This window comes from Pseudophaeobacter sp. 1A16562 (genome assembly GCF_041008785.1).
Classification (GTDB): Bacteria; Pseudomonadota; Alphaproteobacteria; order Rhodobacterales; family Rhodobacteraceae; genus Phycobacter; species Phycobacter gallaeciensis_A.
Window position 1 is genome coordinate 55,904 of the sequence record NZ_JAXGFT010000007.1, and the last position, 55,605, is coordinate 111,508.

Below are 55,605 nucleotides of genomic sequence, written 5' to 3' on the forward strand. Positions count from 1 at the left end.
GCCGCATCGACGTCGCCATGGTCAACCGGGCCACGGTGCACAAACCCCTGCGCCTTCTGGAAATGCTGCAGGAAGAAGGCCTGCGCCGCACGCCGGTGATCCTGTCACCGGAAACCCCCACACCCGAACTGGCCCGCCACGGCGCGGTGCCTCTGATGGGCCCCGCCAGTGTCGCCCGACTGAATCTGGCGCCCTGCCCCGACGCCCGCCGCGCCGCGTTACATCAGAAATGGCGCAACCGGCTGAGACACGGTGAATCTCAATCCCTGCGCCTGACGCGGCAGAACATGCCGGTGGATCCGACTCACTGGCTGTTTGCGGCCGATCAGGCAAAACAAACCGAACGCGGCTATCGCAGCTGGCCCGTCGGCCTGACGCTGGCCTATGCGCAGGCCAATCCCGGCATGGCGAAACTGTTTCAGGCCTTCGAGGGTAAAGAACCTGTGGCGGCGATTCTGGTGCTGCGCCACGGGGAGCATGCGACCTACCACCTGTCCCACAGCAGCGACCGCGGCAAACAGCTGTCGGCCCATAACCTTCTGATGTGGGAAGCGATGAGCTGGCTGTCCGCCCAGGGCTGCAAGAGCCTGGATCTTGGCGTTATCAACACCGAAGACGCGCCTGGCCTCGCCCGGTTCAAACTTGGCACCGGCGCCGACCTGCACCGTCTTGGTGGCACTTGGATTTTCTGGCCGCCGATGGGCCGCCTGCTGGCACCACTGGCGCGGCTGGACCGGCGCATGATGACGGCGGGTACCGCTGGACAGATCTGATCCCCCATGTTTATTTGAACACATGTTCAGATACTGGGAGGACCCCTGCTCATGAAACTTGACCAGACATGCGCGGTAATCACCGGCGGCGCATCCGGCCTTGGCGAGGCGACTGCCCGCCATTTTGCAGAAGGCGGTGCCAAGGTTACCATTCTTGACCGCGACGCCGAGCGTGGCGAGAAAGTCGCCGCCGAGATCGGTGGTTTCTTCGTTCAGACCGACGTCACCGACGAAGACTCGGTTGCCGCAGCGATTGCCTTTGCCGCCGAGAAGATGGGCCGGATTTCCGCCTGCGTGAACTGCGCTGGCATCGCCTATGGTATCAAGACCGTCGGCAAGGAGGGCGCACATCCGCTGGAGGCCTACAAGCGCACCATCGACATCAACCTCGTCGGCACCTTCAACGTGGCGCGGCTGGCAGCGGTGGAAATCGCCAAGAACGAGCCCGAGCCCGATGGCGCCCGCGGCGTGATCATCAACACCGCATCCATCGCGGCCTTTGACGGCCAGAAAGGCCAGGTAGCCTATTCCGCTTCCAAGGGCGGCGTTGTTGGCATGTGCCTGCCGATGGCGCGGGATCTGGCGTCCTCGGGCATCCGGGTGATGACCATCGCACCGGGCATCTTCATGACCCCGATGCTGGCCGGTCTGCCCGAAGAAGTGCAACAGCAACTGGCCGCCGATGTGCCGAACCCACCGCGCCTTGGCGATCCGGCGGAATACGGCCGCCTCGCAGGCTTCATCGTCGAGATGGGATACCTCAATGGCGAAGTGATCCGCATCGACGGCGCCCTGCGCATGCGTTAAAAATAGCGGATTAACAATACGTTAATCTAAAATATTAAAGGGGCGCCGTATCAGGCGCCCCTTTTCTTGTGGCAGTCTAATCACCGCACCTCTAAATGAATAGTTAACGATAAGATGCTGACTTTAGACAATGTTTCGCGCACGAAACAAATCCACTCAGGCATCGCCCGCCTTTTCCTCCAGCTCCAGCCACTCTTCCTCTGCAGCCGCCAGTTTTTCCTGGCGCTCTACAAGGGCTTCGGTGGCTTTCTTGAACTTCACCGGCTCGCGGGTGAACAGCTCTGGATCCGCCATCAGCTGTTCCAGTTTGGCGATCTCCTGCTCCAGCCGGTCGATCTCATCCGGCAGGGCCTCAAGCCGGTGTTTTTCCTTGAAGCTGAGACCTTCCTTCGGCGCCGCCTCCTGTTTCGGCTTTGGCTTGGAAGGTTTTGACTTTTCGACCTTTTCCTCCGCCTCTTTCGGTGCGCGTTGGGACAGGTAATCGCTCCAGCCGCCCGCATAAGCCGTGGCGCGCCCGTCGCCCTCCATGGCGATGGTGGTGGTGGCAACACGGTCCAGAAAATCCCGGTCGTGGCTGACCAGCAGCACCGTGCCGTCATAAGCGTCCAAAAGCTCCTGCAGCAGATCCAGCGTTTCCACATCGAGATCGTTGGTCGGCTCGTCCAGCACCAGAAGGTTGCTATGCCGCGCCATCAGTCGGGCCAGCAACAACCGCGCCTTTTCCCCACCTGACAGGGAGCGCACCGGCGCCCGCGCCTGCCGTTCATCGAACAGGAATTCCTTGAGGTAGCCCACCACATGTTTGGGCTGTCCCCGCACCATAACCTGATCAGCCTTGCCGGAAATCCCCAGCGCCGGATCCGTTGTCAGGTTTTCCCAGAGGCTGGCATCGGGATCGAGCTGATCGCGGGTCTGATCGAACAGGGCAATCTCCAGATTGGTGCCAAGGGTCACGCTGCCCGCGTCCGGCTCTTCCAGCCCCAGCAGCATCTTCAGCAGCGTCGTCTTGCCCGCGCCGTTGGGCCCCACAAAGGCGACGCGATCGCCGCGCTGCACCTTCAGCGAGAAGTTCGAGACGATGGTCTTATCATCAAAGGCCTTGGAAAGGCCCTCGGCTTCGATCACCTTGCGGCCTGACTTGGGTCCGGCATCCAGCGCCAGTTCGGCCGCGCCCTGGCGTTTAATCTGCGACGCGCGCTCGGCCTTCAGGTCCTGCAGCGCTCGCACCCGGCCCATGTTGCGTTTGCGCCGAGCCGAAATACCTTCGACGGCCCAGCGGCTTTCGGATTTGATCAACCGGTTCAGCTTGTGCCGCTGCTGGTCTTCTTCTTCCCAGATCTTGTCGCGCCAGGCCTCGAAGGCGTCAAATCCCTTTTCCTGACGCCGCACTTGCCCCCGGTCGACCCACAGTGTGGCGCGGGTCAGCGCGCGCAGGAAGGCCCGGTCGTGAGAGATCAGCACGTAGGCCGCGCGGGTGGATTTCAACTCCCCTTCGAGCCAGGTGATCGCCTCGATATCCAGATGGTTGGTCGGTTCATCCAGCAGCATCAGATCGGGCGCTTCGGCCATCAGCTTAGCCAGGGCCGCGCGGCGCCGTTCCCCGCCCGAGGCAGTCTCCACCGGGCGCGCGGGATCAAACTTCAACCCCTCGCCCGCGCGCTCCACCCGGTACATCTCGCCCGGCTCCAGGGCGCTGGCGGCGAAATCACCAAGCGTCGCAAACCCGGTCATCTGCGGGTCCTGCTCCATATAGCCTACCGATTTACCTGGCGGCACCACGATGCTGCCTTGATCCGGTTCGACGAGGCCCGCCATCACCTTCATCAGGGTGGATTTACCCGAGCCGTTGCGGCCCACAAGGGCAACCCGGTCACCGGGCTGCACCACGAGGTCGAGATCGGAAAACACCGGATCGCCACCAAAGGTGAGCGATATGCCGGACATCTGCAAAAGAGGAATTCGTGCCATGAAAGCCAGCTAAACCGGCCCGCCCGCGCCGTCAACGCCGACCACGGCTGGGAGCCGTGGAAATCGGCTATACCGGGGTTGCCACAGCGCGCAGCAGGCGTTTGCGCGTCTCCGGGATGGCCCCGACATCGACGCCGGTAAAGACATGCAGCGTATTGAGCTCCTCATCCACGACCGCGTGATCGCTGACCCAGCCGCCCATCAACAGATAGGTCCGCAACAAAGGCGGCATATGGCGCAGGGCCACCTTCTGGTCCGGTATGCGCGTCGGCAGGTGGTCAAACCGCACCACTTGCGGCGCCTTGATCACAGGCTGCCACATGCCGGGCGCCAGATGGCGCTGCCGCAGCATTGCAAAACTGTCGAGGTAGGGCGCCGCCTCCGTGCCCGCAAAGGAACTGCACCCGAACAGCATCCGGATATCTTCGGCGTCCACCAGGGCGGTGATCGCCCCCCAGGCGATGCGCAAGATGTCTGCATCCGCGGCGCCTTCCCGAATGCAGAACCGCCCGATCTCGGCCATGCGGCCCTCATAGGAACTGAGCCGGGACAGGTCATAGTATTGGGCTGCATAGCTTTGGGGAATGTCCTGACCGTTCTCCAGCGTCAGCATCCGGAAACACCCAATCAGTGCCCTGGTGTCCCGCTCTTCGATCAGTATGTGGCGGCAGCGGGAATCATAGGGATCACGATCCGGCTTTACAGTACCAAAGCATTTGCTGCGCAACTCTTGCGCCGCGTGAAGATCCGCATCTGTCCCTGCGAACCGGGCCAGATAACGGCCTTTGCTGAGGAGTGTTTCCGTCAGGAGCGTTGCAGACTGCGCCATTGCCGATCCCCCATGTGGCGGCCAGACCTCTCATCCGGCACCCCACCCGCGTTTCCATAGGGCGCAGTCAGACTAGCATCCCCAGATCACAACCGCACGACAGACACCGCAGCCCATGGCCACCACTGTTTACTGGTCGAGGATTGCATCCGGGGAGAAGTTGCCCAGGTTGCCGATCAACTGACGCAGGAAGGTTTTGTCCTCGATGCTGGAGGATGTGACGCGGCGCTGCAGCGGAATCACCCGGCCATCCTCAAGCCCGAAACGCTGGATGCCGCTAACGACGCCGCGCGTGTCAAAGTTGACCGCAACCAGTTCGCGGGACACCGGTTTGGGCTCCGCAGCGCCATAATGGCGCATCCGGGTGGACACATAGTAGTAGCCGCTTTCGTTCAGCACGCCGGAAGACGAAGGGATACCGATGCTCTCCGCAACCGAGTCTCGGCTGTCCACGCCGACGACCACTTCTGCCAGATCTTCCTCGGATGGCACATAGCCGTGCTTGCGATAGCTGGCCGCGCAGGCGGTCAAGGATCCGCACAGCAGCAGTGTCGCCGCCAGCTTTGCCGCTGATTTCAGCTTGATTGACTGTGCACCCATGATGCCCCCCGAAAGACTGCCGCGACCCCGGCTTGATTACGCCGCCCATCCCGATTACCTAATGCAGCCTTCTGGTTCAAGAAACGAAAGTTTGCAAAATGGCTGACAGCACTGCTTTCCGGGTCGCGGATCTGCCGCAGAACGCCCCGACGCCCTTTGATATCCGCCCCGATGCCGATGCCCTGGCTGCCCTGGCGCGGGATCTGGAGGTCAACAGCCTGCGCAAGCTGCGGTTCGAAGGCGAGATCCGCGCCAGCGGGCGCCGGGACTGGGTGCTGACCGCCACCCTGGGCGCCACGGTGGTGCAGGACTGCGTGGTCACGCTGGATCCGGTCACCACCCGGATCGACCAGAAGGTGCGGCGACAGTACATGGCATCCTACGAGGAACCGGAAGACGCCGAAGCAGAAATGACCGAGGATGAAACCATCGAACCGCTGAGCAGCAGCATCGATCCCTATGAAGTAATGATTGAGGCACTGACCCTGGCGATTCCCGCTTACCCGCGCAAAGAAGGCCAGGAACTGGGCGAAGCAGTGTTCGCTGAACCGGGTGTTAAACCCATGCGCGACGAAGACACCCGCCCCTTTGCCGCCCTTTCGGCTCTCAAGGAACAGTTGAAAGGCGACGACTGACGGTAAATGAGGCGGAAAAATACCGTATGGTGAACTTCCTGCTGGTACTGACGCCCCGCCTGCCCTAAAAAACCGCTTGCGCCGCAGAGGATTCGCAGTATTTTCGCGCGCTCATCGGAATTTTTGGTTGGACATCGGAGAGGCTGCGGCCTACACGCACGTCACACCGATCACGACAAAACAATGAAATCGCGCGGCGGGGATGGCCCCAAGGCGCCAAGCAGACAAAGGTTGAGACATGGCCGTCCAACAGAACAAAGTATCCAAATCGCGCCGCAACAACCGTCGCGCGCACGATGCCCTGGTTGCTGCAAACCCGAACGAATGCTCCAGCTGCGGCGAACTGAAGCGTCCGCACCACGTGTGCCCGTCCTGCGGCCACTACGACGATAAAGAAATCGTTGCAGCGAACGACGAAATCGACATGGATGAGGACGCGGCGTAAGCCCTCCTTTGATCACATAACGCCAGGCAGGCTTTACCTATGACGGGCAAACCCGATCAATCCAAAGCGCAGACTGGTAAAATTGTGATTTCTGTCGATGCCATGGGCGGAGATGCCGGCCCTGCCGTAGTGGTGGCCGGTATCGCGAAATCCGCCGAGAAGAACCCGAATATCGGATTCATTCTACATGGCCCCGAAGACGAATTGGCACCCTTGGTTGCCAAACGGCGCATCCTGGCGGATCGCGTCGTTATTCGTCATGTCGACAGCGTTGTCACCATGGACGACAAGCCCAGCCAGGTCATGCGCAATGGCAAGGGCACCTCGATGTGGTCCGCATTGGACGCCGTGAAGAACGGCGAATCCGCCGGGGTCGTCTCTTGCGGCAATACCGGCGCGCTGATGGCGCTCAGCATGTTGCGCCTGCGCAAGGTGCCGGGCGTCAACCGCCCCGCGATTGCGATTCTCTGGCCATCACGGAACCCGCAGGGGTTCAACGTGATGCTGGATGTGGGCGCCGATGTGCGCGCCGACGCGCAGGATCTGCTGCAATACGCGCTGATGGGCACCTCCTATACTCGTAATTCCATGGATATCGCCCGCCCGCGCGTTGGCCTGCTCAACGTCGGCACCGAGGAACACAAGGGCCGCGCCGAGCTGAAAGAAGCCCATGCGTTGATCGCCGAAAATGCCGGGATCGCCGATTATGAATTTGTCGGCTTTGTCGAAGGCAGCGATATCCCCGGCAATGTGGCAGATGTCATCGTCACCGACGGCTTTACCGGAAATGTCGCGATCAAGACCGGTGAAGGCACCGCCAGCCTGGTCCGCTCGGCCCTGCGCGAGGCCTTTGAATATTCCTTCCTGTCCAAGATCGCGGCGCTGCTGGCCTATACCTCTCTGTCGCGGCTGGCAAAACGGATCGATCCGCGGCGCGCCAATGGTGGCGTGTTTCTGGGCCTAAACGGCACCGTGGTAAAATCCCACGGCGGCGCCGATGCCACCGGGGTATCGGCCGCAGTAAAACTGGCCTTCCGTCTGGCCGAGCAGGGTTTTGCCGAAAAACTGGCCGCGCGGGTTGCATCCGCCGTGGAGCTTACCCAAGATGCCGCAGGCTCCGACGACGACGACCGGATCTCAACAAAATAAGACCAAGAAGGCAGTCACAGAATGACGCGACGTGCAGTAGTTGTAGGCACCGGCCATTATCTCCCTAAACGCGTGGTCGAAAACGCGGAATTCGAAGCCACCCTGGACACCACGGACGAATGGATTCGCTCCCGCTCCGGGATTGAACGCCGCCATTTCGCCGAAGAGGGCGAAACCACCTCCTCGATGGCAACCGCAGCGGCCAAGGCGGCGCTCTCCGATGCCGGTCTTGTGGCTGACGATATCGACGCGATCATCGTGGCCACCTCGACCGCCGATCTGACCTTCCCTTCGGCGGCCACCATGGTGCAGGCGCAGCTGGAAATGACCCGCGGCTTTGCCTTTGACGTGCAGGCGGTCTGCGCCGGCTTCGTCTATGCGCTCTGCAACGCAAACGCATTGATCGCCTCCGGTCAGGCTGACCGGGTTATGGTGATTGGCGCCGAAACCTTCTCGCGCATCATGGACTGGACCGACCGATCGACCTGCGTGCTCTTCGGTGATGGCGCCGGCGCGCTGATTCTTGAGGCACAGACCGGCGCGGGCACCAGCGATGACCGCGGAATTCTGGCCACCGATCTGAATTCAGACGGGCGCTACAAGGATTTGCTTTATGTAGACGGCGGTGTTTCCACCCAGTCGACCGGCCATCTGCGCATGCAGGGCAACCAGGTTTTCCGCCATGCCGTGGAGAAACTGGCCAAGACCGCAACCACAGCGCTGGAACGCGCGGGCCTTGGCGCCGAAGACGTGGACTGGATCGTGCCGCATCAGGCCAATATCCGCATCATTCAGGGCACCGCCAAGAAGATGGGCCTCAGCCTCGATAACGTTGTGGTGACCGTTCAGGACCACGGCAACACCTCTGCTGCGTCGATTCCACTGGCCCTGTCGGTCGGCAAGGAACGCGGTCAGATCAAGCCCGGGGATCTGATCGTCACCGAGGCGATCGGCGGCGGATTGGCCTGGGGCGCGGTCGTGCTGCGCTGGTAGCACGGGACAGCGCAATCTCGCAGCGCGCAATTCATTGATATTGACAGTGAAATTCCCCAGCCCCTATGCTTGAGCAAACAACGGGGACTGGTATGAGCGAAAAAACTCTGACGCGAATGGATCTGAGCGAGGCCGTTTTCCGCGAGGTTGGCCTCTCCCGCAATGAAAGCGCGCAACTGGTTGAAAGCATGCTGCAGCACATGTCAGACGCCCTTGTCCGCGGGGAGCAGGTGAAAATCTCTTCTTTCGGGACCTTTAGCGTCCGGGACAAGACGGCACGTGTGGGGCGCAATCCCAAAACCGGTGAAGAGGTTCCGATTCAGCCACGCCGTGTGCTGACCTTCCGGCCCTCCCATCTGATGAAAGACCGAGTCGCTGACGGCAACCGCAGCTGAAGACGGCTGCCCCGACCGGTCCAGAACCAACGGAATCAATACCCATGTCCAAATCACCAGACGCCTTCCGCACCATCAGCGAAGTGGCGGAATGGCTGGGGGTGCAAGCGCATGTCCTGCGCTTCTGGGAAAGCAAATTCACCCAGGTAAAACCGGTCAAGCGAGCCGGTGGGCGCAGATACTATCGCCCTGCGGACATGCTGCTCCTGGGTGGCATTCGCAAGCTGCTGCATGACGATGGCATGTCCATCAAGGAAGTTCAGGCAATTCTGCGCGACCTTGGCATTACCCATGTCTCCGAGATGTCCCATAGCCTTGATACGGCCTCCCCCGGAGAACCGGACGGAACCGGAACCGGCGGTGGGTTCGCCCAGAGCAATGCAGCCACAGAATCTGCCGCAGCGCATCCCCGCGCTGGCGCAACGCCAGGGCCCAGCGTCGAGGGCGACCCCGAGATCGCGGGTGAAAGCGCAGGAGCGGAAGAAGACTCGCCGCGCGCCGCCAGCCATCTGCCGTTTTTCGAACAGGAACAATTTGATCCCTTTGCAGAGGTCGCTGACGAAAGCCCGGCGGGCGCCCAGCCCAGTGCATCGCAAGCTGAGAGCATTCCAGAGACCATCTCGGAGCTGGATCAGGATGAGTCGCCACTGGTGCAGGCGGAGCCAGACGATGCCCTGTCCGAGGCCCCCAATGCGGAGCCCGACACATCGACGGATCAACCTATTGCCTCTGACCTGTCGGAAGAGCTTCCCCCGCCACAAGACGACCTGAGCGGCGAAGAAAGCCTGCCTTTCGACGAGGTGCAGCCCGTCTCCACAGAGCCGGAACCTGCACAGATCATGATGGACCTTGGCGGCCACGACGCCCCTGCCCCGGAATGCGAGGCAGACCCGGTGATCGAAGAAACCGCCGCGCCGGAGGCAACAGCCGAACCAGCCCCCTTCGCAGGAGAAGCGGACAGCACCACGGATGACACTGGCAGCGAGGTCCAGTCGGAACCGAATGCGGAGGCGGAAGCGCTTGTGCCAACCGACGATCAGGCCGAGCCTGCCTTCGAGGTCAGCTTCGCACCGGATGAGACCGAGCCGCCAACCGCGCCGATTGACCCTGCTGTGCCGCTCACCAGCCACCTCGACGCTCCCACGCCCTTGGGTGAGAGCGAGCCCGCCGAGTTGGGCGACGCCCACGCCGACCTGATGGCCGAGGAAGCGCCGACTGAGGCTATGGCTACGGAGCATGACGAGCCTGAACCCGCATCCGAGCAAGCCCCTGTCGAAGCCATCCTGCCTGAGGAACTCTCAGAGCAAATGGACGAGGAACTAGCCGAATCCGACGCAGATGCAGCCCTGCAGGATGCCATGGATGCAGATGCACCGCGGGAAGGATTTGCCCCTCCGGGCCTGCCGGACAATGCGGAGCAGGACGCTGCAACCGATGCGCCCGAAGCAGGCTTTCCCCCGACCGGGGATCTCCCGATGGAGGAATCCAAGCCGCGAATCATTTCCGTGCCCGACGAAAATCTGGCCGCCCAGGTCAACCTGCGTCCCGGTGTTCTGGCCCTGTTGTCGCAGACAACGGAACTGCGGCCCGAAGTGCGCGCCGAAGTTGCCGAATGCGCCGCCGAGCTGCGCCAATGGCTGGAAGCACATTAATTTTCCAAAGCAGCGGAAAAACTTGGCAATGCCTCTTGCCCCCGCCGGGAAAAACGGTAGAAAGCGCTTCAACGGGCTATGGCGCAGCCTGGTAGCGCGTCCGTCTGGGGGACGGAAGGTCGCAGGTTCGAGTCCTGCTAGCCCGACCATACAAAACGCCTGGGTGTTTGCGCACCCAGGCGTTTTGTGTATGTGTAGCCTGGGGTTACGGATCGGGACCATCATCTGGGTCGTCTTGAACAGCAGCCCGACCGGGCGGATGCCCGGCCAGACGGGAGAAAGACAATGACAGGCGTTTTACCCAGCCAGACACTGGAAACCATGCTGCAGCAGGGCGAGATCACCCTGTCCGAGCCTTTGATCGACGGGCAAATCCAGCCTGCAAGTCTGGATCTGCGGCTGGGCCATGTGGCTTACCGCGTGCGCGCCTCCTTCCTCTCTGGACACGGCAACACGGTCGCTGATCGCCTCTCTGAATTTGAAATGCACCGCATTGATCTGGATGGCGGCGCTGTTCTGGAAAAGGGCTGCGTCTACGTGGTGCCGCTCCTCGAAGGTTTGGCCCTGCCGCAGGACGTCTCCGCCGTGGCCAATGCCAAAAGCTCAACCGGGCGGCTGGACCTGCTCACGCGCACCATCACCGATGGCGGCGAGGAATTCGACCGCATCAAGCCGGGTTACACCGGGCCGCTGTATGCCGAGATATGCCCGCGTTCCTTCTCCGTGCTGGTGCGCCCCGGCATGCGGCTCAATCAGATCCGCTTCCGCACCGGTCAGGCGGTGCTGAGCGATCAGGAACTCAGCGCGCTGCACGCAGAAAGCCCGCTGGTGGATGGCGAGGCGGTGATCGAGGATGGCTTGGGCTTTTCCGTGGACCTGCAACTGCCAGGTACCGATCTAGTGGGCTACCGGGCCAAACCGCATACCGGGGTGATCGATCTGGACCGGATCGGCGAATACGATCCGCAGGATTACTGGGAAGAGGTGCGCACCACCAAGGGCCGCATCATTCTGGATCCCGGCGCCTTTTACATCCTTGTCAGCCGCGAGGCCGTGCATATCCCGCCGGCCTATGCCGCCGAAATGGCGCCATATCTGGCCATGGTCGGGGAATTTCGGGTGCATTACGCGGGCTTTTTCGATCCCGGCTTCGGTCACGCTTCAGTGGGCGGAGCTGGATCGCGTGGCGTGCTTGAGGTGCGCTGCCACGAAGCGCCTTTCGTGCTGGAACACGGGCAAGTCGTCGGTCGATTGGTCTATGAACGTATGGCTGAGGTACCTCAGCAGCTTTATGGCGCGGGCATAGCCTCCAACTATCAGGGACAGGGACTGAAACTGTCCAAGCACTTCAAACAGCCACAATCTAGCTGACGCCGGAAGCGCCCCCAGGCGGAAAAGCTCAGCGGTTGTCCCGCTGGGCGCGCCGCGCACGCCGCTCCTGCCGCATCTCGCGGATCCTTTCGCGTTCAGCGCGTTCTTCCGCCTCTGCCGGTGTCTCGGGTCGGTTTTCCGCCTGCCCGCCCCGCCCGCGTTTTCCACTGCGCCCCGACAGCGCGTTGAGCCCCGCATCCACGCCGGAGTTGACGGCCCTCCCGACAAGGCGGCGCATGATCATGTTGAGAATGGATTCGACGTTCATCAATAGGCTCCGGTTCCGTTCAAATGCCATTGTGACATCGGAATGGGACGATTTCTTGGCAGGCTGCCCCCGCACACGAAATCGTCAGCTTTCGAACAGCTCTGGCTGCTCCTCGGGATCCTCGTCCCCGTCGTCACCGCCCTGCCCCGTCGGGAAGCTGCCCGGCGGCGGGCGGCTTTCCAGCAGCCCGGCAGAGCGCAGTTCCTTCACCCCCGGCAGGTCGCGGGCGCTTTCCAGACCGAAGTGATCCAGGAACACCGGTGTTACCACGAATGTCACCGGGCGGCCCGGCGTCATACGGCGGCGACCAAGGCGGATCCACTCCATTTCCAAAAGCTGATCAATGGTGCCCCGGGACACCGATACGCCGCGGATCTCTTCGATCTCGGCCCGCGTCACCGGCTGATGATAGGCGATGATAGCCAGGGTTTCGATTGCCGCCCGGCTCAGCTTGCGGGTCTCGACGATTTCCTTCTGCATCAGGAAGCCAAGGTCCGGCGCCGTGCGGATTGCCCAGGCATCGCCCACGCGCACCACCCTGACACCGCGCCCCTCGTAGCGTTTGCGCAGGTATTCCAGCGCCTCGCCGGGATTGCAGCCATGCGGCATGCGGGCCTCCAGATCGCGCAGGGTGACAGGCTCGGTACTGGCGAACAGCACCGCCTCGACCATGCGCTCCTGCTCGGCCATGGGCGGGGCATCGAACAGGCTGTCCGACTCCTGCTGCGCCTTGTCCGGCTCCTGGTTGCTGAAATCTTCCATCAGGTGTTCCCGTTCAGGTGGCGCAACTGGATCGGCGCAAAGGTCTCGTTCTGGCGGATTTCCAGCTGGCCTTCCTTGACCAGCTGCAGGGAGGCGGCAAAGGTCGCCGCCGTGGCCGAGCGCCGTTTCACGGGATCACTGTGCCAGCCATCTGGCAGGTAGCTCAGCATATCGGTCCAGCTGCCGGTAAAACCAATGAGGCCGCGCATCCGCTCCAGCGCCTCCTCCATGGTGAAGACTGAATCCCGGTCCATCACAAAGGGGCGGAAATCGTCGCGGGTGCGGATCCTGGCATAGCCCTGCATCAAGTCGAGAAGGTTGGCGCTATAGGTCACGGTGCGGATACGTTCGACCGTTTCGCTTTGCCCACGGGCAAAGAAATCCCGCCCCAACTGGTCACGCCCCATCAGCCGCGCCGCCGCATCGCGCATGGCCTGAAGCCGCTCCAGCTGGAACGCCAGATGCGCCGCCAGTTCCTCCCCCGAGGGGCCTTCTTCTTCGGGGTCGGGGGGGAGCAACAGCCGCGATTTCAGGAAGGCCAGCCAAGCCGCCATCACCAGATAATCAGCCGCCAGTTCGATCCGCAGCTCCTTGGCACGCTCCACGAAACTAAGATATTGCCGGGCAAGCTCCAGAACCGAAATACGCCGCAGATCCACCTTCTGGGTGCGCGACAGCGTCAACAACAGGTCGAGCGGCCCCTCATAGCCGTCGACATCGACAATCAGCGCCTCAGCCGCCAGCCGATCCTCGACCGAGGGCTGAACTTCTTCCGGAAAAAGTGACTCTTCAGACATAAACCTTTCCGCCCATCAGGGCAGCAAGTTCGGCCTCGGCAGCCTCTATGTCAAGCGCAGCGGGGGTTTTGCGCGCCGCGATGGCCCGCAGGGCGCGGTTTTGCCCCACCTCATCCAGGGTTCCGGCAGCCTCTGCCACCTGCGTACGCACGGCAAGATCGGCATTGCACAGCAGAACGATATCGCAGCCCGCCGCGCGGGACTGCCCGGCGATATCTGCCGGTGCCCCCTGCAGGGCCTTCATCGAGATATCGTCGGTCATGATCAGCCCGTCAAAGCCTATGCCCTTGCGGATCCGTTCCATCACCGGGGGCGACAGGGTCGCGGGGCGCGGATCAAGCGCGTCAAAGACGATATGCGCCGTCATTGCCATCGGGAGGTCATTCAGCGCCCGGAAGGCCGCGAAATCCGTAGCCTCCAAATCGGCAGCGGATGCGGCCACATGCGGAAGGTCCAGATGGCTGTCCGCCACCGCGCGGCCATGGCCGGGAATATGTTTCAGAACCGGCACCACGCCGCCATCAAGATGCGCCTCGGCCACCGCGCGAGCCAGTACGGTCACATCCGGCAAAGCCTCGCCATAGCAGCGATTGCGCAGAAACGGGTGAGTGTCGGCAGAGGCGATATCTGCAATCGGGGCGCAGTTGCTGTCGATGCCAAGCGCGTGCAACTCATGCGCAATCAGGCGATAGCGCAGATACATGGCCCGTTCGGCGCCGTCACCAGCCTGAACCGCGTGTTCCATCGGCGGCAGCCAGTCGCGCCCCAGTGGCGGGCGCAGGCGCTGCACCCGGCCGCCTTCCTGATCAATGGTGATCAGGCAATCGCGGCCCACGGAATCGCGGAGCTCTCCGCAGAGGGCACGGACCTGATCTGCAGAGCTGATATTGCGGGCAAACAGGATAAAGCCAAAAGGATCCGCGTCGCGGAACAGGGCCTTTTCATTCTGGGTGAGGCGCAGCCCCTCTGCATCCAGAATGGTCGCGCCAAATCCTGTCATCGGGTGGTCACGGGGATGCAGTCGGCATTGCCTGCCACCAGTGCAGAGCAGAACCGGCGGGCATCAGACAGCCCGTCAAAGCCCATGGCCCGCAGACGGTAGAAGGTGCGGCCACCGCTTTCGGCGCGCTGGATCACCCGTTTCTTGTCGGCAAGGTAGTCGTCGAACTGCGCATAGATCCGGTCCCATTCGGAGCGGGCGACCTCAGCACTTTCATAAGCGCCAAGCTGCGCCAGCCGCGTACCTGCGGGCAGGCTGTCGGCAGAAACCTCGATCGCGACAGCAGAGCTGGGAGTTGCGGCCGGGGCAGCTGCGGGGGTGAACCGCGCAGGCCGCAGGTTCGGGCGCAGCGAAACCTTGACGCCTGGCGCCTTCAGCAGCGCGGCAGAAGGTTGCGGCGCGGACGAAACAGCGGCGATTTCAACCGGCTTCAGGGGCTGCGGCTGTACGATCTCGGGGGCCGCGACAGAGGCATTGGAAACTTGCTCCGGCGCTGCATCCGGTGTCTCTGCACCAAGAGGCGTTACCCCATCGGTAAGTTCAGCCACCAGGGCGTTGATGTCACCGCTTTGATAGGCGGCCAGAGACTGATCCGAAACTGCGGGCGCCTCGCGGTCGGCGCGGTTCTGTTCGGCCTGCTGCGCCAGTTCCGACATCGGCCGGTCGTCCTCGGTCAGCTCAATGGGTTGCGGCGCCAGCACCAGACGCTCTGCTGGATCCTCGGCAGTGCCGGTTGCGGCCACGGCGTTCACTGCCAGCCCCTGATGGTCTGCCGGACGGCCGCCGGGGTTTTCCGGCTGCACGCGCATCGGCCCTTCGACCGCGCGCACCACAGGCACGCCGCTGACATCGCGCATCACCAGCTTGTAGCCCCAGACGCCGATCCCGACGACCAGCGCCAGCGAAGCGACCGCACCGAGCATTCCGGCCATCCGGCCAAATCCTGCCCGCCCAGCAGGCGCGGCATCATCGGCGTAGCCGTAATCATCGGCCATATAGGCATCCGCCTCATAGCCGGTCCCATCGGCCTGCGCCGGATCAAAGCCACCAAAACCCTGCGGTGCATAGGGCGCGGCAGGGGCTGCGGTGGCTTGGGGTGAAACAAAACTCTGCTGTGCCTGCGGCTGGACCGACGGGTCATAGGCACCGAACTGCTGCTGTCGCTGATACTGAACACCACCGGCAGAATCGCCATCTGCGACTCCGCTCTGGTCATAGGCCGGGCGCGTGCCCGCCTGCGTAAAATACGCCATTATCCGCCTCACTGCCCGTTTCATGCGCCACATCACCTGCGCCGCATTTTCGGGTCTCTTGAACTGCCTCGTTCCGGCGGTCTGTGCGTATTTTTATCGCATCTCTTCCGCCGGGGTCACGCCAAGAATACCAAGACCAGCGGAAATGACAATGGAAACGGCCCGTGCAAGTGCCAAATTGGCATGTGTTGCCGATTGGCTGCTCTCGTTAACAAATCGTAAACTTTTGTCGCTTTTGCCGAGATGGTACAGGCCGTGCAGATCCGAAGCCAGATCGTAGAGGTAGAAGGCTACGCGGTGCGGCTCGTTGCTGCGGGCCGCAATTTCCACCAGGCGCGGCCATTCCGCCAGCTTGCGGGCCACCGACAGCTGCGCCGGAGCGGCCAGCAGCGACAGATCCGCATCGGCTAGGGCCGCATCATCAGAAGCGATTCCCGCCTCTTCCGCCTTGCGCAGGGTCGAGCAGATCCGCGCATTGGCATATTGCACGTAGAAGACCGGGTTGTCTTTGGACTGCTCCAGCGCCTTGTCGAGATCAAAGTCAAAGCCCTGATCGTTCTTGCGGGTAAGCAGCATGAAGCGGGTAACATCAGGGCCCACGGCCTCGACCACGTCGCGCAGGGTGACAAATGTCCCTGCCCGTTTGGACATCTTGAATTCCTGACCGTCCTTGAACAGCTTCACCAATTGGCACAGCTTGATATCCAGTGGCACCTTACCATCGGACAGGGCCGACACAGCGGCCTTCATGCGCTTCACATAGCCGCCGTGATCGGCGCCAAAGATGTCGATCAGTTCGTCAAAGCCACGCTCCACCTTGTCATAGTGATAGGCGATATCGGGGGCGAAATAGGTCCAGGCGCCATCGGATTTCTTCACCGGACGATCCACGTCATCGCCGTGTTCGGTGGATTTGAACAGGGTCTGCTCACGCGGTTCCCAGTCTTCCGGCTTCTTGCCTTTCGGCGGCTCCAGCACGCCTTGGTAGATGAGCCCCTTGGCATCAAGACTTTCCAGCGCGGCTTCGATCTTGCCGGTGCCATAAAGCGATTTTTCGGAGAAGAAGACATCCATTTCGATGCCGAGCAGCTTCAGATCCTCGCGGATCAGATCCATCATCGCGTCGGTAGCGAAATTGCGCACTTCCTGCAGCCAAACCTCTTCGCCTTTGCCGACATAGGCATCGCCTACCTTGTCCTTCAGCGCCTGCCCGACCTCGATCAGGTAATCGCCGGGATAGGTTCCATCCTCGAATGCCACTTCCTGACCGTGCGCCTCAAGATAGCGCAGGTAGACGGAGCGGGCGAGCACATCGACCTGACCGCCACCATCGTTGATATAATATTCGCGGGTGACGTCATAACCCGCATAGGCCAGCAGCGAGGCCAGCGCGTCGCCGAAGACCGCACCGCGCGTGTGCCCCACGTGCAGCGGGCCGGTCGGGTTTGCGGAGACATATTCCACGTTGACCCGTTTGCCCTGCCCCAGCTCGGACTTCCCATAGGCCGTGCCATCCGCCAGAACGGAACCCAGCACACCCTGCCAGACGGACGGTGCCAGACGCAGGTTCAAAAAGCCCGGACCGGCCACTTCGGCAGAGGTGATCCGATCATCCTGCGCCAGATGTGCCGCTAGTGCCTCGGCGATGTCGCGCGGCTTTTTCTTGGCTGGTTTTGCCAGCACCATGGCTGCATTGGTCGCCATATCCCCATGCGCCGGATCGCGGGGCGGCTCCACCGCCACGTTGTCGAAAGAAAGCCCCCCGGGCAGCGTGCCGTCCGCGGTCAACGCGTTCAGGCTGTCGATCACAAGCGAGCGGATATCGTTGAAGAGGTTCATATCGGGCGTCCTATTGGTTTGATCTAGCGGATACCCACGCCTGCGTCAGGGGTCAACCATCAGCGACCGCCACAAGGCCTGTCATGCCCCAATGGGCAGCGCAAACTGGTCCGCAACGCCCGAATGGCCCTCATGCGCGCCAGTCCACTGCGCTAGGCCGCAGGTTTCCCCAGGACTAGGCCGCAGGTTTCCCCAGGATCAGCCGGTCATGTTCCTGCAGCGCAAATCGGTCCGTCATGCCCGCAATGTAATCCGACACCAGACGCGCAAGAACGGTCTGGCTGTCCGCAGCGCGGATCTCGGCGTGCCAGCGTTCCGGCATCTGATAAGGGTTGGCCAGAAAGTAGGGAAACAACGCTTCGACCACCTGCGCCACCTCGGCGCGTTTCTTCATGACCTTCGGCGCCCGGTACATGCGCAGGAACAGGAACGCACGGATCTCCTTCAGATCCCTCCACAACCCGTCGGAAAAGGCCACTACCGGCGTGCCCAGCGCGCGCACATCTTCGACGCTTTGCACCCCGGCCTCCCGCAACAGGCCGCGGGAGGTCGCGATTACATCTTCGACCATCACGCCAAAGACGCGCCGCAGCGCCTCGTGTCGGCGCCGGTTCAGCTCAAGCCCAGGATAGCGCAGGTCCACCTCGCGATAGGCCGACCCGACGATGGGCAGATCGGCGATTTCCGCATCGCTAAACAACTCTGCTCGCAACCCGTCGTGCAAATCGTGATTGTTATAGGCGATATCATCGGCCAGTGCCGCCACCTGCGCTTCGGCGCTGGCGTGGGTGCTGAGCTCCAGATCCATGGTGTCGTTGAATTCGGCCAGCGCCCAGGGCAGCGGGCCAGTGACCGGGCCATTATGCTTTGCGATGGCCTCCAGCGTTTCCCAAGTCAAGTTCAGCCCGTCGAAATTGGCATAGTGGCGTTCAAGGCTAGTGACGATGCGGATCGCCTGCGCGTTGTGATCAAAGCCGCCATAGGGTGCCATCAACGCATGCAGCGCATCCTCGCCCGTATGGCCAAAGGGCGTGTGCCCCAGATCATGCGCCAGCGCGACCGCCTCGGTCAGTTCTTGATTGACCCCCAGCGCCCCGGCAATCGTCCGCGCCACCTGCCCGACCTCGATCGAATGGGTCAGCCGAGTGCGGTAGTTGTCACCTTCGTGTTCGACAAAGACCTGCGTCTTGTGCTTGAGCCTGCGAAAGGCGCTGGCGTGGATGATGCGATCGCGGTCCCGTTGAAAGGGAGAGCGGAAGTAGCTTTCTTCCTCGGCGACCAACCGGCCACGGCTCCGATTTGGCATCGTCGCAAAAGGCGCATTCATTTCTGATCTTTATCCTTTGCAAATCTTGTCGCCCGCCCAGGACTTTCTATATATGGGTTAGCACGCGGCACCACATATTTGGGAGAAAATATATGCAATTGCCCCCAAAAGTCACAGAACGCGCCTTTGCGCGCCTCGCCGAGATCGGCGCCGCCGGTCAGGGTCAGGCCTTGCGGGTCGCCGTCGAAGGGGGCGGTTGTTCCGGTTTCCAGTATGAGATCGGCCTCGACACCCCGACGCCCGAGGATCTGGTGCTCGAAGGCGGCGGTGAGAAGGTTGTGGTGGATGCGGTTTCGCTGCCGTTTCTGGAAAACGCGGTCATCGATTTCACCGAAGAGTTGATCGGTGCGCGTTTCACCATCGAGAACCCGAATGCTACCTCCAGCTGCGGCTGCGGCACCTCCTTCTCGATGTAAATCTTCTCATCTGGGCGTCGCCACGCTCGCGTCGGTGCCCCGATCGTTAAAGACTATTCCCACGCCTCGAAAAGATCTGGCAGGCGACGACCGGATTACGGGTCCGTGCGCATCGCCACGCCTGCGCGGTGCCGGACCTGCCGCCGCGCATTGATCATCGACTTGCTCCAGACATTGCCACCTGGGGTTAGCTGATCCCAGACAAGATAGATCCCCGAGGCCACAATCACCGCAGCCCCCATCCAGGTGCCCTGCTCCGGCACCTCGCCAAACCCAAGCGCGCCGATCAATACCATCCAGACGAATTGCAGGTTCATCAGCGGCGTCACCGCATAGGATGGCAACCGTCTCAGCGCCGCCACCAGTAGCCAACGCGCCCCGAACAGCAGACCGGCATAGCTCAGCGCCCAGACGACATCCACCATTGGCATTGGCAGCCAGACAAAGGGCAGCACCGGCAGCATGACAAGGCTGAGCGCCAGATTGGGATAGAACACCTGCGCCAGCACGTTCTGCTCATGCCGACCGATATAGCGTGACAGCGTGATCGACAGCGTCCCCAGCACAGAGGCCCCCAGCGCCACCACGTGGCCCGCTGTCAGGCTGGATAGACCGCCCGGAAAGACGCAGATCACCCCACCGAAACCCGCCGCCAGTGCCAGCCAGGCGCCGGGACGCACCGGCTCGCGCAGGATCGGCGCCGACATCAGCCCGGCCAGAAGCGGCATCAGTCCGATGAAGATGAACACCTCGGCAAAAGGCAGCAGGCGGAAGGCATAGAAGAAACACAAGGCCGCCGCCACCGTGGCCGCGGACCGCAGCCCCATGGCCCAGCGGCAGTCCGTGCGCAGCCCGTCCGGTAGCGACCGGGCGCCGCCGCGCATGAGGGTGGTCGCAGCGCAAAGCCCCGCCACAACTGCCCCGGACAGGGCATAAAGCTGCGCCGGGGCATAGCCGCCCGCCAACAGCTTGGTAATGCCATCGGCCGAGGCGATGAACCCGGTATAAAGAACAGCGAACACCGCGCCGGTCAGGGCAAAGGGCAATCCCATCACGCCCGCCCCGCATGGCCGCTGCGCAGGAAGCCTTCGAAGAACTGCCCGAAGCAGGCACAGCTGTTTTCGGCTTGCGCCAGTACGTTTCGCTGCGCCGGATCCAACCCTGACGCCAGCCTGTCCCGTGCCAACGCCCAGTCCCCGCCGCCCGCCACGTCTGCCTCATAAAGAGCCATGGACAGGCTGCGCAGAACCCCGGCGCCCTCAGGCGCCTTCAGGTGCGTCGCGCCCTGCGGCAGCCGGTGGTCAAAGGCCTTCCCGCCAGTCAGGGCGCGTAGCCAGTTGCAGACAAAATAGCAGTGATAGTCATCGCCCCCGCCGGTAAAGCCCTGCTGTATTACGGCGAAACCATCGGTTTGCGCGGCCAGCCAGTCCTCCCAGATCACAGGCACTTCTCCCCCGGCATAGCGCAGCGCGATGCAGACCTCGGCCAGCAGATCCGCATCCTGATCGAGAAAGGACACCACCCCGGCGTACTCCAGACTGCGCAGCGCTGCCTGGCACAGCCCCGGATCCCTGCGACCGTATTCGGACAGGTAGAACACGATATGGGTGAGCTCATATCCCGCCTTTTTGTTCGGCAGCGCAAAGGTCTGCGAAGTCTCGATGAAATCATGCAGACGCTGATCCAGCCCAGGCAAGTCCAGCATGATCCCCCGGCGCGCCAGCAGCCGCCGTGCCTCGGCCCGTTGCAGGTCGGACAATTCGGCGCCCACCAGATCGCTGCCCTCAACCCAGGCAGCCATCTCTTCACCCTTGCCGCCATCCACTCCCAGATCCTCCAGGTCAAGACAGATGGACAGGATGAAGCGGTAGTATTGCCGGAAGAAACTCAACCGCCGCTCTGCTGTGTCGTAAAACGCCTCGAAAGGTGCAAGTGCCACGACAGGCACCTCTGCCCCCGTGCATTCGAGAATATTCAGAAACTCGGCGTTTTCCTTCAGCCAGAACACATTCTCCCGGCTGCGCCGTTGCCGCGCAAAGGTATCGCTTAGCACAGCCACATTGCCCCGCGGGGGCCGGATACGATCTGTCGGAAAGGCAAGAACCTGTGCCATGGAGGCGAGCTCCTTTTGTGCGCTGTGCAGTGGGTGGTGGGCGGTGGAAGGATCAGTATTGCGGACACCCCCGGATCGGATCGGCGGTGCCCCCGCTTTTAGATGATCAGGTCATGATCATCGCCCCTGTTTATGGTGCGGTTTTTATAGGGGCACCTGCCTCAGCTGCCCGAGGCAAACAGGCCGGTGACATCCCCCTGATCGGTGCGCGCCCGGGCCTGCGGCGCCGAGCCAGAGGAAAAAAGACCGGTCAGCGCGCCGCTGGACTGGCTGCCATCCGCAACCGGTGCAGAGCCCGAGCTGAACAGCGAAACCGCCTCACCGCCAAAACTATCCGCCGCACACGGCGCGGAACCGGAGCTGAACATCTCCGCACCGCCGCCTGTCATCAGGTCCGCAGAGGGCGCCGATCCGGACGAAAACATCTCGACAGCTTCGCCGCCAAACAGGCTGGCAGCGGCAGCCTCAACGCATGAAGTAGCGGCTGATTGAACGTCATTTTTCTTGAGCAAAGCAGTCATGGAAACCTCCGAGTGTTGGGCATTATCGCCACCAAAACGCTGGCATGGAGTTGGCAATTCCAAAACCGGAATCTGCAATTTCAGGTTGCTTTTTCCGCGACAATCACTTTAACTTTGAATTGCAAATTACCGTTTAATTACAGGTATTTAAAACCATACACACCTTATACTAATCCTTATCCACAAAGGCAGTCCTGCAAGGCCAAAAACAACAACCCTAGGTGGATACATGCAAAGTCGCAAAACACGCCTTTCACCCGTCAGCGCCAGCCCGCATAAGTGATTCGCCCCTCCGTGGCCAGCCCTTGCTCTGGCCCCCTGTTTGGGCGATAGATCGGCAACCCCAAATGCCCCGCCCGCACCCCTGCGGTCGCCGGGCGCGCCTGGAGATCCGACATGAAAATCGCCACGTTCAACATCAACGGCATCAAAGCCCGCGCCAATGCCCTGCCCGACTGGCTCGATGAAGCACAGCCGGATGTTGTTCTGCTGCAGGAAATCAAATCGGTCGACGAGGCCTTCCCGCGCGAGATTTTCGAAGAACGTGGTTACAACGTCGAAACCCATGGTCAGAAAAGCTTCAACGGCGTAGCGATCCTTTCAAAACTGCCGCTCGAAGATGTCAGCCGCGGATTGCCCGGCGATGACAGTGACGAGCAGGCGCGCTGGATCGAGGCCACCGTGGTCGGCAAACAGGCAATCCGCATCTGTGGGCTTTACCTGCCCAACGGCAACCCGGTGGAGCTGACCGACGATGGCAGCCCGGTGCCCGGCGGCAAATACGCCTATAAACTCGCGTGGATGGAGCGGCTGCAAGCGCGCGCCAAGGCCCTCTTGGCCGATGAGATGCCCGCACTGATGGCCGGGGATTACAACATCATCCCCCAGCCCGAGGATGCCAAACGCCCCGAGGCCTGGGCCGAGGATGCCCTGCACCGCCCTGAAAGCCGCGCCGCCTTCCAGCGGATCGTCAACCTCGGCTTTACCGAAGCCTTCCGCGCCCGCCATCAGGGGCCGGGCCATTATTCCTTCTGGGATTACCAGGCCGGGGCCTGGAACCGCAACGACGGGATCCGCATCGACCATTTCCTGCTGACCCCGCAGGCGGCGGATCTGCTGACGGATTGCCAGATCGACAAGGACGTGCGCGGGCGGGAAAAGCCGTCGGATCACGTGCCCGTCTGGGTCGAACTCGATATCTGAGGCCGCGGCGCGGCGCCTCCGCCCAGCCGGATCAGTCCGGCTGCGGCGCTGTCACATCGTGGCGGTAGATCCAGTCGAACTGCCCCACCATCATCTGCGGCGCCAGCCGTCCAGCCAGTTTCAGCACCCGGTGCGCAGGCCAGTTAAGCGGCGGGCGCAGGTGGTATTTCCAAGCATTGCCGGTGGCGGCGGCCACCACTTTTTCCGCGCGGGCGCGGCGACGGTTCTGATAAAGCGCCAATCCGGTCTGCATGTCAGGGGCCTCTTCCAGCGCGGCGCAGAGCGTCCAGGCATCCTCAAGCGCCAGATTGGCCCCCTGCGCCATAAAGGGCAGCGTCGGATGGGCGGCATCGCCCAACAGCGCCATGGAGTCGCCATACCAATGCTCTGCCACCGGGTGCCGGAACAGCCCCCAGAGCGCCACATCCTCGACCGCGTCCAGGAGATCCTTTGCATCGCCGCCAAATCCGGCAAAGGCGCGGCGCAGATTGTCGGGGTCGTCCTTGAGGTTCCAGCCTTCCTCGGCCCAGCCACGCCGCTCCTGCGCGGCAACAAGGTTGACGATGGAGCCGTCGCGCAGCGGATAGGCCACCAGATGGCGGCCCGGCCCCATGAAGACCTGAGCCTCAGCCGTCAGGCCGATATGGTTCGGCACGATGGCGCGCCAGGCGACCTGCCCGGTGAAGAACGGCTGCCGCGGGGCGTTGAGTGCCGCGCGCACCCGCGAATGTAGCCCGTCTGCGCCGATCACCAGATCACCGCCACAGCCCGCCCCATTGGCCAGATGCACCATCGGCTCCGGGCCCGGCTCGACCCGTTCGACCTTTTGCAACAAGCGCACCTTCACGCCCTCTTGCCGAGCGGCATCCGCCAAAAGGCCGATCAGATCCGACCGATGCACAAAATAGTATCGCAGATCCGCCGCGTATTGCTCCAGATCGAGGCGCAGAACCTCAGCCCCTTTGGCATGGCTGCGCAGCACCACAGCGCGGGCCCGCGGGGCAGTCCAGGCCAGATCCTCGGCCAGGTCCAGCGCCTGCAGCACCGCCAGACCGTTCGGGGTGATCTGCAACCCGGCGCCCACTTCGGAAATCGCCTCGGCCTGCTCCAGAACCGTGACCCGCGCACCCTTGCGGCGCAGGGCGACCGCCGCCGCAAGACCGCCAATACCAGCGCCCACAATGGTGATTTTCTTATCCGTCAGTTCCATGGGTCGCCTACGCAGATTCTCCGGTCCGGTTTCCCTTAAACGAAAAACGCCGGAGCCACAGGCCCCGACGTCAATGTTTCTGCCTTCGCCGAGAGACGATCAGTCGTCGCGGTGAACTTTTTCGCGGCGCTCGTGGCGTTCCTGCGCTTCCAGGCTCATGGTGGCGATGGGGCGGGCGTCCAGGCGTTTCAGCGAGATCGGTTCGCCGGTTACTTCGCAATAACCGTATTCGCCTTCATCAATGCGCCGGATGGCCGCGTCGATCTTTGCGACCAGTTTGCGCTGGCGGTCGCGGGTGCGCAGTTCAAGAGCACGGTCCGTCTCTTCGCTTGCGCGGTCTGCAACGTCGGGAATGTTTCGGGTGTTGTCCTGCAATCCTTCGATAGTGTCGCGGCTCTCTGCAAGCAGCTCGTGCTTCCAGTTCAGCAGCTTACGACGAAAATATTCAGATTGCCTTTCGTTCATGAAAGGCTCGTCTTCGGCCGGACGATAGTCTTCCGGCAGAAACATTTCTTGCTTCATCTCGGCTCCTTCGGTCTGGCCCATAATGCTGGTCTCTTCAAATCGTTCCAAACATTGCGGCTCCCCATGCCGCAGCGTTTATCCCCTGCCGCGCAGATTGTCACTACACAATAGTAAACCAGCCGGGTTAAAAGCGACCAAACCGCATCATTGCAGCCCGGAAACGGGCACAGAGTAACCAGAGGACGCAGGACAGACATGCAATTTCAGGGCACCAAGGATTACGTTGCAACAGATGACCTGAAAGTGGCGGTCAACGCCGCCGTCACGCTGGAGCGGCCGCTGCTGGTCAAGGGCGAGCCGGGAACCGGCAAGACCGAGCTGGCCAAACAGGTGGCGGACGCTCTGGGTCTGCGGATGATCGAGTGGAACGTGAAATCCACCACCCGCGCGCAACAAGGTCTTTATGAATACGATGCCGTCAGCCGCCTTCGCGACAGCCAGCTGGGCGATGAACGCGTGCATGACGTCAAGAACTACATCAAGAAGGGCAAGCTTTGGGAGGCCTTCGAGGCCGACGAGAAGGTCGTGCTGCTGATCGACGAGATCGACAAGGCCGACATCGAATTCCCCAACGACCTCTTGCAGGAACTCGATAAGATGGAGTTCCACGTCTACGAGACCGGCGAGACGATCCGCGCCAAGCAGCGCCCGATCATGATCATCACCTCGAACAATGAAAAAGAACTGCCGGACGCCTTCCTGCGCCGTTGTTTCTTCCATTACATCCGCTTCCCCGATGCCGAGACGATGAAAAAGATCGTCGAAGTGCACCACCCTGGTATCAAGGAAAGCCTGCTGACCACGGCGCTGACACAGTTCTACGAAATCCGCGACACCGCGGGTCTGAAGAAGAAGCCTTCGACCTCCGAAGTCATCGACTGGCTGAAGCTCCTGCTGGCCGAGGATCTGACCCCCGAGGATCTCGCGCGCGACGGTGCCGATGCGCTGCCGAAGCTGCATGGGGCGCTTTTGAAGAATGAACAGGACGTGCATCTGTTCGAACGGCTGGCCTTCATGGCACGCGGGCGCCGAGGCTGACGCTTACCAGGGCACCACTCTTGACCTCACCGCTGCCGCCCATTTCGGCAGTAGCGGCGGTCGTTCCTGCGTTTTGATGCTACGTTTACTTATTTTCGCGATAGCTTATCCTTGCCGGGGCGTAGCCGCCTGATGGCACCGCAGCATCCCGCCAGCCCGTTTTTCCGGAGACCGCCGTTTTTGTTCAGAAGAACGCATCGTGACACTGCCCGGGCGCCCCGGGTCCTGCTTGCCCTCGCCTGCGCTGCGCTTGTGGGCTGCACCGGCACCTTTGACGGCAGCCAGCCGGGCCGCGCCGCCATCGCCGACAGCACATTGCCCCCGGCCAAGGCATTCGCCGCCGCGCACCCTCAGCCACCACAACGGGCAAACCGCGATATCGCTCGGGATTTCCTGGATCTGCATTTCAATCTCGAAGGCGGCGGCACCCTGCCCGTCTTTACCCGGTTTGACGGCCCCATCACGCTGCGGGTAACAGGCGCCCCGCCCCCCGGTTTCGAGCACGAGCTGACCCGCCTTCTGGCACGATTGCGCAATGAGGCCGGGATCGACATCACCCGGGCGAATGGTGACAGCGCCCGGATCACAATCGAAACCGTCTCGCGCAAGGCGATCCGCAAGGCTCTGCCCAAGGCGGCCTGTTTCGTGGTGCCTAACGTCACATCGCTGAGGGATTTCCGCCGCAAGCGGCGCAGCCCGGACACCGACTGGACCCGGATGCGCCAGCGGGACAATCTGGCGCTGTTCCTGCCCAGCGACGTCAGCCCGCAAGAGCTGCGCGACTGCCTGCACGAAGAGCTGGCGCAGGCGCTTGGCCCGCTGAACGATCTGTACCGGCTGTCGGATTCCGTCTTTAACGATGACAATGTGCACACCGTTCTGACCGGCTTTGACATGCTGATCCTGCGCGCCACCTATGCGCCGGAGCTGCGCACCGGCATGTCCCGTTCCGAGGTCGCCGCCCGCCTGCCCGGCATCCTGGCCCGATTGAACCCTCGCGGCCAGGGCATCCCGCCCCGCCCGCTGCCCGCAACGCCGCGCCGCTGGATCGCGGCCATCGAAACCGCGCTTGGCCCCGACACTCGCCTGTCAGAGCGCAGGCTGGCGGCCCGCACCGCCGTGGAAATCGGCCGCGACAGTGGCTGGCGGGACCATAGGCAGGCGCAGGGGCTTTATGTTCTGGGCCGCCTGATACAGGCCGATGCCCCGGACAGCGCCCAGACCCTGTTTGCTTCCGCAATGGAAATCCTGCGCGGTCAGCCCGGCATGGAGCTGCACCAGGCCCGCATCCGCCCACGCATGGCGGCCTACGCCATCGCCCGAGGCCAGCCCGATGCGGCCCTGACGCTGCTGGAACCGGTTCCCGAGATCGCAGCCCGCTATGAAAACGCCGCGCTGCTGTCCACGGCCTTGATGATGCAGGCCGAAGCGCTAGACCTTGCGGGGCAATTCGACGCCGCCTCCGCGGTCAGGCTGGACAGCCTTGGATGGGCACGCTACGGGTTCGGCCCGGATTGGGCCGTCCGGGCCAAGCTGCGGGAGGTCGCAAATCTGCGCCCGCACTAAGACCGGCCGGGGATCCATGGAACATATGACACAGGCGGACTGACAAGATGATCGTAATCGCTGCATTGCTGCTGGGGGCGCTGACAGGTGCGCTGACGGCCCGGAAACGTAACGGCAATCTCGCCGACATGCTGCAATATGGCGCTGTCTATGCCATTGCCTTTGGTATTGTCGGGATGCTCGCCACCCTGATCATTCACCGGATGGCGGTGTAACTGCCCAGAAAGGTCCCAGATGTTTCAACCCTTTTTCGAAAACCTGCGCCAGGCCTCGGTCCCCGTTTCGCTGCGGGAGTACCTGACCTTTCTGGAAGGCATGAAAAAGGGGCTGGTGACCTACGATCTTGACGCCTTTTACTACCTGGCGCGCGCCGCCATGGTGAAGGACGAGCGCAATATCGACAAGTTCGACCGCGCCTTTGCCGCCACATTCGAAGGGCTGGAGGCACTGCCTGCCTCAGCCGTGCTGGACGCCGTGGACATCCCCGAAGACTGGCTGCGCAAGATGGCGGAAAAGCATCTTTCGCCAGAAGAACAGGCTGAGATCGAGGCGCTTGGCGGTTTTGACAAGCTGATGGAAACCCTGAAAGAGCGTCTGAAGGAACAGGAAGGGCGCCATCAGGGCGGCAACAAATGGGTCGGCACCGCCGGCACCTCGCCCTTTGGCGCCTATGGCTATAATCCCGAAGGGGTGCGCATCGGCCAGAAGGAAAGCCGCCATCGCCGCGCGGTGAAGGTCTGGGACAAGCGCGAGTTCAAGAACCTCGATGGCGATGTGGAGCTTGGCACCCGCAACATCAAGGTCGCCCTGAAGCGCCTGCGCCGCTGGGTCCGCGAAGGCGCGCAAGAAGAGCTTGATCTCGACAATACCATCCGCGCCACCGCCGAACATGGCTATCTGGACGTGAAAACCCGGCCCGAGCGGCACAACGCCGTGAAGGTGCTGCTGTTCCTTGACGTGGGCGGTTCGATGGATCCGCATATCAAGGTCGTGGAAGAGCTGTTCTCGGCCGCGCGGTCTGAGTTCAAGCACTTGGAATACTTCTACTTTCACAACTGTCTTTACGAAGGCGTCTGGCGCGACAACCGCCGCCGCTGGGATGCACAAACGCCGACGCACGAGGTGCTGCGCACCTATGGGCCGGACTACAAATGCATCTTCGTCGGAGATGCCTCGATGTCGCCCTATGAAATCGCCTATCCGGGCGGCGCCAATGAGCATTGGAACCAGGAGGCTGGACAGGTGTGGTTGCAACGCGCGCGCGAACACTGGAAATCCAATCTCTGGATCAACCCGGTGCCAGAGAAATACTGGGACCATACCCATTCCATCGGCATGATCCGCGAGATTTTCGAGGACAGCATGGTGCCGATGACTCTGCACGGGCTGGAAAAAGGCATGCGCGAGCTGACCCGGTAAGCTCCGGCTCGCAGGCTGCACTTCACACCAACTTAAATAAATTCCTGCGTATTTTGATTTCGGACGCGGGAAACCGTTAATCAATCGTCAAACACGCGCGATTAGCGTCGATGCCCAGTTCTGCATCCCTATCGAGTACAGCCATTTAATGACCACTGGCACAAACTTTGACGGCACCGCCGGGCCGGAGCTTCGTCTTGGAGAAGTCCTTGGCGCACTCAGCCACGCGCTGGATATGACCGAAGGCCAGCCCAAGGGCCATTGCATCCGCTGCGCCTGGATCGGCATGCAGGTGGCCGAGGCGCTGGACCTGCCGCCGCAAATGCGCACCGATCTGTATTTCACACTGCTGATGAAAGACACCGGTTGCAGTTCTAACGCGGCCCGGATCAACGAACTCTACATGATGGATGATCTGGCCTTCAAACGGACCTTCAAACGCGTCAAAGGCTGCCGCGAAGGCATGCCCTTTGTGCTGCGCAGCACAGCCCGGGGGGCGCCGCCGCTGACGCGGCTGAAGACTTTGCGCCATGTAATCGGACACCGGGACGAAATCGGGCAGGAGCTGGTTCGCAATCGCTGCGGCCGCGGGGCGGAAATCGCCCGCCGCATGCGGTTTTCCGAAGAGGTGGCCGAGGCGATCGCCTCACTTGATGAACATTGGGACGGCGGTGGGCGGCCTTTGGGCCTGCAGGGCGATCAGATCCCGCTCCTGTCGCGCATCGCCCTGATGGCGCAGGTGACGGATGTTTTTACCCTGGATTTCGGCGCCGAAGCTGCCGCGCGGGAGATGGAAAACCGCGCGGGCGTCTGGTTCGACCCCGATCTGGTCCGCGTCTTCACCAGCCTGATCCGTGACCCCGGTTTCGCCCATGACCTGCTGTCACCGGAACTGGAGCAACAGGTGTTCTCCTGCGCCCATGCCCTGCACACGGCAGAGGTGAACGAGGACTACCTTGATGAGATCAGTCATGCCTTTTCGCTGGTGATCGACGCTAAAAGTCCCTTTACCCACGGCCATTCCCAACGTGTCGCCCGCTATACCCGCATGATTTGTGAACAGCTGGGCCTCGCGCCCTGCCACACCCGATGGATGGCCCGCGCCGCGCTGCTGCATGATATTGGCAAGCTGGGCATTTCGAACACCATTCTGGACAAGCCGGGCAAGCTGACGATGGATGAGATGGATGTCGTCCGTCAGCATCCAGTCTGGGGTTATGACGTGCTGAGCCGGGTTGGCGCCTTCCGGCGGATGGCCGAAGTGATCGTGGCCCACCACGAACGCCCCGATGGCAAGGGCTATCCCTATGGGCTTCAGGGCGCGGCGCTGACGCGGGACATGCGGATCATGGCCGTGGCCGACGTCTTTGACGCGCTAACCGCCGACCGCCCCTATCGCGATGCGATGCCGCTGGAGGAAGCCTACAAGATCATGGACAAGATGTCCGGCACCGGCATCGATCCGGATTGCTATGCCGCGCTACAGGATGCGATCACGGCCAGCGGCTGGCCTGCGACGTCCCTGCAGGGCGACTGCGAATGGGATAGCCTCGCGCAGGTTTCCACGAAAAGCGGCCAACAATCCGCTTGAGCGCGGGGCTTGCCCGCCCCATATCTACCTCATGCTGCGTCTCACTCCCATTCTGCTGGCCGTGCTCTATGGCCTCGTCTCCTACCGGATTTCGGTCTGGCGGACCCACCGCGAACTTGATGCCCGTTCAACCCGTCTGGCAGACCCGAAACTGAAGCGGCTGACCGACCAGATGGCGGCAGCGCTGGAGGTGGCGGATATCCCCGTCTTCATCTACGAGGTCGACCCGGTGAACGGTCTTGCAGCCCCCGATGGACGTATCTTCATCACCCGCGGGTTCTACGCCAAGTATCAGGCGGGCGATGTCAGCGATGCAGAGCTCGCCTCGGTCATCGCGCATGAACTGGGGCATGTGGCGCTGGGGCATTCAAAGAAACGCATCATCGACTTTTCCGGCCAGAACGCCCTCAGGACCGCGCTGATGATGATCCTCGGGCGCTATATCCCTTTTGTCGGCCCCTGGATTGCCGGACTTCTGGCAAATCTTCTGGCTGCGCGGCTGTCGCGTGGGGATGAATACGAGGCGGATGAATATGCGGCCGCCCTGCTGATGAAGGCAGGCATCGGGGTCGAACCGCAAAAAAGTCTATTCCGCAAGCTTGAGGAACTGACCCAGTCGCGCGCGGGCATGGCGCCAGCCTGGCTGATGAGCCACCCCAAGACCGAACAGCGCATCGCCGCCATCGAACGGCTGGAGGCGGACTGGGCCAAGGCCTGACGGAAGGTCATACCGCCTTTGTACCTCCCTGCTCTGCCACACGCCTTGCGCCCCGCAGGAAGAGGCGCCACATCTTGGAAAACACTCGATCAAAAGGCCGCGCTCATGCTCTATTCCCTGCTCGATCTTGCCCCGGTTCCGGAAGGCTCTGCCATCCCGCAGGCGCTAAAGAACAGCACCGAACTGGCGCAAAAGGCCGAAAGCCTAGGCTATCACCGTTACTGGCTGGCCGAGCATCACAACATGCCCGGCATCGCCAGCGCCGCGACTGCCGTTCTGATCGGCCATATCGCCAGCCAGACCAGCACCATGCGTATCGGCGCGGGCGGCATCATGCTGCCGAACCATGCGCCCTATATGGTGGCGGAGGCCTTCGGTACTCTGGCCTCCCTCTATGGTGACCGGATTGATCTGGGGCTGGGCCGGGCGCCAGGCACCGACATGCAGACCGCCCGTGCCCTGCGCCGCGGCATGGGGGCTGCTGCCAGTGGCGACAGTTTTCCGCAGGATGTAATTGACCTCATCGGTTTCATGGCGCCGGAGGACCCGCAGGCGCCGGTGCGCGCCTTCCCGGGCCAGGGTACAAATGTGCCGGTCTGGATCCTCGGCTCCAGCCTTTATGGCGCGCAGCTCGCCGCGCATCTGGGCCTGCCCTATGCCTTTGCCTCCCATTTCGCGCCGCAGGCGCTGGAGGAGGCGCTGGAGGTCTACCGGCGCTCTTTCCAGCCTTCGGCCTTCCTGGACAAGCCGCACGCGATGATGGCGATAAACGTCTTTGCCGCCGACAGTGACGCCGAAGGCATCCGGCTGCGCACCACCATGCAGCAGGCCTTTGCCCGGCTGCGGCTGGGCCGTCCGGGCAAGCTGCCCGCCCCGGTGGATGACATCAATGCGCACCTGGAGCCGCATGTGCTGGCAGGTGTGAACGAGGCACTGCGCATCACCGCCGTGGGCAGCCCAGAGAGTGTGCGCAGCCAGCTATCGGAGATCATTGGACGGTATCAGCCCGATGAGGTGATCCTGACCGGCCAGATCCACGACCATCAGGCCCGGATGCACTCGTTCGAGATCGCCGCAGAAATCCTGAAAGAGATCTAGGTTCAGCCCGCCAGCGCCTTGGCAAGCCGTGGCAGGCGTGCCTTTTTCAGCAAGGGGCGCATCTGCCAGCCGCCGCCGGACAGGCGGTTGGCCTCATCCAGAACGGCCGTGCCGACCGTTTGCATCCCGGCCTGTTCCTTGAGCCACAGATCATAAAGCAGCTCATCCGGGCCGATGCGTTTCAACCCTTCCTCGGACAGGGTGTGGCGCGGAAAATCCTTGGCGTTCATGGTGACGATGCCATCGGCATGCCCCGCAATGGCGGCGGCCAGCACGTGCACATCCGCCGCATCCGGCAGCCACAGCCGCGCCTCCACTCCCGGTGCGGGCGCCACAAGTGCACCGGGCCAGTTCGCCTGTAACAGCGCAACTTCGGACGCGGCCTGCGCCGCCCCTTCGGGGCCGAGTTTCAGCGCCGCGCGGCGCCATTCCTCCAGGATACGCTCGGACCAGAGCGGCGCATAAAGCCCCAGCCGCGCCGCGCCCAGCAGCATCTCCCGCATCACCGTGGGATAAAGAACGCAAGTATCAAGGAGCAGTTTCACGCGCGATCAGTCCAGTCGGAAGAACACGGCCTTGAGGTATCCGCTTTCGGCCAGCTGTGGCATCTGCGGATGGTCCGGCCCGGCGTATCCGGTGTGAATGAGCTGTCCCCGCCGCCCGGCCTTACCGATCCCGCGGGCCGAGGCATTGCGGAAACGTGTCAGATCCGCCGCGTGCGAACAGGAACAAAGCCCCAGATACCCGCCTGGCGCCACCAGCGGCGCGGCCAGTTTGGCCACCCGTTCATAGGCGCGCAGGCCCGCCTCCAACGCGTTCTTGGAGGGTGCAAATGCGGGCGGATCGCAGATCACCACGTCAAACTGCGCGCCTTCGCTGCCCAGCGCCGCCAGCACGTCAAAGGCATCGCCCTGCCGCGCGACAAAACGATCCTGCCAGCCCGACGCAGCCGCGCCCTGCCCCGCCAGATCAAGTGCCGCGGCAGACCCATCAACGCAGGTTGCCTCGGCTGCGCCAGCCGCCAGCATGGCAAGGCCAAAACCGCCGACATGGGAAAACACATCCAGCACCTTTGCCCCCGGTGCCACCAGCCGCGCAGCAAAGGCGTGGTTTTCGCGCTGATCGAAAAACAGGCCGGTTTTCTGCCCGCCAGTCAGATCCGCCATATAGGTGGCACCATTCATCTGAACCGGCACCGGAGCGTCCGGCGTCTCGCCCTGCAGGGTGGCATTAACATCGTCCAGCCCCTCCAGCCCCCGGGTGCGCCCTGAGGCATTCTTCAGGATCACCTCTGCGCCGGTGACGGTTGCCAGTGCGGAGGTCAGCGCCTCCAGATGCGTTTCGGCCCAGGCCGCATTGGGCTGCACAACGCAAGCATCTCCGAACCGATCGATGACGATGCCAGGCAGCCCGTCCGCCTCGGCATGGACCAGTCGATAGAAGGGCGCATCATATAGCTGCGCGCGCATTTCCTGCGCCCGCGACAGGCGCGCCTCGAACCAGGCCTGATCAATCTGCGCCTCGGGATTGCGGTCCAGCATCCGGCCGATGATCTTGCTGTCGGGATTGACCGAGACCAGCCCCAGCGGCCGCATCGCCTCATCCTCAAGCACTGCCAATGTGCCCGGCGCCAGTTTCCGGGTGCGCCGGTCGGTGACCAGTTCATTGGCATAAACCCAGGGAAACCCATGCCGGATCGCACGGGCATTGGCCTTGGGCTTCAGTTTTACGCGGGGGCGCTGCGGCGCGGAGGCTGTGTCTGTCATGCCCCCTCATAGCCGCAAGGCAGATAGAGGGGAAGAGGCCGCAGCGCGCCAGTCGGTAATAGCGCGCGGTGCCGAACGCCTAGCGATCCCGACTGCGCCAGCCGCCGCGCCGACGCGGCTTCACGACCTCGGCCAGCCCCTCACGCAGAACGATGACCATCGGGTGGTCCGGCTGTCCGTCCTCATATTTGGCAAGCAGGCGCTGCATCGCATCGCGGTTATCAATCCCTCCGGGCAGGCTCAGCGCCCAGTCCAGAAAGATACTGCGGCACTGCGACATGTCGATCCCGTCGATCCGGAAGGATTCCCGGATCAGCCCCTTGGGGTCCATCTGGTCCTGCTCACTCATCTGCGCCATTTGCACCTTCCCGATCAAGCGCCCCGTCGATCATCGCACGACAGGCCGCATAGCTGTCTTCCAAGTCCCGCTCCAAACCCTGCAGCGTTTCAAATCCGGTGCTGCGGCACAGGAACTGCGCGCCGCCCTCACCGATTGCTGCGGTATCCAGCGCCTTGGCCGACAACAGCCGCGCTGCGGTCTGCACCGACCAGAATAGGCGATAGGCCTGCGCCAGTCTGGTACCATCTGCGGCATCCAGCCAGCCACATGCGACGGCGCCGTCCAGACCAGTCGCCACATCCCGCGCCCCCGAACCAGAGAGCAGCGCGCCAGCCTGCGCGACGAGTTCGATATCCATCATCCTGCCCGGCCCCGTCTTGGCATCCCAGACCCCCACCGGGGCCTTGGCCGCCGCGATACGGGCGCGCATGTTGGCCACCTCGGTAAGGATCTGCAGCCACTCACGCGGGCCGCTCAGCACCGCGCTACGCAGGTCTTCGATATCGGCGATCAGATCCGCAGGCCCGGCGATGCTGCGCGCCCGTGTCAGCGCCAGATGTTCCCAAACCCAGGCCTCGTTCTGCTGGTAGTTGGTAAAACTGGCGAGACTGGTCGCCACCGGCCCCTGATTGCCCGAGGGGCGCAGACGCATGTCGACCTCATAAAGACGCCCCTGCGCCATCGGTGCGGTCAGCGCGGTGATCAGTGCCTGCGTCAGCCGGGCAAAATAGGGGCGCGTCGCCAGCGGTCGCTTGCCTTCGGATCCTTCATCCGATTGCGGATCGTAGATCACGATCACATCAAGGTCGGACTGCGCATTGATGCGCCCGGCCCCGAGCGAGCCCATCGCCACCACCGCTGCGCCGCGCCCGGGCGCGGCCCCGTGTTTTTCGGCAAACTGCGCCTCGACGCAGGGCACCAATGCGGCAATCACCGCCTCGGCCAGTTCGGCGTATTGCACGCCCGCAGCCTCGGCATCGATCAGGCCACGCAGGTGGTGCACCCCGATACGGAAATGCCATTCCTTGCACCAGCGCCGGGTGGTGTCCAGCTGGGTTTCATAATCCCCTTCGGCCGCCAGCAGCGCCTCCAGATCCTGCCGCAGCGTCGCACCGCCCGGCCAGGGATCGAAAAAGGAGCCGCCGATCACTGCGTCGAACACGCCTGCATTGCGCGACAGGAAGGCCGCCAGCTCGCCAGAGGTGCCGACGATATCCACTAGCAAATCCAGCAGCTGCGGATTGGCCTCGAACAGGGAAAACAGCTGCACCCCGGCGGGCAGACCAGCGAGGAAGCCATCCAGTGCCAAAAGCGCCTCAGTCGGTTTTGCGGTACGCGCCAGCCGCGCCAGAAGATCCGGTTTCAGCCGGTCAAAGATCTGCGCCCCCCGGGCCGAGCGCAGCGCCGGATAGGTGGGCCAGCGGGCAATCACCGATTCATCCAGCCCTTCGGGCAGCGCAGGCGCCGCCGCCGGTTTTGCGTCCGGCGCAAAGAAGCCTTCAGTCAGGGTATGGACCTCGGTCAGCCGGTCACGGATTTCCGACTGAAGCTCAGCCGGATCCCGCCCCATCAGGCAGGCGACGCGGGCGATGCCATCCTCGGATTGAGGCATACGGTGGGTCTGCGCGTCATGTACCATCTGAATGCGATGCTCGACCTCGCGGTGGAACCGGTAGTGATCGGTCAGGGTTGCAGCGACATCGGCGGGGATCCAGTCCCGCGCCGCCAGCGCCGCCAGTCCTTCGACCGTGCCACGCAGGCGCAGGCTTTCATCGCGTCCGCCCGCGATCAGTTGCCGGGTCTGGGTGAAGAACTCGATCTCGCGGATACCGCCACGTCCCAGTTTCATGTCATGGCCCGGCACGGTGATCACACCGCCAGTGCCCTTGTTTTCACGGATCCTGAGCCGCATGTCGTGGGCGTCCTGGATGGCCGCGAAATCCAGATGGCGGCGCCAGATAAAGGGCCGCAATGCCGCAAGGAACCGCTCGCCTGCGGCAATGTCCCCGGCGCAGGCGCGCGCCTTGATATAGGCGGCACGTTCCCAGGTGCGCCCGAGGCTCTCATAATACCGCTCCGCCGCCTCCATCGCCATCGCCACTGGCGTCACCGAAGGGTCCGGGCGCAGGCGCAGATCGGTGCGGAAGACATAACCATCGCCGGTCTTGTCACTCAGCAACGCGCACATATTGCGGGTGGCCCGCACCATGCCCTGACGCGCCTCGTAGAAATCATCCGGGTCGAACCGGGTTTCATCAAACAGGCAGATCATGTCGATGTCAGAGCTGTAGTTCAACTCATGCGCGCCCATCTTGCCCATGGCGAGGATGGTCAGCCCGCCTGCCGTTTCCACATCTGCTTCTGTCATTCCCGGCAGCTTCTTGCGCCGGATCAGCGCCGCAATTTCCGACTTGATCGCCACATCGGCGCAAAGCGCACCGAAATCGGTCAGCGCGCCAGTCACCCGTTCCAGCGGCCAGACACCGCCCAGATCGCAAAGCGCCGTCAGCAGGGCCACACGGCGCTTGGCCTGACGCAGCCCCGGTTTCAGCTGATCGGGCGCTATGGCGCGGCAGTCGGCAAACACGGCCTCCAGCGCCGCCTCAGGATCTGCCAGGGCTTCGGGCAGCCAGGCTGCCTCCCGCGTGATCAGACCTTTCAGATAGGGGCTGGAGCCGCCGGTCCCGGCCAGAAGCTCAGCCACTTCGACCGAAGCCGACGGCACCAGAGCACGGGTTTCTGCACCCAGTTCGGAATCAAAGGGGCGCGGCAGGCGGGTGATGTCAAAGGCAGCATTCATATCGGGACTCTGTGCTGCCGTGAAACCGGCGTCAATGCGCCTTTTGGCGGCGCCTGCCCACCCTCTCCCCGGCCCGCTGAACCAGGTCATAAGGGCGCGGTAATCTGGCGCCAACGACCAAGCGGAGCAGCAAACCACGCAGAGGTCTGGAATACCCCCATAACCACCCAGGGTTGTATCACGTTATAGTGAGGTGTGGCTGTGCTCCTCTCCCTTGCCCGAATGTGCCAGTAATCAGTATCCCGTTGTCAGGAACCAGAGCCAAATGCCCACCTTTGGGGCCTTCCCAAAGGGTTTGGCTTTCGGATGTAGCGAGTATCGTACCGAGTGGCCGTCGTTCAAACCGGACCATCGATGAGCATGGCCGCGCCGGTGGAATGGGCGGGCAGCGCGCAAGAAAAGCCTATCTCTTTTGCAACGCCCATTAACCAGGCTGGTCGCCCCATCGCGGCGTAAAAGTCCAAGAAACACCCCCAGCTCCGAACTCGGACAGACCGGGCCGAGAACGCGAGAGTACCACCCTCTGGTTCTCTCTCAGGCCGTGTCGCGTGACCGCCATAAGGACAGCTCTAATAAAATCGTAACTAGTCTTTGCGGAAACTTACCGTTTGGCGCTTTGGTGCCCCATTCGTGCCGCGTTCTTCACCTTAACTGTCGCTGTCGGTCAGATTGGAAACGCAACTGATGACGTGGTCGGCTCCTCCGCCGGTCTCGACATGAATGGTCGCCTTGAACACGCGACGAACCAACAGCAGCCGCGCCTTTGGCGTGGGTCGGAGACACTTTTTTGATGAGTACAGCAGAAAAACTGACAAGGCCCGGTTACCTCAGCAAATCCATCGGCCTGATGTCCACCGCCGCCAGAGCTGCCGGTGTCGATCTTGGCGCCGCCATGAAGAAAGGTGACATCACCGCAGTGGATTATGCCACCATGGTGCATCGCTGCAATTCCTCCAACTGCGCCCGGCAATGCGAACACTGGCGCAACGCAGAACCCGATGCGACCGCTGCGCCTTCCTTCTGCGCCAACCTGGAAATCCTTGAGCGGCTGAAACCCTAATCCCGACACCTATGCCCGCAGCCTTGTGGCAGCCGAACTGCGGCGCGACCCACAAGGGCCCTAATCCCGCCTCTCTGCAGACCTGCAGACTGAACACCTGAGACTGCCCGGGGCGGCTTCCCCGGATTGTCTCCCCGCTCGGCCAGGGTGAGATGCGGGGCATAGCGGTATGATTTCTGGGGGAGAATACGGCGCCCCAACGGCGTGCCATGCGGGCCCCTGATGAACCGCTCTGGCACTGTCTGCACCGCCATTAACCAAATATTGGCCTGTTTGAGGGCATGATCCTGCTCATTCGAGTTTTTAACCATCAGCACCACCTGACAAATATCATCAGAGAAGCCACGCCGATGAAAATCAAACACCTTGCCGCCCGTATCGCCCTTACTTTTGCCGCCAGCGCTGCCATGTCTGCCGATCTGCAGCCCGGCGACCCCATTTCCGCAAAGATCTTCCTACAGCTGCACAGCATCGAAAAACTGGCCGGTGAGGTCGTGCCGCTGGTTTCGGCGCCGGGCCGGGACTTTCGGGTTATCGATGGCGATTCGCTGGCGATGGGCGATCTGAACATCCGCCTCGTCGATATTGATGCGCCGCTCGCGGTGCAGCGCTGCAACACGCCGGACGGGTCCTATTGGGATTGCGCCGCCCAGGCGCGCCAACGGGTGCGCTCCATTGTGAACGAAGCTGAGCGGGTGGAATGCTTTAGCACCGATCAGGATCACTATGGCCGACACTTGGCCACCTGCGATGCCGATGGGGTCGACGTCGGGGCTCTGCTGGTCGAAGAAGGACTGGCCTGGGCGCATGAAAATGACGGCCGCTATGTCCCGCAGGCCTCGATCGCGCAGGCCAATGCGCGCGGCATCTGGCAGGCCGAAACCGCTCCGCCCTGGAACTGGGACGCCGAACAGGACTGACCGTTCTCACCACGTATGCAGACCAGACCGGGGGCCAGCGCATTTTTTTGCCGGGCGCCCCTGGCCTTACCTTTGCACAGCCCCCTTATTGACGCCTGCGGACGCCACCTGCAGTCGCGCCACCCGGTCTGTGCGGAGTTTTCGCATTCAGCACGGGATGACGAATTCTGGTTGCGCCCGAACATAAAACTGCCTGGTCTTCAGCCGCGCAGCCTCCCATACAGCCCATTTTCCCACCTTGCCCGCATCGGGATTCGACCTTGCAACGCGCTCCTCTTGTTGTGGATGTTTCTTTCTGCAACAGTAAAGCCGTGTTCCCTTTCGACTGGTGCCAGTGAAGCTAACCGAAACAGAAACCGAGCTGATCTTTTCGATCATGCGAGACCTCAGTGGTGCCTTTGACCATTGCGAGGTCCGTCGCCGTGTCGGCCAAAAGATGCTGGATCTTCTCAAGGCGGATTATTTCGCCTCTTACGTCTGGGATGATGCCGAGCAGAGGTTCGTGTCCTGCGTTCAGATCAACATGAGCGACGACAACCTACGCCGCTACGAAAGCTATTTTCAGTTCAACGACCCGATCACACCAACCCTGCAAAAGCGCAAGAAGGCGACACCGGTCAGCGAAGTGATGCGCCACGACCGGCTGGTCAAGACCGAGTTCTACAACGATTTCCTGAAGCAAGATGGCCTGTGCTACGGTATGGATTTCTTTGCCTATGACCGGGGCGACAACATCGGCGACCTGCGGATCTGGCGCGGCGCAAACCGCGAGGATTTCACGCCACGGGATGCCCGGATCGTAGATGCCGTCGGGCCCAGCCTTGTTAACGCGCTGGTCCGCGCGCGCAGTTCCACGCAGCAAACGCCCTCTCTCCGCTTTGCACATATCGCCGATGATCTGGGTCTGACGGTGCGCGAGGCCGAGGTTGCCGATCTCTTGATCACCGGCCTCAGCGATGATGAACTCTGCGCAAAGCTGGGCTTTTCCAAACCGACCCTGCGCTCCCACATCGCCTCCATCTTCCGAAAATCCGGGCTGAACCGGCGTACCCAGCTGGCACCTTTCTTGGCTGAGAAAAATCATCATTTGTGATGATAGGAATGTAATCCTGCCGAAACCTATCCTGTTTCCCAACCATCAGGGAGACAGGAATGACGCTGGATTTGGAACGTTTGGACGCCGTTGCAACGGTCGCTGCGCTCAAGGAAGGATCGGTTTCACCGGCGGCCTATGCCGAAGCCCTGGCAGAGCGGGCCGCGAAACACGCCGATCTGAATGCGCTGCAAAGTTTCGATGCCGGGCAGGTTGTCCAGGCGGCGGCCGCAGCCTTTGAAGCCCACCCGGAGGCGGCGCTGGCCGGGCTGCCCATCGTGGCCAAGGACAATATCGACACAACGGCCTATCCGACCTCCGGCGGTACCAAGGCGCTATTAAGGCATACTCCGGCCACCGATGCTGGTGTTGTGCAGCGCATCACCAAGGCGGGCGGCTTCATCGGCGCCAAGGCGGGGATGCACGAGCTCGCCTTCGGGATCACTTCGAACAATGCGGTCACCGGCGCGGTGCACAATCCGGCAGATCCCGGCCTGATCGCCGGCGGCTCCTCCGGCGGCACCGCTGCCGCTGTTGCAGCCGGGATATTCCCGGCGGGTCTCGGCACGGATACGGGCGGCTCCTGCCGCATTCCTGCAGCACTGTGCGGAGTGATTGGTTTCCGCCCAACCACCGGGCGCTATGACAGCGACGGAGTAGTGCCGATCTCCCACACCCGCGACACTGTCGGCACCCTGGCCCGCAGCACCCGCGACATCGCCCTCTTCGATGGCGTCCTATCCGGCGATGATGCCGCGCTCGCGGAGCGAGCTATGACCGATGTCACGCTGGGCGTGCCCCGGAACATGTTCTATGACAACCTCGATCCGGTGGTTGCCGCAGCGGTCGAGGCGCAGCTTTCGGTGCTGTCGGCGGCGGGAGCTAAGCTTGTCGACGTCGATTTCGATGGCATCTGGCCGCACAACGAAGCCTTCAGCTTCCCGGTCGTTTTCTACGAGGTCATGCGTGACCTTCCTGCCTATCTGGCCGAACACGCGCCAGAGGTTTCCTTTGAAACACTCATCAAGGGCATCGGATCCCCTGATGTGGCAGGCGCCATCGGCAGTCAGCTGGGGGACGAGGCGATGCCGGAAGCCGCCTACCGGGCTGCGATGGATGTGCACCGCCCAGCGATGCGGCAGATCTACGGCAAGGTCTTCGAAGACAACGGATTGGACGCGATTGTCTTCCCGACTACGCCCCTGCCCGCACGGCCCATCGGTGAGGACGAAACCGTTACATTGAACGGTGACCAATGCCCCACCTTCCCCACCTACATCCGCAATACCGACCTTGGATCGAATATCGGCGCCCCCGGCATCTCGCTTCCGTGCCCCGTTTCCTCGGGCCTTCCGGTCGGCATCGAGTTTGACGGCCTGCCCGGTAAGGACCGTGCGCTGCTCGCTTTGGCGCGGGCCGCAGAAAAATCAATGGCGCGATAGACGCCGACATCCACACAGGGAGAATAAAAATGCTGAAAGCAACAACCAAACTTTTTACCAGCGCTGCGGTGGCGCTAGCCCTTGGGACGGTCTCTGCCGCCGCCGATATCAAGGTGGGAGTGCTGGTGCCGGATTCTGGCCCGGCAGGCCTGTTTGGCCCTTCCACCCGCAACTCGGCCACATTGGCGGCCGAGCAGATCAACGCGGCCGGTGGCATCAACGGCGAGGCAATCGAACTGGTCTTCGCCGATGTCGGCGTGCCCCCGGCCGAGGCTGCACAGGCCGCATTGCGCCTGTGGAAGGGCGAAGGCGCGCAAGCCTTTGTCGGCATGCATGATTCCGCAGTACGCGAAGCACTGATCGGGCGTTTCAACGGGCAAGTTCCATATGTCTACACCCCTGTATACGAAGGCAACTCCTGCGCGCCCGGCCTATATGTCACCGGCGAAACCCCCAGCCAGCAGCTGGCACCGGTGATCCCATATCTGGCAGCAAATGAAGGCGCGTCGAAATGGTATCTGATCGGCCATGATTACAACTGGCCGCGCGACACAAATGCGCTCGCGAAGAACTATATCGCCGAGGCAGGCGGTGAAGTGGTGGGCGAGGAATACGTGCCTTTCACGGTTTCTGAGTTCGACTCCTCGCTGCAACGCATCAAGGAAAGCGGCGCCGACGCCATTCTGATCACGTTGGTCGGGGGCGGGTCCGTCGGCTTCAACGTCAGCTTTGCGGGGTTTGGTCTGGATGAGCAGGCCCTCCGCCTTGGTACATTGATCGAGGAAAACACCCTTGCGGGCATCGGCGCAGAGAACGCGGACCGGCTTTTCTCCTCTTCGGGATACTTTGCCTCCATCGACTCAGACGCTGCGGTTTCCTTTGCAGCGGATTACACGGCAGCCTTCGGGGCGGATGCACCGGCTCTGAATGGCCTTGGTCAGTCCTCTTATGAAGGGCTGATGCTGCTGGCCGCGCTCGCGAACAAGGCAGGCAGCCTTGGCGTTGCCGCGATGGATGCCGCCGCCGAAGGTACCACATGGAGCACGCCCCGCGGTGAAAACACACTGACCGGACGCCATATGGCGCAGACGATCTATCTCGCCGATGGCAGCGGCGGCACCTTCGACATCGTTGCCTCCTTCGACAAGGTGGCCTCCTCCGAAGCCTGCGCGGACTGAGCCTACGCCCATGTCCTCCGTTCTTGTCCTCAACCTTGCCTGGCAGATCAGCACCCTGGCGCTGGTCGCCCTGGGGCTGGCCATCGTGTTTGGCAAGCTTCAGATCATGAATATGGCGCATGGGGAATTCGTAATGATCGGGGCCTATGCCCCGGTCATCACTTCCTCGCTGGGTCTGCCTGCATGGCTGCAGGTTCCGGTTTGCCTGCTGACCGTTGCCCTGGTGGCCTTCGTGCTTGAGCGCACGATCATCCGTCATCTCTATGGACGAATGTTCGACAGCCTGCTGGCCACCTGGGGCATCGCCATCCTGCTCCGCGAAGCGGTGGAGCTGATCTTTGGGCGGGGATATCAATCCGTCACCCCGCCCATCAGCGGCACGATCAGTGTTCTTGGCGCCGATTACCCTGCCTATCGCATTGCCGTCATCCTTGGCATCCTCGCAGGTTTTGTCGCGCTGTTCTGGTGGAACAGCCGCTCCAAGGTCGCCACCCGGATCAAGGCGATGGTCGGCAATCCGGACCTGGCCGAGGCTGTGGGCATCAATACCGCCCGGCTGTCGGCTGGCGCTTTTATCTTCGGCTGCTGCACCGCCGGGCTGGCCGGGTTGATCCTGGCGCCCACCATCCGGATCGAGCCGATGATGGGGCTCGATTACCTGATCCGCTCGTTCTTTGCCCTTGTGGTCGGCGGTCTTGGCTCCCTCGAAGGGCTGGGCATCGGCGCGGGCATTATCGCGGGAACGCAATCCGTCCTCGGGGCCGTTGCCAATCAGACCTATGGCTATCTGGCTGTTCTCACTCTTTCCATTCTCTTTCTCTGGCTGAAACCTGATGGTATCCGTTCTTCTTCCCGTTAGCCTGCTTCTGGCAGTGCTTCTCCTGATCCCCGAGGTGTTCGGCGACTTCACGGCCTACCAGATCGGGCTGTACCTGATCTATGGCATCGCAGCGCAAGGCATCGGCTACCTCTGGGGCAAGACCGGGGTGCTGCCGCTGGGGCAGGCACTGTTCTTCGGATTTGCCGCCTATGTCACGGTCGGCACCCTGCGCGCAGGAAACGGACTCGGCATCGACCTCCTCCTGGCCGTCACCGTATTGGCTGCCATCGCCGTGTTTGCTTTCCTTCTGGCCACGCTGATCTTTCGCGGTCGGAAGGAAAGCGGTCCATACTTTTCACTGATCACACTGGCCTTGGTGATGATCGCCGAACAGATCGCCGGAACCGCCACGCCGCTTACCGGCGGCTTCAACGGGATGAGTGGGTTTCCCAGCCTCGGCAATCTCGATCCCTTCGGAAGTTTTTACTACGTCATCGTCGCAGCCACAGTGTTGGTCAGCCTGTTGCTGTTCATCCTGAACCGACTTCCGGTCAACCTGATCGCCAAGGCCGTGGCCGACAACGAACCGCGCCTCCAGCTGCTAGGATTTCCGACCCATGTCATCAAAGGCGCAGCCTTTGCTTTCTCTGCCGCCATTGCGGCCCTGGCCGGGGGGCTTTTTGCTTCGCATCAGGGGATCGTGACGCCCACCTCGATGGGGTTCGGCCTCTCCGCTGAAATGGTCATCCTGACCGCTGTGGGCGGCCGGTTTCACGTGCTTGGCCCGCTGATCGGAGCCGTCATCGTCGGCTGGGCCTCAGCCGAGCTGCGCGACAGTTTCCCCTATTGGGAACTATTGATGGCCTTGGCTTTCATTCTAGTGGTGCTGAAGGCCCCCGGCGGCATCGCGGAGCTGCTGGAAGCCGCATACCGGCGCATCCGGCCCGCAACGCCCGGCAGGCGCGCGCCCTCCATCGCGGCTCCGCCAAGCAAACCGACCGACGCCCCAGGCGCGCTGCGATTTGACGATGTGCATCTACAGATCGGTGTCGTCCGAATCCTGAACGGCGTGACCTTTGAGACGCCCTCGACCGGCATCATCAGCGTCATCGGGCCAAATGGCGCGGGCAAGACCAGCACGCTCAACGCGATCACCGGCAACCTGCAGATCACCGGCGGCAGCATTGCATTGGGGTCGCGCAACATCCACGCGCGCCCTCCTTACAAGGCGCTGCGCAGCGGCATTGGCCGCAAGTTGCAGGTGCCCTCCGTGTTCTTTTCCATGAACGTTTCAGAAAACCTGGCACTTGCCATGATGGCCAACCGGGCACGGCTGGTGGATCTGCTGCGCCCCGCGACCCTGCACTGGCGATCAGAATCGCTGACGGAGCTTTTGAAACGCCCCGCGGTGCCTCTGCAGGAAGATCTGGTCGCACCGGTCGCACATCTGCCACAAGGCCACCGTCAGTTTCTGGAATACGCCATGACCATCGCATCTGAGCCTCGGATATTGCTGCTGGACGAACCCTGTGCAGGGCTTTCCCCGGATGAAACGGCGCTGATGACCGAACTTGTGCGGACATATCAGCTACAAACCGGCGGTCTGGTCATCGTCATCGAACACGATATGAGCATCGTTCAGGCGATCTCGGACAAGGTTCTGGTCCTGCACCTCGGGCAGGTGCTCGCCTTTGACACCTTCGACAAGGTGCGTAGCAATCCCGAGGTTCAGGCCGTCTATGCGGGAGGCACCAAATGACCTCGCTTCTGGAAATCGACAAGCTGACCGGCGGCTACCGGGACACCCATGTTCTGTTCAACGTCTCGGCCCGGATCGAAGCAGGCAGCGTTCTAGGGGTCTTTGGCCGGAACGGTGTTGGCAAGACCACCCTTGCGCGGCTTGTGCAGGGCAGCCTGATTGCGGGGGCTGGTGATATCCGGCTGGAAGGGCATTCTGTCGCCTCACGTCCTTCGCATGCCCGGCGCAAACGCGGCATCGGTTACATGCCCCAGACATCGATGGTGTTCGACGATCTGACGGTCCGGGAAAACCTGACCCTCGGCAGCAACCGGGAGGGACCGGAGAGGTATTTCGACCGCTTCCCAAGGCTGGCAGAACGGCTGGACCAGCCCGCAGGCACCATGTCCGGCGGTGAGCGTAAAATCCTGGCCTTTGTCCGCGCTATGATCGAGGACACAAAGGTGATTGTCCTTGATGAACCCTCCGAGGGCGTTCAGCCGGAAAACATCGCCCATATGGCGGAGTGCCTGATGGACCGTGCGAAAGCCGGGGCCGGTATTCTGTTGTGCGAACAGAACCTCAGCTTTCTGACCGGTATTTCCGATTGGTATCTCGGCCTCGACGCCGGAACGGTGGTTCTGGACAAACCCGCGAACGAGGTCTCCATAGAGCGATTACGGTCGATATTAAGCCTATGACCGAGACTAAAATCGGCAGTTCCCTGCGCGCGCCAACACTCAATCGAGTAAATTCGAAAAGAGGGAATGGTGGGTGATAAGAGATTTGAACTCCTGACATCTTCGATGTGAACGAAGCGCTCTACCACTGAGCTAATCACCCGTGGGATCGGGTATTACCGTCAGGATCACCGCTCTGCAAGAGGGGGATATGAAGATTTTCACCAGTCTGCTTCTTTTTCGGCTTCCTCTTTTCACATCCCTCCTGCACTGGCCGCCTCAGCCAGGTCCGCCGGGCAGCACATCGCGACGGATCATGGTGCGCAGGGTGAAGCTGGAGCGCGTATTGCGGATCCCCGGCACCCGCATCAACTGCTCTTCCAGAAAGCGGTCGAAATCCGTCAGATCCTGCGCCACCACCCGCAGCAGGATATCGCGACTGCCAGTCATCAGGTAGCACTCCATCACTTGATCGAACTGGCGCACGGCATTTTCAAAGGCCTGCAGCGCATCCTTCGACTGACGCTCCAGCTCAACAGCGACAAAGATTGTGACGGCCAGCCCGACCTTGGCCTGATCGACCCGCGCGGAATAGCCGGTGATGATCCCGGCTTCTTCCAGCATCGACACCCGCCGGGCGCAGGGGGTGGGCGACAGGCCGACCTCTTCTGAGAGCTGAGCCAGTTTCATGCGACCGTCCCGCTGCAGCGCGGTGACAATCCTGCGATCAATGGCGTCCATAGTGATTTCCTCCATTATTTAGCGCCATGTTAGCAAATTACTTCAAAACCAACCACTCCTGAGGGCATTTTTGGAAAATTCCCGAAGCCCATACCCGGTATCTTGGTGCCGTTAGTTCAGGAGCCTGTCAGTATGACCCTCACCAAAATCGCCTCTCCCGGTCACGAAGAAATCTACCGTGTCGACGATCCCGCCGTCGGTCTGACCGGCTTCATCGCCATCCATTCAACCGAGGCCGGACCGGCCGCTGGCGGGCTGCGGATGCGCCCCTATGCCACTGCGGATGAGGCGCTGGAGGATGTTCGGCGGCTGAGCGAGGGCATGACCTACAAGAACGCCGCGGCGGGCCTGCCACTGGGCGGCGGCAAGGCGGTGATCATCGGTGACCCGACAACAAGCAAGACGCCAGAGATGCTGCGCGCCTTTGGCCGGGCGATCGACAGCCTGAACGGCCGCTACATCACCGCCGAGGATATGGGCATGAGCCCTGCCGACATGGCGCTGCTGGCCGATGAAACGCCCTATGTCGCCGGGCTTGCCAATGGGGAGTTTGCCAGTGGCGATCCCTCCCCCATCACCGCGCGCGGCATCTTCAACGCCATCCGCACCGCCCGGGTGCACAAGGTCGGCAGCGCCGATCTGCAGGGCGTCACGGTGGCTGTGCAGGGGCTGGGTCATGTAGGCTGGTACCTGTGCCAGTTCCTGAATGACGCGGGCGCCGGTCCGATCGTCACAGATGTGGACCCACAGCGCATCGAACGCGCGGTCGCGGAATTCGGCGCCCGCCCGGTTGCCATCAACAAGATCTGCACCGTGCAGGCGGATATCTTTGCCCCCTGCGCCATTGGCGGCATCCTGAACGCCGAGACCATTCCCCTGTTGCAGGTCGGGATTGTCGCGGGCGGCGCAAACAATCAACTCGCCACCCCCGAGGACGGTCAGGCCCTGCATGAACGCGGCATCCTTTATGCGCCCGATTTCATCGCCAATGGCGGCGGCATCATCAACGTGGCAACCGAGATCCTGAAAATCGCGGATCGCGAATCTTATGTGGCCGAGAAGCTCACGGCGCTGGATGCGACCATGGCCGAGGTGCTCAACCAGGCGCGTCAGCAGGACATCAGCCCGGATGCTGTGGCCATTGCCACCGTGCGGTCGAAGATGGCGCAGGCCGCAGCGGCTTAAGCCCACCCCAACGAATACAGAGATGCAACAGCGGCAGCTGCCATTTGGCGCTGCCGCTTGTCAGCGCGGGTTTGCCTCCCTATTTAGGGCAGAAGACATGGGGCTGACGCCTCGTGCATTTGGAGATTTTATGGAAGAGACCCGGGCATAAGCCCGTTCCCGTCACAGCACATCGGGAACGCAGGACGCAACAAGGACACTCACGGCATCGGCTGAGTGACCTCTTTCCTTGCACTCTCATAAAATCGAGACTTCCGTTGAATATCTCAAAACACGAGCAACGCGTGTTGCACGAGCTCGCCCTTGGCGGCAGCATCCATCATGAACGCACTGAAAACGGCAAGATCCGCAGTATCACCTGCTACACCCGCGAGGGCAACGTTCTGTCGGACTGCACCCTTGGCGTCTTTCAGCGCCTGCACAAACGCCGTTTCATCCAATCGCGCGACGGCAAACCCTATCGCGCCTCGCGACTGGGGATCAAAGCCGTACGCGCGCAGCTGAACCAACGATAACATCATGACATCAAAGGAGCAGACCATGGAATTTGTGTCAGGCCACAAGGGGCGAACAGCAGAGATCACCGACCTGTTCGCCGCCTCCTTCACCGCGTCGGAAGGCGCCGACGAAGGGCAAACCATCGCTGCGCTGGTGCGCGCCCTCCTCACCACGGTGGAAGAGGAGGACTTGTTTGTCTTCTCCGTGCTAGAGGGCGGCGCGGTGGTTGCCAGCATCCTGTTCACGCGGATGCGCTATGATCAGGACGACCGGGTCGTCTTTCTGTTGTCGCCGGTAGCGGTTGCGCCGGATCAGCAGGGCAAGGGCACTGGTCAGGCGCTTCTGCGCCATGGCCTCAGCCAGCTGAAAAGGGATGGTGTTGATATCATCCTGACCTATGGCGATGTCAATTTCTACGCCAAGGTCGGGTTCAGGCAGATCACCCAGCAGGAAGCGGCGGCGCCCATGCCTCTGTCCTACCCGCACGGATGGCTGGGCCAATCGCTGACCGGGGAAGCCTTCGCGCCGCTGATCGGCCCCGCCTCCTGCGCCGCGCCCTTCCGCAAGCCGGAGTATTGGTAAGCCCTAGTCACAAAAAGAAAAAGGCGGCCCAACCGGGCCGCCTTTCCTGTTTCTATAACCGCTGCGCTTAATGCGCGGTGGGCGCTGCCGATGCGGATTTCGCCTCCAGCGCGGCCTGGGCAGCGGCGGCCTCTTCGGCCTCCTCGTCCCATTCGATCGGCTCAGGGCTGCCCACCAGTGCGTGTTTCAGCACTTCGGACACGTGGCTCACCGTGATGATCTCCAGACCTTCCTTCACGTTGTCGGGAATGTCCGGCAGATCCTTGGCATTTTCCTCGGGGATCAGCACCGTCTTGATGCCACCGCGCAGGGCTGCCAGCAGTTTCTCCTTGAGGCCACCAATGGCCAGCGCATTGCCACGCAGGGTGACTTCGCCGGTCATGGCGATGTCCTTGCGCACCGGGATCCCGGTCAGCACCGACACGATGGAGGTCACCATGGCCAGCCCCGCCGACGGGCCGTCCTTGGGCGTGGCACCTTCGGGCACGTGCACGTGGATGTCCCACTTGTCGAACTTGGGCGGCTTGATCCCCAGCTGCGGCGCAACCGAGCGTACATAGCTGGAGGCAGCCTCGATGCTTTCCTTCATCACATCGCCCAGCTTACCGGTGGTCTTCATGCGACCCTTGCCCGGCAGGCGCAGCGCCTCGATGGACAGAAGCTCCCCGCCGACCGAGGTATAGGCCAGACCGGTCACGACACCGACCTGATCTTCCTTTTCAGCAAGACCAAAGCGGTATTTCGGCACGCCCAGGAATTCGTCGAGGTTGTCATGGGTGACCTTGACGCTCTCGGCTTCCTTCTTGACGATCTTGGTCAGCGATTTCCGCGCCACCTTGGCGATTTCACGCTCCAGGTTCCGCACGCCCGCCTCGCGGGTGTAGGTGCGGATGATGTCGGTCAGCGCCTCATCCGTCAGTTCGAATTCCTTGGCCTTGAGGCCGTGGTTCTTCACCTGCTTGGACACGAGGTGCTGCTTGGCGATTTCGCGCTTTTCGTCCTCGGTGTAGCCCGACAGCGGAATGATCTCCATCCGGTCCAGAAGCGGACCCGGCATGTTATAACTGTTCGAGGTGGTCAGGAACATCACGTTCGAGAGGTCGTATTCCACCTCCAAGTAGTGGTCCACAAAGGTGGAGTTCTGTTCCGGATCCAAGACTTCCAGCATCGCCGAGGCCGGGTCACCCCGGAAATCCTGACCCATCTTGTCGATCTCGTCGAGCAGGATCAGCGGATTGGTGGTCTTCGCCTTTTTCAGCGCCTGGATGATCTTACCCGGCATCGAGCCGATATAGGTCCGGCGGTGGCCGCGGATCTCACTCTCGTCGCGCACGCCGCCAAGGCTGATGCGGATGAACTCGCGTCCCGTCGCCTTGGCAACCGATTTGCCAAGCGAGGTCTTACCCACACCCGGAGGGCCAACGAGGCACAGGATCGGCCCCTTCAGCTTGGCCGAGCGTTGCTGCACGGCAAGGTATTCGACGATGCGTTCCTTGACCTTTTCAAGGCCGTAGTGGTCCTTGTCGAGGATATCCTGCGCGCGGTTGAGGTCTTTCTTGACGCGGGATTTGGTGCCCCACGGGATCGACAGCATCCAGTCCAGATAGTTGCGCACAACCGTGGCTTCGGCCGACATGGGCGACATGTTCTTGAGCTTCTTCAGCTCGGCATCGGCCTTTTCGCGGGCTTCCTTGGACAGCTTGGTCTCGGCGATTTTCTCTTCCAGCTCGGCCACTTCGCCCGAACCTTCCTCGCCATCGCCCAGCTCCTTCTGAATGGCCTTCATCTGCTCATTCAGGTAGTATTCGCGCTGGGTCTTCTCCATCTGGGATTTGACGCGGGTCTTGATCTTCTTCTCGACCTGCAGGACAGACATTTCGCCCTGCATCAGCCCATAGACCTTTTCCAGACGTTCGCTGACCGAGAGGGTCTCGAGCAACTCCTGCTTGCGGTCCACCTCAATGCCGAGGTGACCGGCAACAAGGTCCGCCAGCTTGGCGGGTTCGGTGGTCTCGCCCACGGCGCTCAGCGCCTCTTCGGGGATATTCTTGCGCACTTTTGCGTAGCGTTCGAATTCATCACCAACGGTGCGCACCAGCGCCTCGGTGGTGGTGACGTCGCCGGGCATCTGGTTCAGCAGTTCGGCGCGGGCTTCGAAATAGCTGTCGTTTTCCAGGAAATCGGTGATCTTGACGCGGGTCTGCCCCTCGACCAGCACCTTGACGGTGCCATCGGGCAGCTTCAGCAGCTGCAGCACATTGGCCAGCACGCCGACGCGGTAGATGCCATCGCTTTCCGGATCGTCCTCTGAGGGGTCGATCTGGCTGGACAGCAGGATCTGTTTGTCATCGGCCATCACCTCTTCCAGGGCGCGTACCGATTTCTCCCGGCCGACAAACAGCGGCACGATCATGTGCGGGAACACCACGATGTCACGCAGCGGCAGCACGGGATAGGAAGAATTGAGTGGCTCTTGCATACTCGGTCCTTTTCTTTGGCAAGACGTCCAGGCCCCAGGTAGCGGCAGCCGCAGGCGTCTCCTCTTTGATCTGTTATCTGGTGCGGTTCAGCATGTATTTCAACCGCAGCGCCTCAATCTTTGCGCTCACATTGCCCCTGCAGGGCGGCGACCACAAGGGCGCAAATGCAGGAAGGGTGAGCAAATGGTGAAGGGGGCTGCGAGCTGCCCCCGGTTTGGGCCATGCGGGTCAATTCAGCGTCGCATCAGGGTGATGAATCCCCGCTCCATCCGCCCGCCCGGCCCGGTTTCGATATAGGTTCCGCTCATCCGTGTTTCATCGATCAGGAACAGGCGCACCTCCTGCCGCAAGACCTCTCCGGTGCCGGTTGGACGCTCGGCCAGCAGGGTCAGCCTGATCAGTTGATCGGCGCCGCAGGGCAGCGGCCCCAGAGACACCTCATCCAGGAACACCTCGGCATCATCCGGCAGATCGCCGCGGCCGACGCTTTCGGCGCGCAGCCCCGTGCCGGGCTTTAGTGGGCCCCGGTCCTGTACAGAGATCCCAATAAGCCCCAGCACCGGTGAATCCGCCACCAGCCTGCCATTGCGAAACCGCAGCGACAGGGTATCGCCGCTGCGTTGCGGCAGCGGCACCATCTCGATGCGCCCGCCGACAGCCGTCGACATCTCTCCCGGGCCTTTTTGAACGATCCACTGGCCGCGCAGCCCGGCAGAGCCACCTTTGACCAGATCCTCTAGCGGAATGCTGCAACCGTTAAGGCGCGGCGCCTTGAAGAAACTTGATGCCTCTGCCAGCGATCCTGGCGTGGTGTTATCCTGTGTCGCCTGCGCCTGAGCTGCCATCGAGCCGCCCATCAAGGCCGCAAAAGCCAGCGCCAGATACCACCTCATCACCATTCTCCCCTTTTGGCGGGAAACTAGCAAAAAGGTCTTCACAACTGGTGAACAAGGCATAACCGGTCACCACGCAGGTACAGGGCAATCAGCCCCCGCCTCTTACCCGGAAAAGGGTGGTCAGCGGTCTAATACCCCCCCGATTACACCGGCTCGATATCACCTTCAGCGCGGGTGTCGTGGAAGTCCTTCTGCCAGGCCTCGAACGTCCCCGCCGCAATCGCATCGCGCATGCCCTGCATGATCTCCTGAAAGTAATGCAGGTTGTGCCAGGTCAGCAGCATGCCCGAAATCATCTCGTTGGCGCGGAACACATGGTGCAGGTAAGCGCGGCAATAGTTCGAACATGCCGGACAGCTGCACTCTTCATCCAGCGGACGCGGATCATCCGCGTGCCGCGCGTTCTTGATGTTGACCACCCCGCGGCGGGTAAAGACCTGCCCGGTCCGGCCGGATCGCGACGGCAACACGCAATCCATCATGTCGATGCCGCGCGCCACGGCCCCGACGATATCGTCAGGCTTGCCAACGCCCATCAGGTAGCGCGGCTTGTCCTGCGGCAGCATGTCCGGCGCGTAGTCAAGGCAGCCGAACATCGCCTCCTGCCCCTCGCCCACCGCAAGGCCACCCACTGCGTAGCCATCAAAGCCGATGTCGGTCAGCGCCTTGGCGCTTTCCTCGCGAAGGTCCTGTTCCAGCCCGCCCTGCATGATCCCGAACAGGGCATGACCGGGCCGGTCGCCAAACGCGTCCTTGGACCGCTCGGCCCAGCGCATCGACAGGCGCATCGACTCGGCAATGCGGTCGCGGTCCGCAGGCAACGCCGGGCATTCGTCGAAACACATCACGATATCGCTGCCCAAGAGCCGCTGGATCTCCATCGAGCGTTCTGGCGTCAGCTCGTGCCGGGAGCCGTCGATATGGCTTTTGAAGGTCACGCCCTTCTCGGTCAGCTTGCGAAGGCCCGCCAGCGACATCACCTGAAACCCGCCCGAGTCGGTCAGGATCGGACGCTGCCAGTTCATGAACTTGTGCAATCCGCCCAACCGTTCGATCCGCTCAGCCGTTGGACGCAGCATCAGGTGGTAGGTATTGCCCAGCAGGATGTCAGCGCCGGTGGCGCGCACGCTTTCCGGCATCATCGCCTTGACCGTCGCAGCAGTGCCAACGGGCATGAAGGCAGGCGTACGAATGTCACCGCGCGGCGTCTGGATCACACCTGTGCGTGCTTTTCCGTCCTGCGCTTTCATTTCAAACTTGAAAAGCTCTGACATTTCGACTTCCTGCGTTAGTTCTGTCATCTGACGACCATAAGATTCCCCTAATGCCAAGGAGCCAAGCGCATGTCCACAGACGAGCACGCCGCAAAACTGACCCTCGGTTGGGAGGAATGGGTAAGCCTGCCGGGGCTTGGCCTGCCTGCAATGAAGGCCAAGGTCGACACCGGCGCCCGCACCTCTGCCTTGCATGCCACTGAAATCGAAACCTTCGGACCGGCTGCCGCCCCCAAGGTACGCTTTACCGTCCACCCCGTGCCGGGGCAGGAAGGGCTGCGGATCCCCTGCTCTGCCGATATTATCGACCGGCGTGAGGTGACCTCCTCCAATGGCGAAAGCGAAATGCGCTATGTCATCTCGACCGATCTGGTGGTCGATGGCCACAGCTGGCCCATCGAAGTCACCCTCACCGATCGCAGCGGTATGACACTGCATATGCTTCTGGGTCGCCAGGCGTTGGGAGAGAACGTCGCGGTGGCGCCTTCGGAACGGTTCTGCCAGCCAGAGCTGGACTATGCCGTCTATGCCTCGAAACACATCCGCAAGGCCGCGCCGAACCGGGTGCTGCGCATTGCCGTGCTCAGCCGCGAGGACAATTTCTCCACCCGCCGACTGGTCGAGGAAGGCGAGAAACGCGGCCACACGGTCGAGGTGATCGACACCACCCGCTGTTACATGGACATCAATGCGCTGGCGCCCGAAGTGCATTACGACGGCAAGCGCCTGCCCCGCTATGACGCGGTGATCCCACGCATCGGCGCCTCGATCACCCCATATGGCACCGCCGTGCTGCGCCAGTTCGAAACCCTTGGCACCTTTTGCGTCAACGGCAGCGCTGGCATTACCGCCAGTCGCGACAAGCTGCACGCCCATCAGGTACTGGCGCGTCAGAAGATCGGCATGCCCGAAACCGCCTTTGCCGCCTCGCCCAAGGATACAAAAAACCTGATCGATATCGTCGGAGGTGCCCCGCTGATCGTGAAACTGCTGGAAAGCACCCAGGGCAAAGGCGTCGTGCTGGCCGAAACCAAGAAGGCCGCCGAATCCGTGATCACCGCCTTTCGCGGACTCAAGGCAAACTTCCTGGTGCAGCAGTTCGTGAAAGAGGCCAATGGCGAGGATATCCGCTGTCTTGTCGTCGGCTCCAAGGTGGTCGCGGCGATGAAACGCTCGGGCGCCGAGGGCGATTTCCGCTCCAATCTGCACCTTGGCGGCAGCGCAGTCTCGGTCCGGATCAGCAAGGAAGAACGCGCCACAGCTGTAAAGGCGGCCAAGGCATTCGGGCTCAACGTGGCGGGGGTGGACCTCTTGCGCTCGGAAACCGGGCCAAAGGTGCTGGAGGTCAATTCCTCGCCCGGGCTGGAAGGTATTGAGCGGACCTCGAAGAAAAACATTGCCGGGCTGATCTATGACGAGATCGAAGACCACGTGCGCCCCGCCCCCCTGCGGGTGCGCAAGCAGGCGACGGCGCGCAAGTGATCCCACTGGCGGCTGCAGGGCTTGACCGCGCGCCGCCGCCACCCGATCTTGGTTCCATACCTTTCAGACAGGATTTCCAGTTATGAACGAAGATCAGATTACCGCCCTCTTGTCCGGCAGCCTGCTTTACATTCTCGGGGCGATCTTCCTGATCGTCGTCATTCTCAAAGGCGTCCGGATCGTTCCGCAGTCGGAAAAATTTGTCGTCGAACGTTTTGGCCGCCTGAAGTCGGTGCTTGGCCCCGGCATCAATTTCATCGTGCCCTTTCTGGATGCGGTCCGTCACAAGGTGTCGATCCTTGAACGGCAACTGCCGAACGCCAGCCAGGATGCGATCACTCGCGACAAC

Annotated in this window: 55 protein-coding genes and 2 tRNA genes (2 of these 57 only partly in view); 32 read left to right on the plus strand and 25 right to left on the minus strand. The window is 62.1% G+C overall.

Annotated elements, in window-relative coordinates:
* On the plus strand, nt 1-773 hold the 3' portion of the coding sequence (locus tag SM764_RS11350; protein WP_369001822.1) for a GNAT family N-acetyltransferase. It extends 169 nt beyond the left edge of the window; only the last 773 of its 942 coding nucleotides appear in the window; the start codon falls outside the window, past its left edge; the stop codon is at nt 771-773.
* 51 nt (nt 774-824) lie between these two features.
* Entirely contained in the window at nt 825-1,580 is a 756-nt protein-coding gene (locus SM764_RS11355) for an SDR family NAD(P)-dependent oxidoreductase (RefSeq protein ID WP_369001823.1), read from the plus strand.
* A gap of 156 nt (nt 1,581-1,736) precedes the next feature.
* On the opposite strand, the gene SM764_RS11360 is transcribed toward SM764_RS11355, so the two are convergent.
* The 3 genes from SM764_RS11360 to SM764_RS11370 form a co-directional block, all read right to left on the minus strand.
* Nucleotides 1,737-3,548 carry an ABC-F family ATP-binding cassette domain-containing protein gene (locus tag SM764_RS11360; RefSeq protein WP_490363079.1) on the minus strand — a complete coding sequence of 604 codons (1,812 nt, stop codon included), beginning with the start codon at nt 3,546-3,548 and terminating at the stop codon, nt 1,737-1,739.
* Between the two features lie 67 nt (nt 3,549-3,615).
* A complete protein-coding gene (locus SM764_RS11365) occupies nt 3,616-4,377 on the minus strand; it encodes a GNAT family N-acetyltransferase (RefSeq protein WP_369001824.1) in 762 nt (253 codons plus the stop codon).
* Between the two features lie 129 nt (nt 4,378-4,506).
* Nucleotides 4,507-4,977 carry an outer membrane protein assembly factor BamE gene (locus SM764_RS11370; RefSeq protein ID WP_065273248.1) on the minus strand — a complete coding sequence of 157 codons (471 nt, stop codon included), beginning with the start codon at nt 4,975-4,977 and terminating at the stop codon, nt 4,507-4,509.
* 98 nt (nt 4,978-5,075) lie between these two features.
* Here SM764_RS11370 and SM764_RS11375 point away from each other — a divergent pair, with 98 nt between their 5' ends.
* From SM764_RS11375 to SM764_RS11410, 8 genes are all read left to right on the plus strand, one after another.
* Nucleotides 5,076-5,612, plus strand: a complete 537-nt coding sequence (locus SM764_RS11375) for a YceD family protein (RefSeq protein ID WP_369001825.1) — start codon at nt 5,076-5,078, stop codon at nt 5,610-5,612.
* A 238-nt stretch (nt 5,613-5,850) separates the two neighbouring features.
* Nucleotides 5,851-6,057 (plus strand): 50S ribosomal protein L32, encoded by a 207-nt coding sequence (rpmF, locus tag SM764_RS11380; protein WP_065273246.1) that lies wholly within the window; start codon nt 5,851-5,853, stop codon nt 6,055-6,057.
* A gap of 39 nt (nt 6,058-6,096) precedes the next feature.
* Nucleotides 6,097-7,206: a phosphate acyltransferase PlsX gene (gene plsX, locus SM764_RS11385; protein ID WP_369001826.1), complete on the plus strand. Its 1,110-nt coding sequence runs from the start codon at nt 6,097-6,099 to the stop codon at nt 7,204-7,206.
* A 21-nt stretch (nt 7,207-7,227) separates the two neighbouring features.
* Nucleotides 7,228-8,199 carry a beta-ketoacyl-ACP synthase III gene (locus SM764_RS11390; RefSeq protein WP_065273244.1) on the plus strand — a complete coding sequence of 324 codons (972 nt, stop codon included), beginning with the start codon at nt 7,228-7,230 and terminating at the stop codon, nt 8,197-8,199.
* 92 nt (nt 8,200-8,291) lie between these two features.
* Nucleotides 8,292-8,594, plus strand: coding sequence for an integration host factor subunit alpha (gene ihfA, locus SM764_RS11395; RefSeq protein WP_065273243.1), 303 nt, complete (start codon nt 8,292-8,294; stop codon nt 8,592-8,594).
* A gap of 44 nt (nt 8,595-8,638) precedes the next feature.
* Entirely contained in the window at nt 8,639-10,246 is a 1,608-nt protein-coding gene (locus SM764_RS11400; protein WP_369001827.1) for a MerR family transcriptional regulator, read from the plus strand.
* 72 nt (nt 10,247-10,318) lie between these two features.
* Nucleotides 10,319-10,395, plus strand: a tRNA-Pro gene (locus SM764_RS11405).
* A gap of 136 nt (nt 10,396-10,531) precedes the next feature.
* Nucleotides 10,532-11,617 (plus strand): 2'-deoxycytidine 5'-triphosphate deaminase, encoded by a 1,086-nt coding sequence (locus SM764_RS11410; protein ID WP_274831992.1) that lies wholly within the window; start codon nt 10,532-10,534, stop codon nt 11,615-11,617.
* 28 nt (nt 11,618-11,645) lie between these two features.
* Here the strand turns inward: SM764_RS11410 and SM764_RS11415 are convergent, their stop codons facing one another.
* The 7 genes from SM764_RS11415 to SM764_RS11445 form a co-directional block, all read right to left on the minus strand.
* Nucleotides 11,646-11,885, minus strand: a complete 240-nt coding sequence (locus SM764_RS11415; protein WP_065273241.1) for a hypothetical protein — start codon at nt 11,883-11,885, stop codon at nt 11,646-11,648.
* An 84-nt stretch (nt 11,886-11,969) separates the two neighbouring features.
* On the minus strand, nt 11,970-12,647 hold the full coding sequence (gene scpB / locus SM764_RS11420) for an SMC-Scp complex subunit ScpB (RefSeq protein WP_369001828.1): 678 nt from the start codon (nt 12,645-12,647) through the stop codon (nt 11,970-11,972).
* A complete protein-coding gene (locus tag SM764_RS11425) occupies nt 12,647-13,444 on the minus strand; it encodes a segregation and condensation protein A (protein WP_274833692.1) in 798 nt (265 codons plus the stop codon). Before SM764_RS11425 ends, scpB begins: the two co-directional genes overlap by 1 nt.
* Nucleotides 13,437-14,444, minus strand: a complete 1,008-nt coding sequence (nagZ, locus tag SM764_RS11430; protein ID WP_369001829.1) for a beta-N-acetylhexosaminidase — start codon at nt 14,442-14,444, stop codon at nt 13,437-13,439. The genes SM764_RS11425 and nagZ overlap by 8 nt, the downstream gene beginning before the upstream one ends.
* Nucleotides 14,441-15,697, minus strand: coding sequence for an SPOR domain-containing protein (locus SM764_RS11435; RefSeq protein ID WP_369001831.1), 1,257 nt, complete (start codon nt 15,695-15,697; stop codon nt 14,441-14,443). Before SM764_RS11435 ends, nagZ begins: the two co-directional genes overlap by 4 nt.
* A gap of 93 nt (nt 15,698-15,790) precedes the next feature.
* Nucleotides 15,791-17,536 carry an arginine--tRNA ligase gene (gene argS / locus SM764_RS11440; protein ID WP_369001832.1) on the minus strand — a complete coding sequence of 582 codons (1,746 nt, stop codon included), beginning with the start codon at nt 17,534-17,536 and terminating at the stop codon, nt 15,791-15,793.
* Nucleotides 17,537-17,711: 175 nt separating this feature from the next.
* On the minus strand, nt 17,712-18,863 hold the full coding sequence (locus SM764_RS11445; RefSeq protein ID WP_369001833.1) for a deoxyguanosinetriphosphate triphosphohydrolase: 1,152 nt from the start codon (nt 18,861-18,863) through the stop codon (nt 17,712-17,714).
* 92 nt (nt 18,864-18,955) lie between these two features.
* Between SM764_RS11445 and SM764_RS11450 the strand changes: the two genes are divergently transcribed.
* A complete protein-coding gene (locus SM764_RS11450) occupies nt 18,956-19,279 on the plus strand; it encodes a HesB/IscA family protein (protein WP_065273234.1) in 324 nt (107 codons plus the stop codon).
* Nucleotides 19,280-19,374: 95 nt separating this feature from the next.
* On the opposite strand, the gene SM764_RS11455 is transcribed toward SM764_RS11450, so the two are convergent.
* The 3 genes from SM764_RS11455 to SM764_RS11465 all read right to left on the minus strand — a co-directional run bounded on the left by SM764_RS11455 (nt 19,375) and on the right by SM764_RS11465 (nt 21,913).
* The gene (locus tag SM764_RS11455; protein ID WP_369001835.1) at nt 19,375-20,331 is read right to left on the minus strand and encodes a DMT family transporter; all 957 of its coding nucleotides are present in this window, start codon (nt 20,329-20,331) and stop codon (nt 19,375-19,377) included.
* Nucleotides 20,331-21,392: a DUF6902 family protein gene (locus tag SM764_RS11460; protein WP_369001836.1), complete on the minus strand. Its 1,062-nt coding sequence runs from the start codon at nt 21,390-21,392 to the stop codon at nt 20,331-20,333. The genes SM764_RS11455 and SM764_RS11460 overlap by 1 nt, the downstream gene beginning before the upstream one ends.
* A gap of 161 nt (nt 21,393-21,553) precedes the next feature.
* Nucleotides 21,554-21,913 carry a hypothetical protein gene (locus SM764_RS11465; RefSeq protein WP_369001837.1) on the minus strand — a complete coding sequence of 120 codons (360 nt, stop codon included), beginning with the start codon at nt 21,911-21,913 and terminating at the stop codon, nt 21,554-21,556.
* Between the two features lie 396 nt (nt 21,914-22,309).
* Between SM764_RS11465 and xth the strand changes: the two genes are divergently transcribed.
* A complete protein-coding gene (xth, locus tag SM764_RS11470; RefSeq protein WP_274836796.1) occupies nt 22,310-23,116 on the plus strand; it encodes an exodeoxyribonuclease III in 807 nt (268 codons plus the stop codon).
* A gap of 31 nt (nt 23,117-23,147) precedes the next feature.
* Here the strand turns inward: xth and SM764_RS11475 are convergent, their stop codons facing one another.
* Together SM764_RS11475 and dksA are read right to left on the minus strand one after the other, a co-directional pair.
* Nucleotides 23,148-24,326 (minus strand): FAD-dependent monooxygenase, encoded by a 1,179-nt coding sequence (locus tag SM764_RS11475; protein ID WP_369001838.1) that lies wholly within the window; start codon nt 24,324-24,326, stop codon nt 23,148-23,150.
* 99 nt (nt 24,327-24,425) lie between these two features.
* Nucleotides 24,426-24,848 carry an RNA polymerase-binding protein DksA gene (gene dksA, locus SM764_RS11480; protein WP_065273809.1) on the minus strand — a complete coding sequence of 141 codons (423 nt, stop codon included), beginning with the start codon at nt 24,846-24,848 and terminating at the stop codon, nt 24,426-24,428.
* 198 nt (nt 24,849-25,046) lie between these two features.
* Between dksA and SM764_RS11485 the strand changes: the two genes are divergently transcribed.
* The 7 genes from SM764_RS11485 (at nt 25,047) to SM764_RS11515 (ending at nt 32,281) form a co-directional block, all read left to right on the plus strand.
* Nucleotides 25,047-25,889, plus strand: a complete 843-nt coding sequence (locus SM764_RS11485; protein ID WP_065273228.1) for an AAA family ATPase — start codon at nt 25,047-25,049, stop codon at nt 25,887-25,889.
* Nucleotides 25,890-26,069: 180 nt separating this feature from the next.
* Nucleotides 26,070-27,455, plus strand: coding sequence for a DUF2927 domain-containing protein (locus SM764_RS11490; RefSeq protein ID WP_369001839.1), 1,386 nt, complete (start codon nt 26,070-26,072; stop codon nt 27,453-27,455).
* 47 nt (nt 27,456-27,502) lie between these two features.
* Nucleotides 27,503-27,670 (plus strand): hypothetical protein, encoded by a 168-nt coding sequence (locus tag SM764_RS11495; RefSeq protein WP_165832664.1) that lies wholly within the window; start codon nt 27,503-27,505, stop codon nt 27,668-27,670.
* A gap of 19 nt (nt 27,671-27,689) precedes the next feature.
* Complete coding sequence (locus SM764_RS11500; protein ID WP_065273226.1) at nt 27,690-28,874, plus strand: vWA domain-containing protein; 1,185 nt, start codon at nt 27,690-27,692, stop codon at nt 28,872-28,874.
* 148 nt (nt 28,875-29,022) lie between these two features.
* Nucleotides 29,023-30,465, plus strand: a complete 1,443-nt coding sequence (locus SM764_RS11505) for an HD-GYP domain-containing protein (protein WP_369001840.1) — start codon at nt 29,023-29,025, stop codon at nt 30,463-30,465.
* Nucleotides 30,466-30,496: 31 nt separating this feature from the next.
* Nucleotides 30,497-31,183: a M48 family metallopeptidase gene (locus SM764_RS11510; protein ID WP_065273224.1), complete on the plus strand. Its 687-nt coding sequence runs from the start codon at nt 30,497-30,499 to the stop codon at nt 31,181-31,183.
* Between the two features lie 105 nt (nt 31,184-31,288).
* Nucleotides 31,289-32,281 (plus strand): LLM class flavin-dependent oxidoreductase, encoded by a 993-nt coding sequence (locus SM764_RS11515; protein WP_368997366.1) that lies wholly within the window; start codon nt 31,289-31,291, stop codon nt 32,279-32,281.
* Between the two features lie 2 nt (nt 32,282-32,283).
* Here the strand turns inward: SM764_RS11515 and SM764_RS11520 are convergent, their stop codons facing one another.
* The 4 genes from SM764_RS11520 to glnE all read right to left on the minus strand — a co-directional run bounded on the left by SM764_RS11520 (nt 32,284) and on the right by glnE (nt 37,187).
* Nucleotides 32,284-32,826 (minus strand): RSP_2648 family PIN domain-containing protein, encoded by a 543-nt coding sequence (locus tag SM764_RS11520; protein ID WP_274836791.1) that lies wholly within the window; start codon nt 32,824-32,826, stop codon nt 32,284-32,286.
* Between the two features lie 6 nt (nt 32,827-32,832).
* On the minus strand, nt 32,833-34,047 hold the full coding sequence (locus SM764_RS11525) for an RSP_2647 family RNA methyltransferase (protein WP_369001841.1): 1,215 nt from the start codon (nt 34,045-34,047) through the stop codon (nt 32,833-32,835).
* Nucleotides 34,048-34,126: 79 nt separating this feature from the next.
* Complete coding sequence (locus tag SM764_RS11530) at nt 34,127-34,396, minus strand: hypothetical protein (RefSeq protein WP_065273808.1); 270 nt, start codon at nt 34,394-34,396, stop codon at nt 34,127-34,129.
* Nucleotides 34,389-37,187 (minus strand): bifunctional [glutamate--ammonia ligase]-adenylyl-L-tyrosine phosphorylase/[glutamate--ammonia-ligase] adenylyltransferase, encoded by a 2,799-nt coding sequence (glnE, locus tag SM764_RS11535; RefSeq protein WP_369001842.1) that lies wholly within the window; start codon nt 37,185-37,187, stop codon nt 34,389-34,391. The genes SM764_RS11530 and glnE overlap by 8 nt, the downstream gene beginning before the upstream one ends.
* A 790-nt stretch (nt 37,188-37,977) precedes the next feature.
* On the opposite strand from glnE, the gene SM764_RS11540 reads away from it, so the two are divergent.
* Complete coding sequence (locus tag SM764_RS11540) at nt 37,978-38,247, plus strand: DUF6455 family protein (protein ID WP_274828536.1); 270 nt, start codon at nt 37,978-37,980, stop codon at nt 38,245-38,247.
* 350 nt (nt 38,248-38,597) lie between these two features.
* Nucleotides 38,598-39,167, plus strand: coding sequence for a thermonuclease family protein (locus SM764_RS11545; RefSeq protein WP_065273219.1), 570 nt, complete (start codon nt 38,598-38,600; stop codon nt 39,165-39,167).
* A 147-nt stretch (nt 39,168-39,314) separates the two neighbouring features.
* Here SM764_RS11545 and SM764_RS11550 read toward each other — a convergent pair whose 3' ends face one another.
* The gene (locus SM764_RS11550) at nt 39,315-39,545 is read right to left on the minus strand and encodes a hypothetical protein (protein WP_368947415.1); all 231 of its coding nucleotides are present in this window, start codon (nt 39,543-39,545) and stop codon (nt 39,315-39,317) included.
* On the opposite strand from SM764_RS11550, the gene SM764_RS11555 reads away from it, so the two are divergent.
* From SM764_RS11555 to SM764_RS11580, 6 genes are read left to right on the plus strand one after another with little or no spacing between them, the layout of a single operon-like run.
* Nucleotides 39,544-40,260, plus strand: a complete 717-nt coding sequence (locus SM764_RS11555) for a helix-turn-helix transcriptional regulator (RefSeq protein ID WP_065273806.1) — start codon at nt 39,544-39,546, stop codon at nt 40,258-40,260. The two genes, SM764_RS11550 and SM764_RS11555, sit on opposite strands and share 2 nt — an antisense overlap.
* Before the next feature lie 59 nt (nt 40,261-40,319).
* Nucleotides 40,320-41,702 carry an indoleacetamide hydrolase gene (iaaH, locus tag SM764_RS11560; protein ID WP_369001843.1) on the plus strand — a complete coding sequence of 461 codons (1,383 nt, stop codon included), beginning with the start codon at nt 40,320-40,322 and terminating at the stop codon, nt 41,700-41,702.
* 29 nt (nt 41,703-41,731) lie between these two features.
* Nucleotides 41,732-42,880: a substrate-binding domain-containing protein gene (locus tag SM764_RS11565; protein WP_369001844.1), complete on the plus strand. Its 1,149-nt coding sequence runs from the start codon at nt 41,732-41,734 to the stop codon at nt 42,878-42,880.
* Between the two features lie 10 nt (nt 42,881-42,890).
* Nucleotides 42,891-43,739, plus strand: a complete 849-nt coding sequence (locus SM764_RS11570; RefSeq protein WP_274868828.1) for a branched-chain amino acid ABC transporter permease — start codon at nt 42,891-42,893, stop codon at nt 43,737-43,739.
* Entirely contained in the window at nt 43,714-45,459 is a 1,746-nt protein-coding gene (locus tag SM764_RS11575; protein WP_369001845.1) for a branched-chain amino acid ABC transporter ATP-binding protein/permease, read from the plus strand. Before SM764_RS11570 ends, SM764_RS11575 begins: the two co-directional genes overlap by 26 nt.
* Nucleotides 45,456-46,139 carry an ATP-binding cassette domain-containing protein gene (locus SM764_RS11580; protein WP_369001846.1) on the plus strand — a complete coding sequence of 228 codons (684 nt, stop codon included), beginning with the start codon at nt 45,456-45,458 and terminating at the stop codon, nt 46,137-46,139. The genes SM764_RS11575 and SM764_RS11580 overlap by 4 nt, the downstream gene beginning before the upstream one ends.
* Nucleotides 46,140-46,206: 67 nt before the next feature.
* Here SM764_RS11580 and SM764_RS11585 read toward each other — a convergent pair.
* Both SM764_RS11585 and SM764_RS11590 read right to left on the minus strand, forming a co-directional pair.
* Nucleotides 46,207-46,281 (minus strand) — tRNA-Val (locus SM764_RS11585).
* A gap of 116 nt (nt 46,282-46,397) precedes the next feature.
* Nucleotides 46,398-46,859 (minus strand): Lrp/AsnC family transcriptional regulator, encoded by a 462-nt coding sequence (locus tag SM764_RS11590; RefSeq protein WP_065273805.1) that lies wholly within the window; start codon nt 46,857-46,859, stop codon nt 46,398-46,400.
* A 132-nt stretch (nt 46,860-46,991) separates the two neighbouring features.
* On the opposite strand from SM764_RS11590, the gene SM764_RS11595 reads away from it, so the two are divergent.
* From SM764_RS11595 to SM764_RS11605, 3 genes are all read left to right on the plus strand, one after another.
* Nucleotides 46,992-48,044 carry a Glu/Leu/Phe/Val family dehydrogenase gene (locus SM764_RS11595; RefSeq protein WP_369001847.1) on the plus strand — a complete coding sequence of 351 codons (1,053 nt, stop codon included), beginning with the start codon at nt 46,992-46,994 and terminating at the stop codon, nt 48,042-48,044.
* Between the two features lie 257 nt (nt 48,045-48,301).
* A complete protein-coding gene (locus SM764_RS11600; RefSeq protein ID WP_368997404.1) occupies nt 48,302-48,559 on the plus strand; it encodes a YjhX family toxin in 258 nt (85 codons plus the stop codon).
* A 25-nt stretch (nt 48,560-48,584) separates the two neighbouring features.
* Nucleotides 48,585-49,124: a GNAT family N-acetyltransferase gene (locus SM764_RS11605; protein ID WP_369001848.1), complete on the plus strand. Its 540-nt coding sequence runs from the start codon at nt 48,585-48,587 to the stop codon at nt 49,122-49,124.
* Nucleotides 49,125-49,191: 67 nt separating this feature from the next.
* Here SM764_RS11605 and lon read toward each other — a convergent pair whose 3' ends face one another.
* The 3 genes from lon to tgt form a co-directional block, all read right to left on the minus strand.
* Nucleotides 49,192-51,603, minus strand: coding sequence for an endopeptidase La (gene lon / locus SM764_RS11610; protein ID WP_274828687.1), 2,412 nt, complete (start codon nt 51,601-51,603; stop codon nt 49,192-49,194).
* Between the two features lie 234 nt (nt 51,604-51,837).
* A complete protein-coding gene (locus SM764_RS11615) occupies nt 51,838-52,497 on the minus strand; it encodes a hypothetical protein (RefSeq protein WP_274836780.1) in 660 nt (219 codons plus the stop codon).
* Nucleotides 52,498-52,643: 146 nt separating this feature from the next.
* Nucleotides 52,644-53,774: a tRNA guanosine(34) transglycosylase Tgt gene (gene tgt, locus SM764_RS11620; RefSeq protein ID WP_369001849.1), complete on the minus strand. Its 1,131-nt coding sequence runs from the start codon at nt 53,772-53,774 to the stop codon at nt 52,644-52,646.
* 69 nt (nt 53,775-53,843) lie between these two features.
* On the opposite strand from tgt, the gene rimK reads away from it, so the two are divergent.
* Together rimK and SM764_RS11630 are read left to right on the plus strand one after the other, a co-directional pair.
* Nucleotides 53,844-55,256, plus strand: a complete 1,413-nt coding sequence (gene rimK, locus SM764_RS11625) for a 30S ribosomal protein S6--L-glutamate ligase (protein ID WP_368947432.1) — start codon at nt 53,844-53,846, stop codon at nt 55,254-55,256.
* Nucleotides 55,257-55,338: 82 nt separating this feature from the next.
* Nucleotides 55,339-55,605 carry the beginning of an SPFH domain-containing protein gene (locus tag SM764_RS11630; RefSeq protein ID WP_274833639.1) on the plus strand. It continues 624 nt past the right edge of the window, so the window shows 267 of its 891 coding nt (coding positions 1-267); it begins with the start codon at nt 55,339-55,341; the stop codon falls past the right edge of the window.

Bases quoted from the DNA above. Each gene is read 5' to 3' on its own strand.
- SM764_RS11355 (WP_369001823.1), top strand. From the start codon at position 825: ATGAAACTTGACCAGACATGCGCGGTAATCACCGGCGGCGCATCCGGC.
- SM764_RS11360 (WP_490363079.1), bottom strand. From the start codon at position 3,548: ATGGCACGAATTCCTCTTTTGCAGATGTCCGGCATATCGCTCACCTTT.
- SM764_RS11365 (WP_369001824.1), bottom strand. From the start codon at position 4,377: ATGGCGCAGTCTGCAACGCTCCTGACGGAAACACTCCTCAGCAAAGGC.
- SM764_RS11370 (WP_065273248.1), bottom strand. From the start codon at position 4,977: ATGGGTGCACAGTCAATCAAGCTGAAATCAGCGGCAAAGCTGGCGGCG.
- SM764_RS11375 (WP_369001825.1), top strand. From the start codon at position 5,076: ATGGCTGACAGCACTGCTTTCCGGGTCGCGGATCTGCCGCAGAACGCC.
- rpmF (WP_065273246.1), top strand. From the start codon at position 5,851: ATGGCCGTCCAACAGAACAAAGTATCCAAATCGCGCCGCAACAACCGT.
- plsX (WP_369001826.1), top strand. From the start codon at position 6,097: ATGACGGGCAAACCCGATCAATCCAAAGCGCAGACTGGTAAAATTGTG.
- SM764_RS11390 (WP_065273244.1), top strand. From the start codon at position 7,228: ATGACGCGACGTGCAGTAGTTGTAGGCACCGGCCATTATCTCCCTAAA.
- ihfA (WP_065273243.1), top strand. From the start codon at position 8,292: ATGAGCGAAAAAACTCTGACGCGAATGGATCTGAGCGAGGCCGTTTTC.
- SM764_RS11400 (WP_369001827.1), top strand. From the start codon at position 8,639: ATGTCCAAATCACCAGACGCCTTCCGCACCATCAGCGAAGTGGCGGAA.
- SM764_RS11410 (WP_274831992.1), top strand. From the start codon at position 10,532: ATGACAGGCGTTTTACCCAGCCAGACACTGGAAACCATGCTGCAGCAG.
- SM764_RS11415 (WP_065273241.1), bottom strand. From the start codon at position 11,885: ATGAACGTCGAATCCATTCTCAACATGATCATGCGCCGCCTTGTCGGG.
- scpB (WP_369001828.1), bottom strand. From the start codon at position 12,647: ATGGAAGATTTCAGCAACCAGGAGCCGGACAAGGCGCAGCAGGAGTCG.
- SM764_RS11425 (WP_274833692.1), bottom strand. From the start codon at position 13,444: ATGTCTGAAGAGTCACTTTTTCCGGAAGAAGTTCAGCCCTCGGTCGAG.
- nagZ (WP_369001829.1), bottom strand. From the start codon at position 14,444: ATGACAGGATTTGGCGCGACCATTCTGGATGCAGAGGGGCTGCGCCTC.
- SM764_RS11435 (WP_369001831.1), bottom strand. From the start codon at position 15,697: ATGGCGTATTTTACGCAGGCGGGCACGCGCCCGGCCTATGACCAGAGC.
- argS (WP_369001832.1), bottom strand. From the start codon at position 17,536: ATGAACCTCTTCAACGATATCCGCTCGCTTGTGATCGACAGCCTGAAC.
- SM764_RS11445 (WP_369001833.1), bottom strand. From the start codon at position 18,863: ATGAATGCGCCTTTTGCGACGATGCCAAATCGGAGCCGTGGCCGGTTG.
- SM764_RS11450 (WP_065273234.1), top strand. From the start codon at position 18,956: ATGCAATTGCCCCCAAAAGTCACAGAACGCGCCTTTGCGCGCCTCGCC.
- SM764_RS11455 (WP_369001835.1), bottom strand. From the start codon at position 20,331: ATGGGATTGCCCTTTGCCCTGACCGGCGCGGTGTTCGCTGTTCTTTAT.
- SM764_RS11460 (WP_369001836.1), bottom strand. From the start codon at position 21,392: ATGGCACAGGTTCTTGCCTTTCCGACAGATCGTATCCGGCCCCCGCGG.
- SM764_RS11465 (WP_369001837.1), bottom strand. From the start codon at position 21,913: ATGACTGCTTTGCTCAAGAAAAATGACGTTCAATCAGCCGCTACTTCA.
- xth (WP_274836796.1), top strand. From the start codon at position 22,310: ATGAAAATCGCCACGTTCAACATCAACGGCATCAAAGCCCGCGCCAAT.
- SM764_RS11475 (WP_369001838.1), bottom strand. From the start codon at position 24,326: ATGGAACTGACGGATAAGAAAATCACCATTGTGGGCGCTGGTATTGGC.
- dksA (WP_065273809.1), bottom strand. From the start codon at position 24,848: ATGAAGCAAGAAATGTTTCTGCCGGAAGACTATCGTCCGGCCGAAGAC.
- SM764_RS11485 (WP_065273228.1), top strand. From the start codon at position 25,047: ATGCAATTTCAGGGCACCAAGGATTACGTTGCAACAGATGACCTGAAA.
- SM764_RS11495 (WP_165832664.1), top strand. From the start codon at position 27,503: ATGATCGTAATCGCTGCATTGCTGCTGGGGGCGCTGACAGGTGCGCTG.
- SM764_RS11500 (WP_065273226.1), top strand. From the start codon at position 27,690: ATGTTTCAACCCTTTTTCGAAAACCTGCGCCAGGCCTCGGTCCCCGTT.
- SM764_RS11505 (WP_369001840.1), top strand. From the start codon at position 29,023: ATGACCACTGGCACAAACTTTGACGGCACCGCCGGGCCGGAGCTTCGT.
- SM764_RS11510 (WP_065273224.1), top strand. From the start codon at position 30,497: ATGCTGCGTCTCACTCCCATTCTGCTGGCCGTGCTCTATGGCCTCGTC.
- SM764_RS11515 (WP_368997366.1), top strand. From the start codon at position 31,289: ATGCTCTATTCCCTGCTCGATCTTGCCCCGGTTCCGGAAGGCTCTGCC.
- SM764_RS11525 (WP_369001841.1), bottom strand. From the start codon at position 34,047: ATGACAGACACAGCCTCCGCGCCGCAGCGCCCCCGCGTAAAACTGAAG.
- SM764_RS11530 (WP_065273808.1), bottom strand. From the start codon at position 34,396: ATGAGTGAGCAGGACCAGATGGACCCCAAGGGGCTGATCCGGGAATCC.
- glnE (WP_369001842.1), bottom strand. From the start codon at position 37,187: ATGAATGCTGCCTTTGACATCACCCGCCTGCCGCGCCCCTTTGATTCC.
- SM764_RS11540 (WP_274828536.1), top strand. From the start codon at position 37,978: ATGAGTACAGCAGAAAAACTGACAAGGCCCGGTTACCTCAGCAAATCC.
- SM764_RS11545 (WP_065273219.1), top strand. From the start codon at position 38,598: ATGAAAATCAAACACCTTGCCGCCCGTATCGCCCTTACTTTTGCCGCC.
- SM764_RS11555 (WP_065273806.1), top strand. From the start codon at position 39,544: ATGCGAGACCTCAGTGGTGCCTTTGACCATTGCGAGGTCCGTCGCCGT.
- SM764_RS11550 (WP_368947415.1), bottom strand. From the start codon at position 39,545: ATGATCGAAAAGATCAGCTCGGTTTCTGTTTCGGTTAGCTTCACTGGC.
- iaaH (WP_369001843.1), top strand. From the start codon at position 40,320: ATGACGCTGGATTTGGAACGTTTGGACGCCGTTGCAACGGTCGCTGCG.
- SM764_RS11565 (WP_369001844.1), top strand. From the start codon at position 41,732: ATGCTGAAAGCAACAACCAAACTTTTTACCAGCGCTGCGGTGGCGCTA.
- SM764_RS11570 (WP_274868828.1), top strand. From the start codon at position 42,891: ATGTCCTCCGTTCTTGTCCTCAACCTTGCCTGGCAGATCAGCACCCTG.
- SM764_RS11575 (WP_369001845.1), top strand. From the start codon at position 43,714: ATGGTATCCGTTCTTCTTCCCGTTAGCCTGCTTCTGGCAGTGCTTCTC.
- SM764_RS11580 (WP_369001846.1), top strand. From the start codon at position 45,456: ATGACCTCGCTTCTGGAAATCGACAAGCTGACCGGCGGCTACCGGGAC.
- SM764_RS11590 (WP_065273805.1), bottom strand. From the start codon at position 46,859: ATGGACGCCATTGATCGCAGGATTGTCACCGCGCTGCAGCGGGACGGT.
- SM764_RS11595 (WP_369001847.1), top strand. From the start codon at position 46,992: ATGACCCTCACCAAAATCGCCTCTCCCGGTCACGAAGAAATCTACCGT.
- SM764_RS11605 (WP_369001848.1), top strand. From the start codon at position 48,585: ATGGAATTTGTGTCAGGCCACAAGGGGCGAACAGCAGAGATCACCGAC.
- lon (WP_274828687.1), bottom strand. From the start codon at position 51,603: ATGCAAGAGCCACTCAATTCTTCCTATCCCGTGCTGCCGCTGCGTGAC.
- SM764_RS11615 (WP_274836780.1), bottom strand. From the start codon at position 52,497: ATGAGGTGGTATCTGGCGCTGGCTTTTGCGGCCTTGATGGGCGGCTCG.
- tgt (WP_369001849.1), bottom strand. From the start codon at position 53,774: ATGTCAGAGCTTTTCAAGTTTGAAATGAAAGCGCAGGACGGAAAAGCA.
- rimK (WP_368947432.1), top strand. From the start codon at position 53,844: ATGTCCACAGACGAGCACGCCGCAAAACTGACCCTCGGTTGGGAGGAA.